This is a genomic window from Clostridium sp. DMHC 10, from assembly GCF_001270375.1.
Lineage (GTDB): Bacteria > Bacillota > Clostridia > Clostridiales > Clostridiaceae > Clostridium_S > Clostridium_S guangxiense.
The window spans coordinates 2422202-2479872 of sequence record NZ_LGVB01000015.1; the positions used below are offsets into that span (position 1 = coordinate 2422202).

General features: G+C 29.9%; 51 protein-coding genes, 8 pseudogenes and 1 riboswitch (2 of these 60 running past the window's edge). Of the genes and pseudogenes, 18 read left to right on the forward strand and 41 right to left on the reverse strand.

Translation table 11 applies throughout. The features are described from left to right. The 4 genes from guaA to AGR56_RS13755 all read right to left on the reverse strand — a co-directional run. On the reverse strand, positions 1-1435 hold the 5' portion of the coding sequence (guaA, locus tag AGR56_RS13740; protein WP_053242708.1) for a glutamine-hydrolyzing GMP synthase. It extends 98 nt beyond the left edge of the window; only the first 1435 of its 1533 coding nucleotides appear in the window; it begins with the start codon at positions 1433-1435; its stop codon lies off the left edge, out of view. Between the two features lie 30 nt (positions 1436-1465). Continuing rightward, positions 1466-2923, reverse strand: a complete 1458-nt coding sequence (gene guaB, locus AGR56_RS13745; protein ID WP_053242709.1) for an IMP dehydrogenase — start codon at positions 2921-2923, stop codon at positions 1466-1468. A 122-nt stretch (positions 2924-3045) separates the two neighbouring features. Then, positions 3046-3143, reverse strand: a riboswitch (purine riboswitch). Between the two features lie 246 nt (positions 3144-3389). Continuing rightward, positions 3390-5015, reverse strand: coding sequence for a chaperonin GroEL (gene groL, locus AGR56_RS13750; RefSeq protein ID WP_053242710.1), 1626 nt, complete (start codon positions 5013-5015; stop codon positions 3390-3392). 138 nt (positions 5016-5153) lie between these two features. Further along, positions 5154-5441, reverse strand: a complete 288-nt coding sequence (locus AGR56_RS13755; RefSeq protein ID WP_053242711.1) for a co-chaperone GroES — start codon at positions 5439-5441, stop codon at positions 5154-5156. Between the two features lie 291 nt (positions 5442-5732). Here AGR56_RS13755 and AGR56_RS22910 point away from each other — a divergent pair, with 291 nt between their 5' ends. Then, positions 5733-6146: a DUF1461 domain-containing protein gene (locus tag AGR56_RS22910; RefSeq protein ID WP_053242712.1), complete on the forward strand. Its 414-nt coding sequence runs from the start codon at positions 5733-5735 to the stop codon at positions 6144-6146. A 245-nt stretch (positions 6147-6391) separates the two neighbouring features. Here the strand turns inward: AGR56_RS22910 and AGR56_RS13765 are convergent, their stop codons facing one another. The 8 genes from AGR56_RS13765 to AGR56_RS13800 all read right to left on the reverse strand — a co-directional run bounded on the left by AGR56_RS13765 (position 6392) and on the right by AGR56_RS13800 (position 13707). After that, the gene (locus AGR56_RS13765; RefSeq protein ID WP_053242713.1) at positions 6392-7099 is read right to left on the reverse strand and encodes a TVP38/TMEM64 family protein; all 708 of its coding nucleotides are present in this window, start codon (positions 7097-7099) and stop codon (positions 6392-6394) included. A gap of 137 nt (positions 7100-7236) precedes the next feature. Continuing rightward, a complete protein-coding gene (locus tag AGR56_RS13770) occupies positions 7237-8115 on the reverse strand; it encodes a DNA-3-methyladenine glycosylase (protein ID WP_053242714.1) in 879 nt (292 codons plus the stop codon). A 75-nt stretch (positions 8116-8190) separates the two neighbouring features. Further along, complete coding sequence (locus tag AGR56_RS13775; protein ID WP_053242715.1) at positions 8191-9039, reverse strand: 3-hydroxybutyryl-CoA dehydrogenase; 849 nt, start codon at positions 9037-9039, stop codon at positions 8191-8193. Positions 9040-9158: 119 nt separating this feature from the next. Further along, positions 9159-10169 (reverse strand): electron transfer flavoprotein subunit alpha/FixB family protein, encoded by a 1011-nt coding sequence (locus AGR56_RS13780; protein ID WP_053242716.1) that lies wholly within the window; start codon positions 10167-10169, stop codon positions 9159-9161. Positions 10170-10188: 19 nt separating this feature from the next. Continuing rightward, the gene (locus tag AGR56_RS13785; protein ID WP_053242717.1) at positions 10189-10968 is read right to left on the reverse strand and encodes an electron transfer flavoprotein subunit beta/FixA family protein; all 780 of its coding nucleotides are present in this window, start codon (positions 10966-10968) and stop codon (positions 10189-10191) included. 16 nt (positions 10969-10984) lie between these two features. After that, positions 10985-12124, reverse strand: a complete 1140-nt coding sequence (locus AGR56_RS13790; RefSeq protein WP_053242718.1) for an acyl-CoA dehydrogenase — start codon at positions 12122-12124, stop codon at positions 10985-10987. 13 nt (positions 12125-12137) lie between these two features. Continuing rightward, positions 12138-12923 (reverse strand): short-chain-enoyl-CoA hydratase, encoded by a 786-nt coding sequence (locus tag AGR56_RS13795; RefSeq protein ID WP_053242719.1) that lies wholly within the window; start codon positions 12921-12923, stop codon positions 12138-12140. A 151-nt stretch (positions 12924-13074) separates the two neighbouring features. Next, a complete protein-coding gene (locus AGR56_RS13800; protein WP_053242720.1) occupies positions 13075-13707 on the reverse strand; it encodes a redox-sensing transcriptional repressor Rex in 633 nt (210 codons plus the stop codon). A gap of 303 nt (positions 13708-14010) precedes the next feature. Here AGR56_RS13800 and abc-f point away from each other — a divergent pair. Then, positions 14011-15931, forward strand: a pseudogene (abc-f, locus tag AGR56_RS13805) (ribosomal protection-like ABC-F family protein). Positions 15932-16109: 178 nt separating this feature from the next. Here abc-f and pepV read toward each other — a convergent pair. The 3 genes and pseudogenes from pepV to AGR56_RS13820 all read right to left on the reverse strand — a co-directional run bounded on the left by pepV (position 16110) and on the right by AGR56_RS13820 (position 19826). After that, positions 16110-17502, reverse strand: a pseudogene (pepV, locus tag AGR56_RS13810) (dipeptidase PepV). 609 nt (positions 17503-18111) lie between these two features. Next, the gene (locus AGR56_RS13815; protein ID WP_053242721.1) at positions 18112-18558 is read right to left on the reverse strand and encodes a hypothetical protein; all 447 of its coding nucleotides are present in this window, start codon (positions 18556-18558) and stop codon (positions 18112-18114) included. A 359-nt stretch (positions 18559-18917) separates the two neighbouring features. Then, the gene (locus AGR56_RS13820) at positions 18918-19826 is read right to left on the reverse strand and encodes an undecaprenyl-diphosphate phosphatase (protein WP_053242722.1); all 909 of its coding nucleotides are present in this window, start codon (positions 19824-19826) and stop codon (positions 18918-18920) included. A gap of 315 nt (positions 19827-20141) precedes the next feature. On the opposite strand from AGR56_RS13820, the gene AGR56_RS22915 reads away from it, so the two are divergent. From AGR56_RS22915 to AGR56_RS13835, 4 genes are all read left to right on the forward strand, one after another. After that, positions 20142-20390 carry a YitT family protein gene (locus AGR56_RS22915; RefSeq protein ID WP_278279641.1) on the forward strand — a complete coding sequence of 83 codons (249 nt, stop codon included), beginning with the start codon at positions 20142-20144 and terminating at the stop codon, positions 20388-20390. Between the two features lies 1 nt (position 20391). After that, on the forward strand, positions 20392-21045 hold the full coding sequence (locus tag AGR56_RS22920) for a YitT family protein (protein WP_278279642.1): 654 nt from the start codon (positions 20392-20394) through the stop codon (positions 21043-21045). A gap of 91 nt (positions 21046-21136) precedes the next feature. Beyond that, the gene (locus tag AGR56_RS13830) at positions 21137-22492 is read left to right on the forward strand and encodes a Mur ligase family protein (RefSeq protein ID WP_157055773.1); all 1356 of its coding nucleotides are present in this window, start codon (positions 21137-21139) and stop codon (positions 22490-22492) included. An 11-nt stretch (positions 22493-22503) separates the two neighbouring features. Next, on the forward strand, positions 22504-23226 hold the full coding sequence (locus AGR56_RS13835; protein WP_053242723.1) for a type 1 glutamine amidotransferase: 723 nt from the start codon (positions 22504-22506) through the stop codon (positions 23224-23226). Between the two features lie 165 nt (positions 23227-23391). Here the strand turns inward: AGR56_RS13835 and AGR56_RS13840 are convergent, their stop codons facing one another. The 7 genes and pseudogenes from AGR56_RS13840 to AGR56_RS19680 all read right to left on the reverse strand — a co-directional run bounded on the left by AGR56_RS13840 (position 23392) and on the right by AGR56_RS19680 (position 30970). Continuing rightward, positions 23392-24129, reverse strand: coding sequence for a polysaccharide deacetylase family protein (locus AGR56_RS13840; protein WP_242851457.1), 738 nt, complete (start codon positions 24127-24129; stop codon positions 23392-23394). Between the two features lie 118 nt (positions 24130-24247). Beyond that, a pseudogene (clpB, locus tag AGR56_RS13845) lies at positions 24248-26843 on the reverse strand (ATP-dependent chaperone ClpB). Between the two features lie 119 nt (positions 26844-26962). Beyond that, complete coding sequence (locus AGR56_RS13850) at positions 26963-28219, reverse strand: helix-turn-helix transcriptional regulator (RefSeq protein ID WP_053242724.1); 1257 nt, start codon at positions 28217-28219, stop codon at positions 26963-26965. Positions 28220-28241: 22 nt separating this feature from the next. After that, the gene (locus AGR56_RS13855) at positions 28242-29546 is read right to left on the reverse strand and encodes a helix-turn-helix domain-containing protein (protein ID WP_053242725.1); all 1305 of its coding nucleotides are present in this window, start codon (positions 29544-29546) and stop codon (positions 28242-28244) included. Between the two features lie 242 nt (positions 29547-29788). Further along, a complete protein-coding gene (locus AGR56_RS20385) occupies positions 29789-29959 on the reverse strand; it encodes a YtxH domain-containing protein (RefSeq protein ID WP_157055774.1) in 171 nt (56 codons plus the stop codon). A gap of 68 nt (positions 29960-30027) precedes the next feature. Then, positions 30028-30390, reverse strand: a complete 363-nt coding sequence (locus AGR56_RS19675) for a DUF1232 domain-containing protein (RefSeq protein WP_084757034.1) — start codon at positions 30388-30390, stop codon at positions 30028-30030. Positions 30391-30511: 121 nt separating this feature from the next. Continuing rightward, on the reverse strand, positions 30512-30970 hold the full coding sequence (locus AGR56_RS19680) for a hypothetical protein (protein WP_084757037.1): 459 nt from the start codon (positions 30968-30970) through the stop codon (positions 30512-30514). A 171-nt stretch (positions 30971-31141) separates the two neighbouring features. Between AGR56_RS19680 and AGR56_RS13865 the strand changes: the two are divergent. Beyond that, positions 31142-32879, forward strand: a pseudogene (locus tag AGR56_RS13865) (ATP-dependent metallopeptidase FtsH/Yme1/Tma family protein). 41 nt (positions 32880-32920) lie between these two features. On the opposite strand, the gene AGR56_RS22070 reads toward AGR56_RS13865, so the two are convergent. The 3 genes from AGR56_RS22070 to AGR56_RS13875 are packed head-to-tail and all read right to left on the reverse strand — an operon-like array spanning position 32921 to position 34316. Next, a complete protein-coding gene (locus tag AGR56_RS22070) occupies positions 32921-33088 on the reverse strand; it encodes a rhomboid family intramembrane serine protease (RefSeq protein WP_242851458.1) in 168 nt (55 codons plus the stop codon). After that, the gene (locus AGR56_RS13870; protein WP_053242726.1) at positions 33015-33899 is read right to left on the reverse strand and encodes a rhomboid family intramembrane serine protease; all 885 of its coding nucleotides are present in this window, start codon (positions 33897-33899) and stop codon (positions 33015-33017) included. Before AGR56_RS13870 ends, AGR56_RS22070 begins: the two co-directional genes overlap by 74 nt. Before the next feature lie 18 nt (positions 33900-33917). Then, entirely contained in the window at positions 33918-34316 is a 399-nt protein-coding gene (locus AGR56_RS13875; protein ID WP_053242727.1) for a DUF6762 family protein, read from the reverse strand. 94 nt (positions 34317-34410) lie between these two features. Between AGR56_RS13875 and AGR56_RS13880 the strand changes: the two genes are divergently transcribed. Beyond that, the gene (locus AGR56_RS13880; RefSeq protein ID WP_053242728.1) at positions 34411-34761 is read left to right on the forward strand and encodes a hypothetical protein; all 351 of its coding nucleotides are present in this window, start codon (positions 34411-34413) and stop codon (positions 34759-34761) included. Between the two features lie 8 nt (positions 34762-34769). On the opposite strand, the gene AGR56_RS13885 is transcribed toward AGR56_RS13880, so the two are convergent. Further along, a complete protein-coding gene (locus AGR56_RS13885; protein WP_053242729.1) occupies positions 34770-35195 on the reverse strand; it encodes a Fur family transcriptional regulator in 426 nt (141 codons plus the stop codon). A gap of 251 nt (positions 35196-35446) precedes the next feature. Between AGR56_RS13885 and AGR56_RS13890 the strand changes: the two genes are divergently transcribed. The 5 genes from AGR56_RS13890 to AGR56_RS13910 all read left to right on the forward strand — a co-directional run bounded on the left by AGR56_RS13890 (position 35447) and on the right by AGR56_RS13910 (position 40071). Next, the gene (locus AGR56_RS13890; protein WP_053242730.1) at positions 35447-36565 is read left to right on the forward strand and encodes a cache domain-containing protein; all 1119 of its coding nucleotides are present in this window, start codon (positions 35447-35449) and stop codon (positions 36563-36565) included. A 26-nt stretch (positions 36566-36591) separates the two neighbouring features. Further along, complete coding sequence (locus AGR56_RS13895; protein ID WP_053242731.1) at positions 36592-37539, forward strand: methyl-accepting chemotaxis protein; 948 nt, start codon at positions 36592-36594, stop codon at positions 37537-37539. A 565-nt stretch (positions 37540-38104) separates the two neighbouring features. Continuing rightward, a complete protein-coding gene (locus tag AGR56_RS19690) occupies positions 38105-38491 on the forward strand; it encodes an amino acid permease (protein ID WP_242851459.1) in 387 nt (128 codons plus the stop codon). A 188-nt stretch (positions 38492-38679) separates the two neighbouring features. After that, positions 38680-39336, forward strand: a complete 657-nt coding sequence (locus AGR56_RS13905) for a PspA/IM30 family protein (RefSeq protein WP_053242733.1) — start codon at positions 38680-38682, stop codon at positions 39334-39336. A 78-nt stretch (positions 39337-39414) separates the two neighbouring features. Next, the gene (locus tag AGR56_RS13910) at positions 39415-40071 is read left to right on the forward strand and encodes a hypothetical protein (RefSeq protein ID WP_053242734.1); all 657 of its coding nucleotides are present in this window, start codon (positions 39415-39417) and stop codon (positions 40069-40071) included. Between the two features lie 395 nt (positions 40072-40466). Here AGR56_RS13910 and AGR56_RS13915 read toward each other — a convergent pair whose 3' ends face one another. Next, entirely contained in the window at positions 40467-41675 is a 1209-nt protein-coding gene (locus AGR56_RS13915; RefSeq protein WP_053242735.1) for an HD domain-containing protein, read from the reverse strand. Between the two features lie 425 nt (positions 41676-42100). Here AGR56_RS13915 and AGR56_RS13920 point away from each other — a divergent pair, with 425 nt between their 5' ends. Beyond that, positions 42101-42346, forward strand: a complete 246-nt coding sequence (locus AGR56_RS13920) for an AbrB/MazE/SpoVT family DNA-binding domain-containing protein (protein WP_053242736.1) — start codon at positions 42101-42103, stop codon at positions 42344-42346. A 507-nt stretch (positions 42347-42853) separates the two neighbouring features. Here the strand turns inward: AGR56_RS13920 and AGR56_RS13925 are convergent. The 4 genes and pseudogenes from AGR56_RS13925 to AGR56_RS13940 form a co-directional block, all read right to left on the reverse strand. Then, the gene (locus tag AGR56_RS13925) at positions 42854-43978 is read right to left on the reverse strand and encodes a C40 family peptidase (protein WP_053242737.1); all 1125 of its coding nucleotides are present in this window, start codon (positions 43976-43978) and stop codon (positions 42854-42856) included. 98 nt (positions 43979-44076) lie between these two features. Then, complete coding sequence (locus AGR56_RS13930; protein ID WP_053242738.1) at positions 44077-45174, reverse strand: C40 family peptidase; 1098 nt, start codon at positions 45172-45174, stop codon at positions 44077-44079. 207 nt (positions 45175-45381) lie between these two features. After that, positions 45382-46227 (reverse strand): 16S rRNA (cytidine(1402)-2'-O)-methyltransferase, encoded by an 846-nt coding sequence (gene rsmI, locus AGR56_RS13935; RefSeq protein ID WP_053242739.1) that lies wholly within the window; start codon positions 46225-46227, stop codon positions 45382-45384. 17 nt (positions 46228-46244) lie between these two features. After that, positions 46245-46981: pseudogene (locus AGR56_RS13940) on the reverse strand (tRNA1(Val) (adenine(37)-N6)-methyltransferase). A 159-nt stretch (positions 46982-47140) separates the two neighbouring features. On the opposite strand from AGR56_RS13940, the gene AGR56_RS13945 reads away from it, so the two are divergent. Both AGR56_RS13945 and AGR56_RS13950 read left to right on the forward strand, forming a co-directional pair. Then, positions 47141-47482 (forward strand): CidA/LrgA family protein, encoded by a 342-nt coding sequence (locus AGR56_RS13945; protein ID WP_053242740.1) that lies wholly within the window; start codon positions 47141-47143, stop codon positions 47480-47482. A 4-nt stretch (positions 47483-47486) separates the two neighbouring features. Next, positions 47487-48187 (forward strand): annotated as a pseudogene (locus AGR56_RS13950) (LrgB family protein). Positions 48188-48253: 66 nt separating this feature from the next. On the opposite strand, the gene AGR56_RS13955 reads toward AGR56_RS13950, so the two are convergent. From AGR56_RS13955 to AGR56_RS14000, 10 genes and pseudogenes are all read right to left on the reverse strand, one after another. Next, positions 48254-49027, reverse strand: a complete 774-nt coding sequence (locus tag AGR56_RS13955; RefSeq protein ID WP_053242741.1) for a flagellar motor protein MotB — start codon at positions 49025-49027, stop codon at positions 48254-48256. 2 nt (positions 49028-49029) lie between these two features. Beyond that, complete coding sequence (locus AGR56_RS13960; RefSeq protein ID WP_053242742.1) at positions 49030-49818, reverse strand: motility protein A; 789 nt, start codon at positions 49816-49818, stop codon at positions 49030-49032. A gap of 338 nt (positions 49819-50156) precedes the next feature. Further along, positions 50157-50327, reverse strand: a complete 171-nt coding sequence (locus tag AGR56_RS13965) for a 4Fe-4S binding protein (protein ID WP_053242743.1) — start codon at positions 50325-50327, stop codon at positions 50157-50159. Between the two features lie 202 nt (positions 50328-50529). After that, the gene (locus AGR56_RS13970; protein ID WP_053242744.1) at positions 50530-50733 is read right to left on the reverse strand and encodes a heavy-metal-associated domain-containing protein; all 204 of its coding nucleotides are present in this window, start codon (positions 50731-50733) and stop codon (positions 50530-50532) included. A gap of 16 nt (positions 50734-50749) precedes the next feature. Next, positions 50750-51656: pseudogene (locus tag AGR56_RS13975) on the reverse strand (stage 0 sporulation family protein). Position 51657: 1 nt separating this feature from the next. Further along, positions 51658-52602 carry a DNA polymerase III subunit delta' gene (locus tag AGR56_RS13980; RefSeq protein ID WP_053242745.1) on the reverse strand — a complete coding sequence of 315 codons (945 nt, stop codon included), beginning with the start codon at positions 52600-52602 and terminating at the stop codon, positions 51658-51660. Positions 52603-52642: 40 nt separating this feature from the next. Next, a complete protein-coding gene (locus AGR56_RS13985; RefSeq protein ID WP_053242746.1) occupies positions 52643-52972 on the reverse strand; it encodes a cyclic-di-AMP receptor in 330 nt (109 codons plus the stop codon). A 180-nt stretch (positions 52973-53152) separates the two neighbouring features. Then, positions 53153-53743: a guanylate kinase gene (locus AGR56_RS13990; RefSeq protein ID WP_053242747.1), complete on the reverse strand. Its 591-nt coding sequence runs from the start codon at positions 53741-53743 to the stop codon at positions 53153-53155. A 7-nt stretch (positions 53744-53750) separates the two neighbouring features. Next, positions 53751-55177: pseudogene (locus AGR56_RS13995) on the reverse strand (aminotransferase class I/II-fold pyridoxal phosphate-dependent enzyme). Continuing rightward, positions 55156-55365: a sigma factor G inhibitor Gin gene (locus tag AGR56_RS14000; RefSeq protein WP_053242748.1), complete on the reverse strand. Its 210-nt coding sequence runs from the start codon at positions 55363-55365 to the stop codon at positions 55156-55158. The pseudogene AGR56_RS13995 and the gene AGR56_RS14000 overlap by 22 nt, the downstream one beginning before the upstream one ends. Before the next feature lie 262 nt (positions 55366-55627). Between AGR56_RS14000 and AGR56_RS14005 the strand changes: the two genes are divergently transcribed. Both AGR56_RS14005 and AGR56_RS14010 read left to right on the forward strand, forming a co-directional pair. Beyond that, the gene (locus AGR56_RS14005) at positions 55628-56794 is read left to right on the forward strand and encodes a hypothetical protein (RefSeq protein ID WP_053242749.1); all 1167 of its coding nucleotides are present in this window, start codon (positions 55628-55630) and stop codon (positions 56792-56794) included. A gap of 128 nt (positions 56795-56922) precedes the next feature. Further along, positions 56923-57671, forward strand: the 5' portion of a protein-coding gene (locus AGR56_RS14010; protein WP_053242750.1) for a magnesium transporter CorA family protein. The gene runs 202 nt beyond the window's last position; 749 of the gene's 951 nt are visible here — the first part of the coding sequence; its start codon is at positions 56923-56925; the stop codon falls past the right edge of the window.

The following is a 57671-nucleotide window of genomic DNA, read 5'->3' on the forward strand; positions in this document are numbered from 1 at the left end:
CTAAAACTTCATACGGTATTCTTGCCCAATCAGAAGTCATAGCATCTGAGGATGTAACGGCTCTTAAAGCTATGGTTTCACAGTAGGTTCTTCCATCACCCATAACTCCAACGGAATGGATGTTTGGAAGGCAAGCAAAGTACTGCCAAATTTTTTCTTCAAGACCTGCATTTGCAATTTCTTCTCTGAAAATTGCATCTGCTTCTCTAACTATTTCAAGTTTTTCTTCTGTAACTTCTCCAAGCACTCTTATTCCAAGTCCTGGTCCCGGAAACGGCTGTCTCCACACAAGTTTATGAGGAATTCCAAGTTCTTCTCCAACAGCTCTTACTTCGTCCTTAAATAGTTCTCTTAATGGTTCTATAAGTTCAAATTGCATATCTTCTGGAAGTCCACCAACATTGTGATGACTCTTTATAGTTGCTGAAGTAGTTGTTCCACTTTCAACAACATCTGGATAAATTGTTCCTTGAACTAGAAAACCTATTTCTCCAAGTTTATTTGCTTCTTCTTCAAATACTCTTATGAATTCTTCTCCTATTATCTTTCTTTTTCTTTCAGGATCAGAAACCCCTTTTAGTTTTCCAAGAAATCTATCTTTAGCATTAACTCTTATGAGGTTCATATCAAATTGTTTTCTAAAAATACTTTCAACTTGATCTCCTTCATCTTTTCTAAGAAGTCCGTGATCAACAAATACACAAGTTAACTGTTTGCCTACAGCTTTGTGTACAAGAACTGCTGCAACAGATGAATCAACTCCACCTGAAAGTGCACATAAAACTTTTTTATCTCCAACAATATCTTTTATAAGTTTAACTTTTTCTTCTACGAAAGAAGACATTGACCAGTCAGCTTTAAGTTTGCATACTTTAAATAAGAAGTTTGAGAAAAACTCTTTTCCAAAAGGTGTATGTAAAACTTCTGGGTGAAATTGAACTCCGTATATATTTTTTTCTTCATTAATCATAGCTGCGACAGGACATACCTTTGTGTGTGCCACAATTTTAAAACCTTCTGGAACCTTTGCAACTGTATCCGTATGACTCATCCAGCAAGTGTTATCTACATCTATTCCTTCAAAAAGCTTACAAGTATTATCAAGTGTTACACCAGCTTTTCCGTATTCTCTAATCTCAGAGCTTTTAACTTCTCCCCCAAGGGTATAAGTTACGAGCTGATGTCCATAGCAGATTCCAAGTACTGGGACTCCTAGATTAAATATTTCCTTGTCAACTCCAGGTGCATCTTCACCATAAACACTGTTTTGTCCGCCTGTAAAAATTATTGCACTTGGATTCTTTGCTTTTATTTTATCAATAGTATAAGTAAATGGAACTATCTCACAGTAAACATTGTGTTCTCTAACTCTTCTTGCTATAAGCTGATTATATTGACCTCCAAAATCAATAACCAGTACCATCTGTCTTTCCACAGTCTTACCTCCTACATTTTAAATAATTTATTATTGGTTAACGCTGTAATTTGGTGCTTCTTTAGTTATAGAAATATCATGTGGATGACTTTCTCTAAGTCCTGCTGATGTTTGAACTACGAAAGTAGCTTTCTCAGCTAATTCTGGTAATGTTTTTGATCCAAGATATCCCATTCCAGATCTTATTCCTCCTAAGAGCTGGAATACTGTATCAATTACTGATCCTTTGAATGGAATTCTTCCCTCTACGCCTTCTGGAACAAGCTTTTTATTTCCTTCTTGGAAGTATCTGTCCTTGCTTCCACATTTCATAGCTGCAAGGGAACCCATTCCTCTATATACTTTGTAGCTTCTTCCTTGATATATTTCAATTTCTCCTGGAGCTTCTTCGCAGCCTGCAAACATTGAACCCATCATTGTAACCTTTGCACCTGCTGCAAGAGCCTTTACAATATCTCCAGAGTATTTTAATCCACCATCTGCAATTATAGGAACTCCATACTTATCAGCTACTTCAACACAATCCATAACTGCTGTAAGCTGAGGTACACCAACTCCTGCTACAATTCTAGTAGTACATATCGATCCAGGTCCAATTCCAACCTTAACGCAATCTGCACCTGCTTCTATAAGATCTTTTGTAGCTTCTCCTGTTGCAACATTTCCTGCAATAACCTGCAAATCAGGATATACAGACTTTATTTTCTTAACAGCTTCTAAAACACCTTGTGAATGACCATGCGCTGTATCAAGTACTATAACATCAACACTTACATCAACTAAAGCTTTAACTCTATCCATCATGTCTTTTGTTACTCCAACACCTGCACCACATAAAAGTCTACCATGTTCATCTTTTCCTGCATTAGGGAATATTCTAACTTTTTCAATATCTTTTATTGTTATAAGTCCTTTTAATTTAAATTCATCATCTACTAAAGGAAGTTTTTCTATTTTATGTTCTTTTAAAAGATTTTTTGCTTCTTCAAGTGTTGTTCCTTCTTTAGCTGTAATTAAATTTTCGCTTGTCATAAGCTCACTTATTTTTCTAGTAAAATCTTCTTCAAATACTATATCTCTGTTTGTTATTATTCCAACAAGTTTTCCTGTCTTATCAGTTATAGGAACACCTGATATTCTATATTTACTCATTACATCAAGTGCATCTTGAATGGAATTATCTGCTGCTAATGAAAAAGGATTCGTTATAACTCCATTTTCTTGTCTTTTTACTCTATCAACTTCACTTGCCTGTTCTTCAATGGACATATTTTTATGGATTATTCCTATTCCACCTTCTCTTGCCATTGCTATAGCCATTTTAGATTCTGTAACAGTATCCATTCCAGCACTCATTAGGGGGATATTAAGTTTTATCTTTTTAGTTAAATTAGTTCTTAAATCAACTTCCCTAGGTAAAACTTCAGACTTGTTTGGCACGAGTAACACATCATCAAAAGTATAAGCTTGTTTTAAAATTCTTCCCATTTATATATAACTTCCTTTCAAAAATAAATTTTTTAAGTTAAACTAGTTTGTCTTTATCCATATAGAATATAAGCATACTAATTTTCTTTGAGAGTGAAAATTAGCATGCTTTAATATACATCAAACACGCCTCAATCACTCATAGTCAGAAATTAACGGTTTCTGGTAGATACTTCCTGCCATATTCAGGATATATATGAGTTTTATCAATTATTTTTATAACATATTTTATTCTCTATTTTATTCATAAATTTGCATTTTGTCAATCATTATCGACACAATATTGATTAAAAAATTTCTTTTCACAAATATTCTTCCTCTAAACTTTATATCAAAAAATAAATTTTCTCTGCTTCTATATAAATATACTTGGTTATATTGACCAAAAGTATACATATTTTAATCTACAAAAAATAAAAATTCAAGAGAACTTTTTATTCTCTTGAATTTTTTTATTTCTTTTATTTTAGTACATTCCGTCCATTCCCATTCCTGGAACTCCTGGTGCTGCTTTTTCCTTTTCAGGTATATCAGCTACTGCACATTCAGTTGTAAGGAATGTAGAAGCAACTGAAGCCGCATTTTGAAGTGCTGATCTTGTAACCTTTGTAGGATCAACAATTCCAACATTTATCATATCAACATATTTTTCATGTAAAGCATCGAACCCAATGCCTTTTTCGCTGTTTACAATCTTTTCGATTATAACGGAACCTTCAAGACCTGCATTTTCAGCTATTTGTCTTACTGGTTCTTCAAGAGCTCTAACTACTATGTTTATACCAACTTGAGCATCTTGTTCTTCATCAGTTAACTTGCTTACTTCTGGAAGTACATCTATATAAGCAGTACCACCACCTGCAACTATACCTTCTTCAACGGCTGCCTTTGTAGCTGCAAGAGCATCTTCTATTCTAAGTTTTCTTTCTTTAAGTTCAGTTTCTGAAGCTGCTCCAACTTTGATAACTGCAACTCCACCAGCAAGCTTTGCTAATCTTTCTTGAAGCTTTTCTCTATCAAAATCTGAAGTTGTTTCTTCTATTTGAGCTCTTATTTGAGCAACTCTATCATGGATTTCAGTCTTGTCACCTTTTCCATTTACAACTGTAGTGTTTTCTTTTGATATCTTAACACTTTCAGCTCTACCAAGCATATCAACAGTAACGTCTTTCAAGTCTTTTCCAAGCTCTTCTGATATTACTTCTCCACCTGTAAGTATAGCTATGTCTCTCAACATTTCTTTTCTTCTATCACCGAATCCTGGTGCTTTTACAGCAACGCATGTAAAGGTTCCCTTTAATTTATTGATAACTAATGTTGCTAAAGCTTCTCCTTCAACATCATCAGCAATTATTAAAAGTTTCTTTCCTTGTTGAACTATTTGTTCAAGTACTGGAAGAATTTCTTGTATATTTGATATTTTCTTATCTGTTATAAGTATATATGGATCATCAAGTGATGCTTCCATCTTTTCACTATCTGTTACCATATATGGGCTTAAATATCCTCTGTCAAACTGCATTCCTTCAACAACATCAAGTTCAGTTCCCATTGTTTTTGATTCTTCAACAGTTATAACGCCTTCATTGCCTACTTTTTCCATTGCATCTGCAATTAATTTTCCTATTTCAGGGTCAGCAGCTGATATTGAAGCAACTCTTGCTATATCTTCTTTACCATCTATAGGTTTTGATATTTTCTTCAATTCTGCAACTGTTAAGTCAACAGCTTTTCTAATTCCGTTTCTTATAAGCATTGGATTAGCTCCAGCTGTAACATTCTTTAATCCTTCTCTTATTATTGCCTGTGCAAGAAGTGTTGCTGTAGTAGTACCATCTCCTGCTACATCATTTGTTTTAGTAGCAACTTCTTTTACAAGTTGTGCTCCCATATTTTCATATGGATCTTCAAGTTCTATCTCTCTTGCAATACTTACACCATCATTTGTTATAAGTGGTGCTCCAAATTTTTTATCTAAAACAACATTTCTTCCTTTTGGTCCAAGAGTAACTTTTACTGTGTTAGCAAGTTTATCTACACCTTTTTGCATAGATCTTCTTGCATCTTCTCCGTATAATATTTGCTTTGCCATTTTAAAATCCCTCCCGAATTTATAAATAGTTTAAATACAGTTAAATCGATGCGAAACTTAATTTATATACGTTTCAAAATGACAACTTTCAAAACATTATGAGACATATATAAGTTTAGTTGAGCTGATTTCACTAAATTAGTCTTCTACTACTCCTAAAATATCATCTTGTTTTACAATTAATAGTTCTTCACCATCAATTTTAACTTCAGTTCCGCTGTATTTTGAGAAAAATACTTTATCTCCTGCTTTTACATCCATTTTTACTTCTTTTCCATCAACTATTCCACCAGGACCTACTGCTATTACCTCTGCAAGCTGTGGTTTTTCCTTAGCTGCACCAGGTAATACTATTCCGCTTTTAGTAGTCTCCTCTGCTTCTAACCTTTTAATTACAACTCTGTCTCCAAGTGGTCTAACTTTCATTTTTAAACCCCTCCTTAAAAATTATATTAAAAATTTTATTAACTTTATAATTTTTATTAGCACTCGCTAATATTGAGTGCTAACACAATTATTATAATAATTAATAGTTGATATATTGGCAAACTTAATATACGTTACTATTTGGTTAATATTACTGATTATAGTAAATTGATATGCATTAAATTGTTTTTTGCTAAATTACTCTTTTTATCTATAAATATCAATTTGAATAAAATTCCTACACTTGTCAATAATGTTTAACACAAAATTTTTATGAAGGCAGTGAATAATTTGAAGATAGTATCAAATTTAACTAAGATATTTTTTTCTTTCCTTTTGACATTGACAACTATTTTATTTTTCACAAAAATAACAATGAACTTAAAGCCAATTTACTATTACGATGCATTAAATTTAGACATAATAGAAGAGTATAACCTTTATATTGAAAAATATAACTTAAATACTCAATATTTAAATTCTATTTCTCTCAAAAAAAATTACAATTATGTAATTGATTATATACAAAACCATAAAAAAGAGGCTTTTAAACTTCCAACTATACCTTTTTCTTCAAAAGCCAAAACACATTTTGAAGATGTAAAAAAAATAATAAAATATGGAGAATACACTTTTATAGCTTCTATAATATTATTTATAGCATTCTCTTTTATAACAAAAAAAATTATGTTATTTTCTGCCTAAAAGCCAGCGGAAAAGAACTGATTGCTATAACTGTTTTTCATCTTTTCTTTCACTTTTTAATTTTGATGAATTTTTTGATTCATTTCATAAGCTTATATTTCATAATCAGTACTGGATTTTTGATCCACAATATGACCCCGTTATATTAATATTTCCAGAAAATTATTTTATGCATTGTGCTGCTATAATCTTATTTTTTTCATTAATAACAGGCATATTTTTTTATATAAAAGGAAAATAAACTTCTAGCTATTTTTATCCGATTTTTTCTTAATAATGTTCTTTAATATTTTTTCTCCCTTTAAAGTTCCTATTATAAATAAAATAATCATAACAACAGCTATAATGGCAAGATGCAAAACATTGCCTTCAGTCAGCTTATTTCCAAAATACGCAGATACAAATATGCCTGGAAGTCTTCCCATAGTTGAGTAAATAATAAACTTTTTTCCGCTTACTCCAGAAGCTCCACATAGATACGCTAATATATCTTTTGGCAATCCTGGTATAAGATAAATAAGAAATATTGCAGCAGCAGCATTTTCACTTTTTAAAAATTTTCTAAATTTAGATGCATTATTCTTCGCCGTAATCTTTTCTATAAAAGGTTTTCCTAAAAAGTTAGAAAGAAAAAACGCACCGACACTCCCTATAGTTATTCCTATAACAGATATTAGACTTCCATAGAATGTGCCAAAAACATATCCACCTGCAATTTGAACTATTTCCCCTGGTATAAAAAATACAATTACTTGGGCTATTTGCATAACTAAAAAAGCAAGCGTACTGTACCTTCCATAGGATAATATAAATTTTTTTACCTTTTCAGTATCCTTCATCATATAAAAATACTTTGAGTAGTATATATATGTACAGTATGCTAAAAAAACAATAAGCAAGATTCCACCAATTTGTGCTTTATATTTTAAAATTCTATTGTACATAATTTTCATTTTACTAGATACGTTATTGAAAAAGTTTTTTTAAGCCCATAAATTCACTTCCAAAATTAAAGTTTGTTAACAAATATTATTATACCAAAGGTTTGTCAAAGGCGTAAATGCTGCTGGCAATTGTTAACATAAATTTATCATACCTGTATTTTATTCTCTCTAGCATAATAAAATAGATATTGTTGTGCAAAACCAGATAAATTTCCAAACTTGTTTCTACCAAAGTCTCTTATTTTTTTAAGTGATACATCTGGAGCCACATAAAATTTCATCATAGCCTTCTTAACCCAAACATCTACAGGAAAAGCAGAATACTTATTCATAGAAAATAGCATTATACAATCTGCAACCTTAGGTCCTACTCCCATTAACTTTTGAAGTTCCTTATGACAATCATCATCATTAAGAGAAGCTATAAAATCAAGATTAACTTCTCCACTATATATTCTATCAATAGTATCCTTTAAATATTTTGCCCTAAATCCAGTACTGCATTCTTCAAAATCCTTCTCGCTGCCAGTGTGGAGTTTGTCAATTGTAGGGAATGAATAAAAAATATCATTGTTATATGTAATTTTTTCTCCCCACTTTTTACTTATATTTTCTATAGCTTTTTTAATCATTGGAATTCTATTATTAGCAGAAATTATAAAAGATATTAGCATTTCAAGTTTCTCTTGTTTTAAAAGTCTTATTCCATATCCAAAATCAACAGACTTTTTTAATAAAATATCCTTGCTAAGTTCCCCTTTTATTTTTGTGTAATTCCTGCTTAAATCAAAGTACTCACACCATGTATTTTTAAATTCCTCTTCATTGATATTATATATTAACACATCATTTCCCTTTTTCTCTACCTCTATAACCTTTCCCAAAGCCACACCTATATAACTGCCATTTTCCCGTCTATTCCATCTAAAACACTGTCCACAATCAAATATATGGCTAAGTTCAAAGTTCTTTACATCCTTCACTAAAACTCCATTATTAAAGCTTTCAATTGTATTAAAATCCATTTATAAGCACCTCCTACTTTATATTTTATCATATAAAAAAATCCCCATACTTAAATGAGGATCTTTTTTTTGCTATTATTTTGAATAGTCGTAAAAACCTTTTCCAGTTTTTCTTCCAAGCCATCCAGCTCTTACATATTTCTTAAGTAATGTATGTGGTCTGTATTTAGAATCTCCTGTTTCTGAATAAAGAACATTCATTATAGCAAGACATATATCAAGACCTATAAAATCTCCTAATTCTAATGGTCCCATTGGATGATTTGCTCCAAGTTTCATAGCTTTATCTATGTCTTCTACAGAAGCTATTCCTTCTGCATATATTCCAACTGCTTCGTTGATCATTGGAATTAATATTCTATTTACAACAAATCCTGGTGCTTCTGCAACTTCTACAGGATCTTTTCCTATAGCAACAGCACATTCTTTTACAGCATCAAAAGTTTCCTGTGAAGTAGCAATTCCTCTTATTACTTCAACAAGCTTCATAACAGGAGCTGGATTAAAGAAATGCATACCTATAACCTTATCAGGTCTTTTAGTTGCTGATGCTACTTCTGTTATAGAAAGTGATGACGTATTTGACGCAAGTATAGTTTCTGGCTTGCATATATTGTCTAAGTCAGCAAATATTTGTCTCTTTATATCCATTCTTTCAACTGCTGCTTCAACTACAAGATCACAATCAGCTGCCAAATTAAGGTCAACTGTTCCTGTAACTCTCTTTAATATTTCAGCTTTACCAGCTTCGTCTAATTTTCCTTTTTTAACTAATCTTGAAAGATTTTTATCTATAGTAGCTAATCCTCTTTCAACGAACTCGTCTTTAATATCTCTTATAACTACTTCTAATCCTTTAGCTGCAAATGCTTGAGCAATTCCTGCTCCCATTGTACCTGCACCTATAACACATACTTTTTTCATTACACTAGCCTCCTATTTTTAACTTCCATATAAATAATTTATACATTATGAAAATTACTAAGCATAGTTTTTTCATAATGCATAAATTTAATTCTATTTTATTTGCCAGATAATAATTATTAGTTGTTAGCTGCTTTAATTTGAGCAATTAATTCAGGAACAACTTTATTTAAGTCTCCTACGATTGCTAAATCTGCAACTTGCATTATTGGTGCTCCTGCATCCTTATTTATAGCAATTATGTAATCTGAATCCTGCATTCCTGCTAAATGCTGAATTGCTCCTGATATACCGCATGCAATATAAAGTTGTGGTCTTACTGTCTTTCCTGTTTGACCAACTTGAAGATCTTTATCTACCCATTCTTTTTCAATTGCTGCCCTTGAAGCTGCTATAGTTCCGCCAAGTACATCAGCAAGTTCTTGAAGTTTGGCAAAGTTTTCTTTGCTTCCAACTCCTCTTCCACCAGCTACTAATACTTTAGCTTCTCCTATATCAACAGTATCTTTTGCAACCTTAACAACATTTAGAACTTTTGTCCTAATATCGTCTTCTGTTAAGCTAAAAGCAACTTTTTCAATTTTGTCTGAAGAAACATTTGACTGATCCTCAGCTAATTTTGAGAAAACTCCTGGTCTTACAGTTGCCATTTGTGGTCTATGGTCTGCACATACGATTGTAGCCATAAGGTTACCACCAAAAGCAGGTCTTGTTGCAAGTAAGTTGTTGTTTTCAGGATCTATATCAAGTGCAGTACAGTCAGCAGTTAATCCTGTTGAAAGTCTTGCTGCCATTCTAGGTCCTAAGTCTCTTCCTATGAAAGTTGCACCTATAAATAGTATTTCAGGCTTTCTTTCATTGACTAAGTCACATATAACCTTTGCATATGCATCTGTGGTAAAATGCTCTAAAAGCTTGCTATCAGCAGCTAAAACTTTATCTGCTCCATGAGCTAAAAGTTCTTTTGACATTTCATCTGTATTATATCCTAATAATACTGCTGTCAATTCAACACCAAGTTTTCCAGCTATTTCTTTACCTTTTCCAAGTAATTCTAAAGATACTTTCTGTAATTTTCCGTCTCTTTGTTCAGCAAAGACCCATACGCCTTTGTAATCTGCTATATTCATAAAGCTTCCCTCCTACACATTAAATATAGTGCTTCTCTTTTAATTTTGAAACTACATATGATGCTGCTTCTTTAACAGGCTTATCAACAAGTTCTCCCTGTCCTTTTGCTTCTTTAGTTACAGATTTTTTAACCTTTGTTGGTGAACCTTTAAGTCCTAAAAGACTTAAGTCGATATCTATATCATTTTCGCTCCAGATCTTTATTTCCTTGTCAAATACTCCAAATATATTTCTTACATCCATATATCTTGGCACATTTAATTCTTTTATTGCAGTTAAAAGAACTGGTGTCTTAACTTCTACATCTTCATATCCATCTTCCCAAGCTTTTCTTACCTTTAAAGCATCTCCGCTAACTTCAACTTTTTCTACATAAGTTACTTGAGGTATTCCAAGATGTTCTGCAATTTCTGGTCCAACCTGTGCAGTATCTCCATCTATTGCCTGTCTTCCAGCAAATACTACATCATAATCTAATTTTTTAATAGCAGCTGCAAGAGTATGTGATGTTGCAAGAGTATCAGCTCCTCCAAAAGCTCTGCTTGATACAAGTATTGCTTCATCTGCACCCATAGCTAAAGCTTCTACTAAAGCATTTTTAGCTTGTGGTGGTCCCATTGATACTATAGTTACATGCGCACCAACGCTTTCTTTTAATACTAATGCTTCTTCTAATGCATTTTTGTCATCTGGATTTATGATTGATGGAACTCCTTCTCTTATAAGTGTTCCTTTTACTGGATCTATTTTAACTTCAGTTGTATCTGGAACTTGTTTTAAACAAACAACTATATTCATTTAGAATTTCCTCCTTTTATCTAAAAATATGATTTGAAATAACTAATTTTTGAACCTGAGTTGTTCCCTCATATATTTCTGTTATCTTAGCATCTCTCATCATTCTTTCAACTGGGTAATCTTTAGTGTATCCATATCCACCGAAGAGTTGAACACATTTTGTAGTTGCTTCCATAGCAACATCAGCAGCATAAAGTTTTGCCATAGCTGCTTCTTCATTATATGGTAGTCCCTGATCTTTGCACCAAGCTGCTTTGTATACTAAAAATTTAGTTGCTTCAATTTTTGTCTTAATATCAGCCATAGTCCAAGCTAATCCTTGGAATCTATCAAGACTTCTTCCAAATTGTTTTCTTTCTTTCATGTAGTCTCTTGTTACTTCAAATGCTCCTTCAGCAATTCCAAGAGCCTGTGCTGCTATACCAATTCTTCCTCCATCAAGAGTCTTCATGGCAATTCCAAATCCTTTTCCTTCTTTTCCAATAAGGTTTTCCTTTGGAACTATACAATCTTCAAATATAAGTTCTGTAGTTGAAGATGCCCTAATACCCATCTTGTTTTCTACTTTTCCTACTGAGAAGCCTTTGAAACTCTTTTCTACTATAAATCCAGATATTCCTTTAGTTCCTTTGCTTCTATCTGTCATACCAAATACGCAAAATACATCTGCAACTCCACCATTTGTTATAAATATTTTTGAACCATTTAATACATAATGATCTCCTTCAAGAACTGCTGTAGTTTGCTGACCAGCTGCATCTGTTCCTGCGTTTGGTTCTGTAAGTCCAAATGCTCCTATTTTTTCGCCTTTTGCAAGTGGAGTTAAATATTTTTGTTTTTGTTCTTCAGTACCAAATTCATTGATTAATGAAGCACAAAGTGATGTATGTGCTGAAAGAATAACGCCTGTTGTGCCGCAAACTTTTGATAATTCTTCAACAGCGATTATGTATGAAAGTACATCTCCACCTGCGCCACCATATTCTTTTTTAAATGGAATTCCCATCATTCCATATTTAGCCATTTTTTTAACATTTTCCATTGGGAATCTTTCTGTTTCGTCAATTTCTGCTGCTATTGGTTCAACATCATTTTTAGCAAATTCTCTAACCATCTGTTTTACTAATTCTTGTTCTTTTGTCAATGCAAAATTCATATAAACTTACCTCCTATCTATTTTTGAAACCTTCTGGTTTTCTCTTTTCAACAAAAGCAGTCATTGCATCTTTTTGATCTTCTGTTGAAAAACATTCTCCAAATGCTTCTGATTCAAATGACAAAGCAGTGTCAATGTCACATTGAATTCCTCTATTAATAGCCTGCTTGCTTAATTTAACAGCTATTGGAGCGTTATTTACAATTGTATTTGCAAGCTCTTTTGCTGTATTCATTAATTCACCAGGTTCTACTACTTTATTTACAAGTCCAATTCTTAAAGCTTCATCTGCTTTTATATTCTTTGCAGTAAAAATAAGTTCTTTAGCCATTCCCATTCCTACAAGTCTTGCAAGTCTTTGAGTTCCACCAAATCCAGGTGTTATTCCAAGACCAACCTCTGGCTGACCAAATCTTGCATTGCTTGAAGCAATTCTTATATCACAAGCCATCGAAATCTCACAGCCGCCGCCTAATGCAAAACCATTAACAGCTGCTATTACGGGTTTTTCTAGAAGTTCTAATCTTCTAAATACTTTATTTCCTAGTATTCCAAATTTTCTTCCTTCTATTACATTCTTGTCTTTCATTTCAGAAATATCTGCTCCAGCTACAAAAGACTTTTCACCTGCACCTGTTAAAATAATTGCAAGCACTTCATTGTCATTTTCAATTTCATCTAAAACGTAATCAAGTTCAGTTAAAGTTTCACTGTTAAGTGCATTTAATGCCTTAGGTCTGCTTATAGTAACTATAGCAATTTTACCTTCCTTTTCAAGGATGATATTTTTTAATTCCATGACTTATCCTCCTAAATCTTTTTATTCTTTGTTAATATTCTAACAAAGAAAACTAAAATTTTAGAAGCCTTAAGCTTCATTTCTAATTATATAATTAATTATTTCATATTTCAATAATATTTACATTGAAATATGAAATAATTAAAAAATATCATATTTTATCTTTTAGCAAACAACTTAAAGTAAGTAAACTATCACTTAAATGAACATTTTCCACAATTACATCATCAGGTGTAACTAAATCCACAGGTGCAAAGTTCCATATTCCCTTAACATTATTTTTTATAATTATTTCAGCCACCTTTTGTGCACTTTTTCTTGGCACACAAATAATTGCAATGTTAATGTTGTTGTTTTTCAAGAAAGCATCTACATTGTCTATATCTTGTATTTCAATATCATGTATTTTTAATCCCAAAAGCTTAGGATTTATATCAAATATTCCTTTTAAAGAAAAACCTAGTTTTTCAAAATTTATATAATTAGCAATTGCTTGACCAATATTACCCGCACCTACAATAATAGTATTATACTCCTTTGTAAGACCCAAAATTGCATCTATTTCTTTGCAAAGTTCTTTTACGTTGTAACCGTACCCCTGTTGTCCAAAATCTCCAAAACAATTAAGGTCTTGGCGTATCTGCGAAGCTGTAAATCCTATTTTTTCGCTTAATTCTTTCGATGAAATCCTATCCACATCATTTTTCACAAGTTCATTTAAGTACCTATGATATTTAGGAAGACGCCTTATTACAGCCATCGATATATTCTTTTTCTTTTCCACGCAATGCACCCCTCACCTAGACATACCACTCCAAAGCCTTATTTCATCTATCAAATAATTAAGGTATAAGCAATACATCACTATTATAAATGATATACTCATAATATATTTTACCACATAATTTTAATTTTACACTATTTATTTTTTTCATTTATTTTATCTATTGTTGCAGCTATAGGGAAATCACCGCGAACCTTAACTATAGATAAGCAGCATTGAACTTTAAAATTTATTTGACAACACATATTTCTATGCTTTAATATTTACTGGTAAAGGATTAAAGATAAAGCGCGGTGATAATTTATGATAGTATTAAGCTGTAAAGATATTCATAAAAGCTATGGAATAGATGTTATTTTAGAAAATGTGACCTTCTCTATTAATGAAGGTGAAAGAATTGGAATAATCGGTCCTAACGGTGCTGGAAAATCAACTTTATTTAAAATACTTACAAACAGTTTAGAATACGATTCAGGAGATTTATTTATCGATAAAAACAAACAGTTAGGTTATTTATCTCAGCATCTAGATCTAGAAACTTCTAATACAATTTTTGAGGAACTATCCTCTGTTTTTAGTGAACTTATTTCTATAGAAAATAAACTCAAAGATTTAGAGCAAAAAATGAGTGAACCATATGATCCTCTAAAAGAAGCTTACCATGCTAAAATTATAAAAGATTACACAAATTACACAGAAGCTTATAATACTAAGGGAGGATATTCCTATAAAGGTGAAATATCCAAAGTATTAAAAGGTCTTGGTTTTTCAGATGAAGATTCAAAAAAACCTATTTCAATATTAAGTGGTGGACAAAAAACAAGAGTGGCTCTATGCAAACTTCTTCTTATGAAGCCAGAAATACTTCTTCTTGATGAACCAACTAACCACCTTGACCTTGATGCAATAGAGTGGCTTGAAGACTATCTTCATACATATAAAGGAACTATACTTATAATATCTCATGATAGATATTTTCTAGATGCCATAACAGACACAACTTTTGAACTTATTAATGGGCATGTAAATTGTTATAACGGGAACTACACAAAAGCTCTTGAACTTAAAAAGAAGGATTATGAAATCAAATTGAAAGCTTTTGAGGTACAGCAAGCTGAAATCAAAAGGCAAGAAGGAATAATAGAACGCTACCGTTCATTTAATAGAGAAAAAAGCATAAAAGCTGCAGAAAGCCGTCAGAAAGCACTTGATAAAATTGAAAGAATAAAGCCACCAGACAAAGAAACTGGTGTTACAAGAATAAGCTTTGAAACTCTAATAAAAAGTGGCAAAGATGTTTTACATGTTGAAAATCTATCTAAAAGCTTTGGAGATCACACTTTATTTAAAAATCTTGATATAGATGTAAAAAGTGGTGAAAAAACAGCACTGATAGGTGAAAATGGAAGAGGTAAAACTACATTTTTTAAAATTTTAATGGATAAAGTCAAAAGTGATTCTGGTATTAAAATTTTAGGAAAGAATGTGTTTATAGGCTACTACGATCAGGAACAATCTAATTTGCATGATGATAAAACTATAATCGACGAAGTATGGGATGACTTCCCTGAGCTTACCACCACAGAAGTAAGAAATGCCCTTGCTGCATTTTTGTTTATTGGAGATGATGTTTTTAAACTTATATCTAAATTAAGCGGTGGAGAAAAGTGTAGAATAAACCTTCTTAAATTAATGCTTTCTAAAAACAACTTTTTACTTTTAGATGAGCCCACAAACCATCTCGATATAGTATCACGTGAAGCACTTGAAGATGCTCTATTAAGCTACGATGGAACAATTCTTGTAATCTCACATGACAGATATTTCTTAAACAAGGTTGTTTCTAAAATGTATGAATTAAAAGAGGATGGCGTAAAAGAATACCTAGGGAACTATACTTATTACGTAGAAAAGAAGAAAAATCCAACAAGATTTCAATATGAAGAGGAAATTTCGGATGGAAAAACTAAAACTCAAATACATGCTGAAAAGAAGAAAAAGAGAGAAGAAGAAAAGCTTGAGAAACAAAAAAAAGTTAAAAATAAAAAATATAGAAGAAAAAATCGCTTCTCTTGAAGATGAACTTGAAAAACTTCAAGGAGCGCTGTGCCTCGAAGAAGTTTATTCAAACCCTGAAAAAAGCATTGAAGTAAATAATAAAATTTCTGAAACTCAAAGTAATATTGATAAACTATACGAAGAATGGGAAGAACTTAATAGTTAGCGAAGTAACATTGATGAAAAGACAGTTTAAATAAAGCTTTATAAATCTTAGATGATAAATTAAAAAAGTCTTAGAACTTTCAATCTGTCTGAGCCAAAGGCGAGTTATTGAAAGTTCTTAGACTTTTATGATTTATCATCTTAGATTTATTGGCTTTATTTAATGTCTCAAATCAATGTTATTTTGCTAGTTCATAGATAGTATGAGCATAAATTTTAGCATTTAAAATGAGATGCTCTACTTTTATATATTCATCCACCTTATGATCAACATCTGGTTCTCCTTCAAATATAGGTCCAAAGGCTACTATATTTGGCATTTCCTTTGCATATGTTCCTCCGCCTATTGCAAGAAGCTTAGGTTCTTTTCCAGTTTGCTCCTTATAAACCTTCTGAAGATTTTTCACAAGGAAATGATCTTCAGGAAAATAAAGAGGATTTGCATTAGTCATATTTTCTAACTTAATACCTGCAGCTTCAATTCTCTCATTTACAGGAGTTATTACTTCTTCAAACTTACATGTTACAGGGTATCTTATATCAATAGTTACACTGGCCTTATTTACATCTAAATTTATCATTCCAAGATTAAAGGAAAGTTTTTTAGAAACCTCATCTTCTAGCCCTACACCAAATGACTCTCCATCAGTTTCCATACCAACATGCCTATTTAAGAAATCTATGTAATCTACTGCATCACACTGTTCAAGATTTAACTCTCCTATAAAAGCTAAAAGCTGCATAATAGCGTTTTTACCCATATGAGGCAAGCTTCCATGAGCTGCAACACCATAGGATTTTATTATAACTAGATCACCCTGTTCTTCTGCTTTAATATCATATCCTGTTCTATTTGAGAAATCCTCACACTTATCAATTACATTGCTTTTAAGTGAAGTTTTAAGCCCTGCTTCACAATAATTCGGAACTATATTATGAGCATTTCCTCCTTTAACATAGGCTATAGTTGTGTCACCATATGATTTTTCCTCAAACTCTTTTAATAGGTCAAAAACCAATACACCCTTTTCTCCATTTATAATCGGATATTCTGCATCAGGAGTAAAACCAGCCACAGGCGGCTTTTCTTTTTTTAGATAGTATGCAATCTCATTGCTGCCAGTTTCTTCATTTGTTCCAAATATTATTCTTACCTTTTTCGACAATGTAAGTCCAGAATCTACAATTGCTTTTAATCCATATAAACATGCCATTATAGGTCCCTTATCGTCAGTAGCACCTCTAGCAAATATCTTATCATCATGTATTTCTGCTGCATATGGAGGATACTTCCATCCATCATTTTCTGGTACTACGTCTAAATGTCCAAGCACTCCAATGTACTCTTCTCCATCACCATATTCTGCATATCCAACTTGATTATCAACATTTACTGTTTTAAATCCTAAAGATTTTGCTATTTCAAGTGCACATGCTAAGGCTTTTGCTGGTCCTTCACCATAAGGCATTCCAGGTTTTGCTGTTTCTTGAACACTCTTGATTTGCAAAAACTTTTTGAGTTGATTTTACTAATTCATCCTTTAATAATTCTACATGTTTATTTATTTCCATATGCTAAGGCTTTTGCTGGTCCTTCACCATAAGGCATTCCAGGTTTTGCTGTTTCTTGAACACTCTTGATTTGCAAAAACTTTTTGAGTTGATTTTACTAAAAGTTTAATCTTATACATCAAGTATTATTTAAATTATGATGGTTAATTTTGTGCAATACTTCGTCAACAAAACACGCTAATAAATAGTTATTAACCTATTTTATTTCCTCGTCTTTCCCAAAATTCTCTCATCATTACTTATATACAATGACTTGCTGTATTCCTAAGCTCATCGCTTTATATATTAAATAGAATTTCTTCTATTCAAAAGAATTGCTGGTTCATTATCTCTTCTCTGTTTAATTTTCAAAGTTCAATATACTGCCATCAGACAGCTTATTTATAATATCATGTTTAACTTGCTCTGTCAACATCTTTTTAAATGTTTTTTCACAACTCATTAATCACCATCATCTCGCGATGACATTTAATATGATATCACGTTTTTTCTGATTTACTTATTTGTTTTTACTAATTAAACTAACTTATGTGAATAATATTCCATTTTTCTCGTTTTTTCTTACTTTTTTTTATGTTGATACTCTAGGAAATGTTTATGTTATAATTATTAACTGTTATAGATATAATTTAATTCATCTGTGTCCTTTTTATTGTATTTCCTACTTATATAATCCTCTATACTCTCATGAACATCAACGTAAATTCCACTTCTATCACTTACTAAATCTTTTTTAATTAAATTTTCAACTGGATGACTATTAAGTATAATAGTCCACTCATCTTCAGTTATATATTTTTTATACAAGTTATATTCTTTTTCCTCTACTCTCTCATAATACTGTCCATCATAAAACAATACTATACCTTTATCCATTACCATTATCTTTTCAACTGTAGAGGATATAGGACATTGTAATTTATCGGATATAATAATTACCATGAGTTTATTCTCATCTTTTACTAATTTAAAACATTGAATTCTATTTCCGCCTATATCATTTTGTATCCATTTTCCTTCCTTAACTGCACTTTCAATTATTTCTTCAGCCTTCATCTTTAAACACCTCGATTGACATTTTCTATCTTTTTAAATAGCTTTATTTTAAGTAAGTGTTTATTTTTATACTTCTTTAAAACATAGCCTTTCAAATATATAATATTCTCATTTTTTATATAAAATATACTTCAATAAATTAGTTGAATTTTAAAATTACTTATCTGCAATAAAAAATCTAGAAGATACATAAACTCTTCTAGACTCTTATATATAAAACTTAAAATTTTGAATTCTTATGTTCTTGTTGTTCATCTATAGGAGCATGTGAAAAATATAGGTATTCTTTTTTACGGGCCGCTAGTAATGATTTATGCACGGTGTAGTAAAACCTATAGAATACCTTTTTTCACAACTTCCTATATTAGTTTTGCAAATCCTAATATTAGAACCGCTATTCCAAGAAACAGCCTATATATAGCAAAAACTCTCATAGGTTTTTTCTTTAAGAAACCTATAAATCCTTCTACTACATATAATGCAACTATAAATGCAACTATAAATCCAACGCCTAGCCCTATGATCTGCATGCTTGATAAAATAATTTTACTTTTAATAAGTGAAACCGCAGATGCTCCTACCATAATTGGTATGGCCAAGAAAAATGAGAACTCAGCACCAGCTACAGTAGAAACTCCAATTATCCATGCTCCAATTATAGTTGAAGCCGACCTTGACATTCCAGGCCATAACACTGCAAGACACTGGAAACATCCTATAATAAGTGCTTGTCTAAGTGTTATATCATCTACTCTCTTAACTTTTAAATTTTTTCTATATTTCTTCTCAGCATATATCATCCATACTGCACCAAATATAAGTGCCAAAGCTACAGGTGCAGGCTTAAAGAGCAATCCTTCAATTTTTTCATTAAACAATACACCAAGAATTCCAGCCGGAATACATGCAATTACAATCTTAAACCAGAAATTAAATCCTGGCATGTCATACATTCTTGAAAAATAGCTTCTACTATCACCATTGGCTTTTTCCAAACTTGGAAATATATTAGAAGGTTTAAGGGTTGATATTATCTTATCCCAATACAAAACAACAATTGCAAGTATAGCACCAAGTTGAATTATAACTGTAAACATATCTATATAACCTTTAGTATATAATTTTGCTGGATTAGCTCCCCCTTTAAATCCTATAATACTTCCAAGTATTATCATATGACCTGTTGAAGATATTGGCAGAAATTCAGTTATACCTTCAATTATACCTTCAAGTATAGTTTTAAATATAAAAATCAAATTTATGTACATTATTAATTACTCCCCTTTATGATCATTATTTTATACATAACAAATTAATTATACTATGTAATAGTACTCATTCAATATTTTATTTAAAAATTAATAAAATAGTAACTAATTTATATTGCAGTAAACTAATCTTCCGCGCATAATATAAAATTTTGCTCATTTATATTGATAACATTATATAAATTTGTTAAGAAATATAAATTTATATTTGCAAGTATTGCCATTACTATGCTACTATACCATAGTAATGTGAATTTTTTCTTTCAAATTAAAATTTATGTGAATATAAAACATTATTATCTAATATTATGGGGGATGATTACCATTCATAAATTATCACAACTTTATAAAGATGAACTTTTTACCACTATTCTAAAAAAATATTTATTTTTAACCTGTGGGTGTATTCTATTTTCTATATATGCAAGTATACTTCTAACACCTTCAAAAATAGGTACTGGTGGTATTTTAGGTATATGCTTATCTTTAAACCATCTTTTTAATTTTAAAATAGGTATTACAACAATAATACTAAACGTACCTCTTTTTTTTATTTGGGTTTAGATTGCTTGGAAAAAATTTTGCAATAAAAAGTGCATTTATAGTAATCATTTCCTCAATGTTAATAGATTATATGAATTTACACTTTTCAAACTATCATTTTATACCAACTTCAGACAAACTAACTTCTGCAATATTCTGTGGAGTCGTTTCTGGAATAGGCATGTCAATGATTTTTATGGGAGGCGGTTCAACTGGAGGCCTTGATATATGTGCAAAAATGATAAAAAACAGGACTAGATCTATTCCTCTTTCAAAAATAATGCTGTATCAAGATATTATAGTATATATATTTGTTGGAATTGTTTTAGGGCCTCAATCTGTTCTTTATGCCCTTATAATGAGTTTTATACGTTCAAAAACTATAGATACTATTCAAGAAGGTTTTTCTTCTTCAAGACAATGTTTTATAATTTGCAATAAATCAGAAGAGATCACTTCATCTATAAATATTAAGTTAAATAGAGGAGTAACAAAACTTGATGCAGTTGGCGGCTACTCTCATTTAAATAAAAAAGTTTTATATGTGGTTATACAGAAGTATCAACTTTCAGCCTTAAGGCTCTTACTTAAAGAAATAGAACCAACGGCCTTCATCACAGTTTCGCCTGTTAATGATATACTTGGCAATTATAAACAAAGTACATTTTCAGTGTAAGATTATATTCTTGCACTTTTTTATTTCATATTATTTATTTCATATTAGATGTAAATATTGAAAATATGTATTATAATATTATTCATTGGAGGTGTTTAAAATTAACGTTAAAAGCTTTTTCAGTATTATTATCTCTAAAATTATTATTAAATTATCAAAAGTTCTTTTTAAGGGTGGAACTAATTTTCCTGGTAGAGTAGCCTTAAAATTAGACAAAAATATTCTCTCTACAATAACTAAAGGGTATAATATAATTTTTATTACAGGAACAAATGGTAAAACCACCACTACTAATTTAATTTACAGTATATTAAATGACGCTGGCAAAAATGTTATAACAAATAATACTGGTGCTAATTTAAAACCTGGAATAACATCCTGTTTTGTTGAACATTTCAGTTTTAAAAATAATTTAGAAAAATATGCTGTAATAGAAATAGATGAAGCAAATCTTAAATTTCTTACAGAATATGTAGAGCCTAAAATAATTGTAATAACTAATTTATTTAGAGATCAACTTGATAGATATGGTGAAGTTTATACAACTCTTTCTAAGATAATGGAAGGTGTTAAAAAAGTTCCTAATACAACCCTAGTTTTAAATGGGGATGAATCCTTACTTGGAGATTTAGATGTTCCTAACCCTAAAGTTTATTATGGTTTTGATTGTGCTATAAATTCTGACAATACAATAGGTATAAATGCCGATGCAAAGTTCTGCAAAAAGTGTAAGCATCCATATAAATATGAATTTATAACTTACAATCACCTAGGTAAATTTTATTGCGAAAACTGTGGTTACAAAAGACCAGAATTAGATTACTATATTGATAAAATTAAAGATTTGGACCCATCTGGTTCTTTAATATCCATAAATGGCAATGATTTTTATCTAAATCAGCCTGGTGCTTATAATATATATAATGGACTTTGTGCTTATTCTGTTGCTAAAACTCTTAAAATAAAGAATGAAATAATATTTAACTCTCTAAAAAGTTCAAAGAGCAGCTTTGGAAGACAGGAATCAATAAATATAAATGGCAAAGACATTAAAATAATTCTCGTAAAAAATCCTGCTGGATATGACGAAGCTATAAAAACAATAGCTTTAGATAAAAGAAAAATAGACTTAACTGTATTTTTAAATGACAACTATGCTGATGGACGTGATGTATCTTGGATTTGGGATGTAAATTTTGAAAGTTTGAAATCTTTAAATTTAGATAAAATTATGATTTCTGGTATAAGACTTTATGATATGGGGGTAAGATTAAAAACTGCTGGTCTTGACGAAAAAAGCTTTACCATGTCTCAAACTTTTGATGAATTACTTAACGAACTAAAAAACTGCAATGGCGACATAATATATGTTCTTGCAACTTATACTGCTATGATAGACTTTAGAAAATTTCTTTATTCAAAAGGCTTTATTAAAAAACTTTGGTAGAGGTGATAATATTGGAACTCAACATATGCCATCTGTATCCCGATTTATTAAATGTATATGGTGATATAGGAAACATACGAATTTTAAAATACAGAGCTGAAAAGAGAAATATAAAAGTAAATATTTTTAATGTATCCCTCAAAGATAAATTTGAAGGCAATAACTATGATATAACATTTTTTGGAGGCGGACAAGATTATGAGCAATCAATAGTTTCAGACAATCTTATTCAAACTAAAAAGTTTGCTATAAGCGAGTACATAAATAGTGGAAAAGTGTTTTTGGCAATTTGTGGAGGATACCAACTTCTAGGAAAATATTATACTACTCCTGATGGTGAAAAACTTGATGGTGTTGGAATACTTAATATACAAACTGATGGTGGCTCAACTAGATTTATAGGAAATACTGTAATAGAAAATGAAGATTTTAAGGAAATATATGTTGGTTTTGAGAATCACTCTGGCAGAACCTATATAAATGATTTAAAGCCATTTGGAAAAGTAATTGTAGGATATGGGAATAACGGTTCTGATGGTTACGAAGGCTGTATTTATAAAAACACTTACTGTACTTATTTCCATGGTTCTCTTCTTTCTAAGAATCCAGAACTTGCAGATAGGCTTATACAAACAGCACTTGAAAGAAAATATGGAAGTATAAGTCTTAAACCTCTGGATGATACTCTTGAAGAAAAAGCTAAAGAATTCATAATAAAAAGAGAGAAAAAATAACTAATTTTTCCCTAAAAAGAATGCAAAAAAGCTAATGGTGAAGAGTTTTGACGTGCAAAGCATCGTCAAACCCTTCACTTATTTTGTTTTGCAGTATTTATGTTTATTGTGGCATATTCCTAATCCATTTTTTGCTTTTTATCTATAACCCTTGTTCTGATAAGTTCATTTTTTTTCGCTCTCATTTATATCATCAAAAGTTTTAAAAGTATATCCTTTATCTTTTATATATTTTATTATCTCAGGAAGGGACTCAACTGTTGTCTTTTTATAATAGGCATCATGCATAAGTATTACTATTATATTTTGATCACTGCATTGGGTTTTTACATTATTTATTATTTTACTTTTAGGAACATAATGAGCTTCTGCATCTCCAGAGCAAATATTCCAATCTACATAATATACACCATGTTTTATGAGGTTCGTTCTTATATTGTTTAAAACATTTCTATTAGAAACTAAATTATCTGAACCACCAGGTATTCTAATATAATTAAATTTTCTACTTCCAGTAAACTTTTGTATGGTTTCCATACACTTATTAAGATCAGCAAAATAATCGTTTGATGACTTATATATCTTATAATCATGTGAATAAGTGTGAGGCATTAAACACATGCCGCTATCTACAAGTGCTTTCATTGCCTTTGGATTTTCTTCCGCTTTTTGACCAACAATAAAAAAACTAGCCTTTATGTTATTTTCTTTTAAAACATTGACTATCTTTTCAGTGTTATTTACACAAGGTCCATCATCAAAAGTTAAAAATGCAACCTTTTGCTTACACCTATTAACATTATTTTGTGGTTCTACCAAGGCTTCAGCATATACGTTGTAACACATAATATTCAAAACAATTAATATAACGCATATAAAGCCACTAACTTTTCCTTTATTCAACAAATACACCCTCTTTAGTAGTATTTAATTAACTATTTGTATCTTATGCTTTTTTACAAAAAAAAAAAATAGAAGGTAATTAAAACTACCTTCTACATAAACTGTATATAAGCTCAATTCATATGCTATTTATATTTATATTACCATTCGATGCATCAACACATATATTCATCCCATCATAAAATTCTCCACTTATTATTTTTTTGCTATTTCAGTTTCAATAGTATTTTCTATATATCTTTTTAACGGCCTTGCTCCATACAAAGGATCATATGCTTCCTGTTCCATAAGTTCTTTTGCCTTTTCTGTTACTGTTAAACTCATATTTTTCTCTTTTAATCTTTTTAAAATATCAACAAGAAAAATATCTATAATTTTTCCTATTTCATTATTAGTAAGTGGCTTAAACATAATTATATCATCAAGTCTATTTAAGAATTCTGGTTTAAATCTTAACTTAAGCTCATTCATTACTTTATCTTTTATTTCTCTATCTACAAATGAACTATTTTTATTTAAAAGAAGATTGCTACTTCCTATATTAGATGTCATTATAATTATACAATTTTTAAAGTCAATAGTTTTTCCCTTGTTATCTGTAAGTCTTCCATCATCAAGGATTTGTAAAAATATATTAAAAACATCATCATGGGCTTTTTCTATTTCATCAAATAAAACTACACTATATGGCTTTCTTCTAACAGCTTCAGTAAGCTGGCCACCTTCTTCATAACCTACATACCCTGGAGGCGCTCCTATAAGCCTTGATACAGAGTATTTCTCCATGTATTCAGACATATCTATTCTTATTATATTTTCTTCACTATCAAAAAGAGTTCTCGCAAGTGTTTTAGCAAGTTCAGTTTTTCCAACACCTGTAGGTCCAAGAAATATGAATGATCCAATCGGTCTTTTTATATCCTTTAAACCTGCTCTAGCTCTTATTACTGCATTTGATACCGCTGTAACAGCTTCATCCTGTCCTATTACCCTCTTTTTAAGTTCACTTTCTAATCTTACAAGCTTTTTCCTTTCTCCTTCTACAAGCCTTGAAACTGGAATTCCTGTCCACTTTGATACTATTTCAGAAATTTCGTTTTCAGTTACTTCTTCTTTAAGCATAGCATTTTCATTTTTATCTTTTATAATACTTCTTTTTCTTCTACCAGCTTCTGAAGCTTAGGAAGTTCACCATACTTAAGTTCAGCTGCTCTATTAAGGTCATAATCTCTTTCAGCCTTTTCAATTTGCCCTTTTACATCATCGAGTTTTGTCTTAAGTTCTTTTACTTCCTCAATTTGGCTTTTTTCCTTTTCGTATTTTGCAGTCATTGCTTTATCCTTTTCCTTAAAATCACTAAGATCTTTTTCTAGAATCTTAAGCCTTTCCTTAGAAGCTATATCATTTTCTTTAGTAAGTGCTTCCTTTTCTATTTCCATCTGAAATATCTTCCGCTTAAGCATATCAAGTTCAGTAGGCATACTATCTATTTCCATCCTTATCATTGAACCTGCTTCATCAATAAGATCTATAGCTTTATCTGGCAAAAATCTTTCCGTTATATATCTATCTGAGAGTTTTGCAGCTGCAATTATTGCACTGTCATGTATTCTAACACCATGGTGAATTTCAAATCTCTCCTTAAGCCCTCTTAATATGGATATTGCATCTTCCACCGTAGGTTCATCAACTATTACTGTTTGAAATCTTCTTTCAAGTGCCTTATCTTTTTCTATATATTTTCTATATTCATCAAAAGTAGTGGCACCTATACAGTGAAGTTCACCTCTTGCAAGCATAGGTTTTATAAGATTTCCTGCATCCATAGCCCCTTCTGTCTTTCCTGCACCAACTATTGTATGAATTTCATCTATAAAGAGTATTATTTTTCCTTCACTTTTTTGAACTTCTTTAAGAACAGCCTTTAATCTTTCTTCAAACTCTCCCCTGTATTTTGCTCCTGCTATTAATGAACCCATGTCGAGAGAAAACACAATTTTATTTTTAAGGCCTTCCGGCACATCTCCTCTTACAATTCTTTCAGCAAGACCTTCTACAATTGCAGTTTTACCAACACCAGGTTCACCTATTAGAACTGGATTATTTTTTGTTCTTCTCGATATAATCCTTATTACCCTTCTTATTTCTTCATCTCTACCTATAACAGGATCAAGTTTATGCTTTTTAGCTTCTTCAACGAGATTTCTTCCATATTTCTTAAGTGCATCATAAGTAACCTCAGGTTCTTTTGAATCTACTCTTTGATTTCCCCTCACACTTGCAAGTGCACTTAAAAATTCTTTTTTTTCTATATTATTTCTCTTTAATACTTTTCCTACCACTGAATCATCAGTTTCCATAAGCGCAAGTATAATATGCTCTGTACTTACATAAGAATCTTTAAAGTCATCTGCTATCTTTTCTGCACTTACAAAAACCTCTTCAAACTTCCTAGTTACATATAAAGAAGAATTTCTAGCCCCTTCTCCAAGTATCTTTGGCATTTTATTAAGTTCTCTTTCAGTATCATCTTTAACTGCTTTTGAATTAATACCCATCTTCTCAAATATATTTGGTATAAGTCCATCATCTTGAGATATGATAGCCATAAAAAGGTGGATTGTATCTATTTGTTGGTGATTAAATTTTATAGCAATTACCTGTGCCTCATTTATAGCCTCTTGAACTTTAACTGTTAATTTCTCAACATTCATACTTCCACTCTCCTTATAAATTTATCTACTAAAACTTTTAACCTTATACAAATTTCTTAGTTCTCTAAAAAAACAACTTTGAAATATATAAGGTAGTTTTCATAATAATAATTTTTTAGTTATATTTTTTTACTTAACTTAATTGCAAGATTAAAGTATTTAATTGATTCTTTTATATTATTAATGTCTGCATACAGTTTTCCCATTTCTAAATATCTATTATACAGTCTCTCGTTATTATTTAACTTAAGCAAAAAATCTAATGAAAGGCTCATACACATCTCAAAGGAAATCTTATTTCCAATCTTATCAAATATCTTAGCTTTTAAATAATATGCATTTTCTATTATTAAATAGTTATTTATATCAATAGAATAATTTAAAATTTCATCACATAAACTTTCATACTTTGTTACATCTTTTGAATTTATTAAGTTATTTATAAGATCAGTAATAAAATAAGAATATTTTATATTTCCGTTATTAGGAAATAACCTCATTGCATTAGTTATAAGCTCTTTAGCCTCATCGATCTTATCTTCTTTAAGCAATTTTATGCCATGGTTGTACATAAATTGAGCTTTAACTTTAGAATTAATTTCAAAATATTTTTCTCCATCTCTTTTAAATTTGAAGAAATTTATATCATCCATTTTTACAGATAAAAATAAATTAATATTATATATTTTCGCCCTTTCTAAATCACTTTTTGCTTCATCAACATAATCAATAAGTTTTTTTGCAATTTTATAAGCTTTATTATAACTACCAAGCATTATATACGCTTGAGCTTCATAATAAATTGATTTTATTTTTATATCATTTTCTTTAATTTTATTTTGTTCTATATAATTATTTATTATTCTATAATAATTAGCAGACTGTGAATACTCTTCACTACAAAATAAATATCTTCCCATATCCATATAATATATAAGTTTAGCATTATTCGCTTTAGTTTTCCTGCATATGTCATAATACTCCGATGATAATTCTCTAGTTGAATCTATTTTATTATTATCAAGATAATAGTTAAACAAAATATGTAAGAATTCAAAAGCTATATCATGATATTTGTATTGATTAGCATAATACATATTGTATTTTAAATATTCTTCTTTTTTAGCTTTTTCAATGTCTCCAAACTTTTTTAAGTTATCCATAAACTGCTTTTTAGTGTCATATTTAAGATAATCAATACTTACGTCAAGTTTCTTTGATAAAAATTCAAGTATATAATCATCTGGATCTATTTTACCATTCTCTATACAACTCATTTTAGATACAGATATTTTTTCATTACATATATCTTTTAAAGTCAACCTTTTGTATATTCTTGCCCTCTTTATTTTTTCTCCAACAGACAATATTTCCATGTAACTTCACTCACCTATCTAATTATAAGTCTTTTAATATGCCTATTTTAATTAATTTTTCCATACCTTTATTTAAGTATTTAGCAGCTTCTACATCATTACAATTATCTATATAGTGTTTTCCCATAATCAAAGAAATTTCAGCTGCCTCTTTATCTAGTTCCATATTTTCCGCATAATTTAACGCGATAGATAGTATATTTTCGGCTTCACTATAATTTTTATTCATAAGATTAACCCTATATATGAGCATGTAATATTTAAGCATATCTGATGGATTACTACTATCTACAGCTTCTCCTATTTCATCAAGGACTTTTTGTGAATTCTGCGTATCTTTAAGTTTTATATAATTCTCACAAATATTGCTCAAAGTCTCTATTAAAGCATGTCCTTTAATTTTACTTCTAATTTCTTTAGCCCTTTTAAGGTGTTCAAAAGACTCTTCCATATTTTCAAATTCGGCAAATAATTTTCCCAAATTATTTTCAATCTCTCCTATAAATATATTTTGATCATTTTCTTTAAATACTTTCAAAGATTTTTTTGAATACATTATTGCATTATCAAGATCACCTTTTTCAGAATATTGTTTAGATAAAAGAATTAAAGTTTTAGCATATTCTTTTTTATTTTCAAGTTGATTGAATTTTTCTTTTGCAAGCATACAATAATTAATAGATTTATCTATATAATCCATTCTAAAATATATCATAGCCATAGAATAATAAATTTCCCCTATTAAAAAATCATTACTTATATTATTGCTATTAAATACTTGTTCTGCCTGCTCAAAATAACTACAAGAAGAATTGTATGCTTTCAAGCAAAGGGCAATTTTCCCAAGTTTTATAAATGTATTCACAATTTGTTCATGACAGTTTAACTTTATAAATATAACATTTGATGAAAGGAAATATTGTTGTGCCAATCCTAATTCTTTTTTATTCATATTAATGCAACCATGCAAATACAAAATTTCAGCTTTTCTATACTCAATTTTATAGTTTTCTGCATAATACATAGCCTTTTCAAGATATCCTTCAGCTTTCTCATATTCATCATTCAGTATATAAGCCTCTGCAGTATTTTCATAGTAAGTGCAAATTTTTTCTGCCTGTGTCTCCTCTGTTTCCATCAAGTATTCTACTGAAGTACTAAGAGTACTTGCAAGATATTCAAGTAAATCCATACTTGGATTTGATTTACCAGATTCTACAAGGCTTATTTGACCTGGTGTTATTCTATCACCTGCTAAATCCTTAAGAGTCATGCCGAGTTGTTTTCTTCTAGTCTTTATTTTTTCTCCTAATGATAATATCTCCATAATATATCTTCCTTTGCAATATATATTTAAAAGTTATCCAAACATTTTACATTTAAGTCCAACTTATTTATATAAAGTTTATTTTTTTCTACTTTTACTCAATTATAGCATATTTTTTTTAATAAGAATTAAAAATTAATTATTATTTTAATAAAATTCAAGATAATATTTAGCTATCTTGAATTTTATTTACATATTAAAATAACTATATTAAATTATTATATTAAATACTTAAATTCTACTTACTTGCTCCAACTTCTCATAGAGCCCATTAAGTCCTCTGCTGTATTTCTTATCATTCTACCTGATCTACCAAATTTCCTTCTCGTATTCCAACTTAATTGTGGCATTATTAGCATTCCTGCCACTGCTCCAATTACTGCCCCTGCTGTAATACCTCTTAAAAATCTCATAACAACACACTCCTTATATATAAATTTTAATCTAATTATATAATGTGCATTTTTTTTTTTATTAAACATTATTTTTTATTACTTTTACGTTTCATAGAAGCTATATATTTTAAGATCTTAACAGTATTGCTTGTCCCAATATTATTAAATATAAATTTAGTTCCATCTTTAATTTTACAAATTATATCCTCGCTTCCCTGCCAATTTTCAATTATAACCTTTTCTGGAACTTCATTTACAATTCTATCTAAAGCAAAAAATGTTAAACTAATATCATCTATTTGCCCTATAACAGGTATAACATCAGCTATTATTTCAATAGGTGATGCCAAATATGCAATTGTGCCCCCTATTATTATCTTCGTTTTAATTTCAACTCTATTATCCTTCATCAACCGTCCAAGAAGAACTATTAAATCTGGTAAAATCATAAAATATTCAACAAATTTTTCGTATTTCTTAGGAACTTTATCACATATATTTTTTCTTAACTTTGTATATCCATCAACTATTTTTTTTATTTTATCATCACTATTTTCCTTGCATATATTTTCAACCTTTTTTTTCCTTAACGTATATTATATTTTCAGCTTCTATCTCTAAATATCCACTATAAGCTTTTATGTAATTAATTTTAAAATACACAAATGGTATTATTTTAGATAAGATGTCAATATCTATATATATATTATCCCTTTTAAAATCAATCCCTATATCTTTTAAGCTTTTAAGCACTTTATTGATAAAATAAGTCAATATATCAACACTCAGACCAAGTTTAGAAACCTGTATTTTTAATATTTTAGCCATAATAGTATTGTTTCTTACTGAGCCAAACCCAAATTCAACCCTAAATGGAACTTTTATACCCTTAGTATACGTACCATGCACAATTAAAATATCTTTAATATATATCTTTTGTATATTCAATCCTTTAACATCAACATATTCATCAATTATTTCTAAAATATCATTTTCACTTATCTTTGCTATGATGCTTGATACCTTCATAACTTCCCCCCTAATAAAAATTTCGATTACCCTAATAAAAGTATAAGTTTATAAGGCAAATTAGTAAAGTGCATATTACAACGATTTTTTAACTACATTTTCCAATAGACATATACCTCTATGTGAGTATATAATGTATTATGTAAACCAAACTTGTACGGAGGTGTATTTATGAAGTTTTTTAAAAACAAATATATATTAATACCTTTATTTGTTTCTATAATTTCTATTTTTCTTATGGTAATATCTAATGTTTATTATAAAGATAATAATTATGTAAACTATTACAAATTTCAAAATGATATGATAAGTAAAAAAGTTTCAAAAGTTTATTTAACAAATTCGCCAAATATAACCGTTAAACTAAAAAATGGAACAAGCTACATCACCGATAATCCAAGAAATGCTGCATTTAAGGAAGTCTTATTAAATTCAGGAATTGAAGTTTCAGAGCAAGCACCTATATCCGCTGTTGATATTATACCAACTACTGCTTTAGTTCTATCAGTATTAACACTTATAGCTATTGTTTTGAAATCCTCTAAGTTAACCTCAAAAAAAATATTTGCAGTAGATGCTCTTGATACTGATGAAGTAAAAAAACGTTGATGTTAATTTTGAAAGTGTAGCTGGTAATGAAGAAGCAAAGGAAAATGTGAAGGATGTTATTGATTTTTTAAAAAATCCTGAAAAATACTATTCATACGGTGCAAGAATGCCAAAGGGAATAATATTATATGGTGAACCTGGAACTGGTAAAACACTTCTTGCAAAAGCCGTAGCCGGCGAAGCTAATGTACCTTTCTACGCTATGTCCGGTTCAGATTTCGTACAGATTTATGTTGGTGTTGGAGCTAGTAGAATAAGACAATTATTTAAAAAAGCAAGACTTCATGGACGTGCTGTTATTTTTATAGATGAAATAGATGCGATAGGTAAAAAAAGAGATGGTGGAAAATCTGGTGGTTCAGAAGAAAGAGATCAAACTTTAAATGCTCTTTTAACGGAAATGTCAGGTTTTAATGAAAAACAAGGTATTGTTGTTATTGCAGCAACAAATAGACTTGATATACTTGATTCAGCTCTTTTAAGACCTGGAAGATTTGATAGACATATAGAAGTATCTCTTCCAGATATATCGGCTAGAAAGAAAATATTGAGGCTTCATATGAAAAATAAGCCTGTAAATAATATAAATTTAGATGATCTTGCAAAAAAAACAGCCTATTTTTCAGGAGCAAAACTTGAAAACCTAGTAAACGAAGCTGCTATTCTTGCTTGTAAAGAAAATAGTGATTATATTGAAAATATTCACTTTGAAAAAGCTTTTTCAATAGTTATAGCTGGTCATGAAAAAATTAGCAGAGATTATATAAGTGATACTGATAGAAAAATAACAGCCTATCACGAGGTTGGACATTCTATTGTCTCTTTAAAGCTTCTTCCACAAGAAAAAATATCAAAGGTAACTATAATACCAAGTACTAAAGGGGCCGGTGGATATACTTTAAGTATTCCTGAAGATAAAATGTACCAAAATAAGGATTATATAATAAAAAGAATTATGGTTTTGCTGGGTGGACGTGCTGCCGAAGAGATTATATTTGGAAATAATAATATAACCACAGGTGCCTATAACGATTTAAAACAAAGCACAAATATGATTACAAATATGATTACAAAATATGGTATGGGAACAAGTTTAGGTCTTTTAAATATTGATGAGTTATACGAAATTAACTATTCTGTTTCAAACTCAGTTATTGAGGAATGTAAAACAACAGTGGAAAATTTATATGATAAAACAAAAAAACTGCTGCTTGAAAATAAAGACTTACTCGAGAACTTTACAAACGCACTGCTTGAAAATGAAACCATGTACGAAAATGATATACAAAAATTATTATAAAACCTTTAATTAAGTGAAAGACTTTAACGTGCAAAGCATCGTTAAAGTCTTTCACTTTTATTTCTTTTTAAGCCTAAAATAGCTGAGATAATAATTCCACTTATAAGCCCACCCATGTGAGCAAAATTATCTATATTAGTCATGCTCATTCCTATAAAAATATTTAATACTATTACACCCATTATATTTACAAAAAAGTTCTTTTCCAATTTTGTTTTTAAATCTAAAGGAGAATACCAAAACAGCTCCAAGTACCCCAAAAATAGCACCAGATGCACCAATAGATATAGCATCACTAAATAAGAAACTCACATATGAAGAAATTATTCCTGATAAAAAATATATAAAAGTATATTTAATTCTACCATAAATCTTTTCAACCATATATCCAACACAATATAATGAATACATATTTGATGCTATATGTATCAAACTTCCATGAAGAAACATGCAGGTTATAAGCCTATAATATTGACCAGACATAATTAGCTCATTATTCTTTGCTCCAAGTGTGTTTAAAACATTAACATCCATTGTAAATGGGTTTCGTGAAAGTATAGAGGAAACAACGTACATAGCTAAATTTACCAAAATAATACTCCATGTAACCCAATACTTTCCTTGCTCATTTGTATCTTTTATCTCATCCATGAATTGCTGCAGTAGCGTACTTGTATTTGAGATAATATCATTAGAATAGACAACTTTTCTGATGCTTTTATCTAATAAAATAATATTTCCTTCAGTATATTGCTGCATATCCTGTATTTTTCCACGTATAAAAATAACTCTTATTACAAATTCATTTCCAATATCCTTTAAACTTCCATATTCACAAGACAAATCTGTCATTCTATCAAAATTGTCAATATCAGAAAAAATTATATAGTATCTTGAACCATTATTTTCAAATGATACAGCCCAAAAACTTGCACCGTATGCATTATTCTTAAATTCTACCAAAAGACCACCACAGCTGCTGCACAATCTTTCAATCAAATACTTTTGAAACTTATCCATTTATTCTCCTTAAAAAATCTAGATATAATCTTCTTTTTTATCCTTAATGACACTAAATACCCTCTTCATTTCATCATTTATTAATGCACATAAAAGATTTATTTTTCTTCTCATAGCCTCATGGTCATCTATATAATCAAACTCTACACGCCATGTAGGATTATATTCTTCATCTACAGAATTAATAACAAACCCTTTAGAAGAAAAAACACTTTCATCTATAAGATTATAAATTGCACTGTATTCCCAATCCTCAACATCAACCTTAGTATCAAAAAAAGCAACTACTTTTTCTCCATTGTAATAGAGCTTTTTTATGTGTTCAGCTCCCTCACTTACAACATAACTTCCTAATTCTCTTATAAAAACTTTGCCTTCCCTATCTTTTTCCATTAAAACTAAAGATGAAAAATCCAAATAAAAAACCGTCCTTTCCAATATATTACTATTGCAAATCAGCCTTATAAATTATATAATTATTTTGTAAATTTTTCCATAAGGTCGTGTTAAAATGCATAAAGCTAAATTTAAGTATATTTTAATTGCAATAGTTTTACTATTATTAATATTATATATACATCACACAATATTAATACACAAGTGTAGTGACATAACATATGCATCTGAGTACTATACAACAACTGGAATTTTTAATAAGAATAAACTATATAAAATAGATTCTTATTATTTAAAATTTTCTGATGGACATGAATCGACTCTTGTAATTACAGGAATAAAAAAAAGTCCACCACATAGAGTTGTTAGCTATGAATTGACACTCATTAAAAACAAGTCAGGTACATGGAAAATGAAAAGTATAAAAGAAATTCCATATCAAGATACTGATTTTAATACACAATAAAACTCTATTTACTTTTTATTATTGCATTTATTTATACACTCTTTGCACATAGCTTTTAACTTTAATTCATGATCTACTAAAACAAACCCAGTTTCATTTTTTATTAATTCTTCAATTTGAGTCATAGGGCAGTCTATTTCGATTTCCTTATGACAAACACAGCATCTTAAAATATGTTTATGATTATGACCTTTTATCTTATATCTATATTTTCCATCTCCAAGGTCAACTTTATCTAATATATTATTTTGTTCGAATAAATCTATGCTTCTGTATACAGTAGACAAATCTATATTAAGTCCACAATTTTTACAATAATCGTATATTTCTTGCACATTTAGAGCATTATCCGTCTTATTTAAAATATCCAAAATTTTAATTCTGCTTTTAGTAACTTTTATATTCTTATTCTGCAAATAACTTTTCCATTCCATTGTTTATTACATCACCTTAATATAATTTATAATACTTTCTTAATTATATCATAAATATTATTTTATTAGTAAACTTTTAACTTCTAAATTGATTAGTAAATTCTAATTTAATCTTTTTACTAATTTTCCTTAAAAATATGTAGAATTTTTAGTTAATATATACAAATTGTTTATACTATTGTATAAAAATATCCAATATTCTTTAAATCGTTTTCACAATATTGTACTATATATATAAGGGAGGGGTATAAATGGTTAAAAAACATTCTAAAACTAGATTACATAAAACTATATCTAAGGATTTAATTGCAGATTTAAAAATTAAGGATGGATTATTAAAAAAATTAGTATTTTCTTTCTCTTCACTTATAGTAGTTTCATTACTCTTGTGTGGAATAATAACATATTTAATATCAAAATGGAAAGTTACTGATGATTTTAAAAACTCAACACTTCAAATATTAAATCAGACAAAAAACTATGCTGAATTAATAAATTCAACTATAAACAGCAACTCTATGCAACTACTTCAAAATTCTAATTTTACTTCAACACTTGCAGATGATAGTAAAAAAGATGATTTTGATTTATATTCTACAAGATCTAAATTAAAAAGCACTTATATTACTCCTGTATCAGATTCAATAGATTTAATAAAAAGTGCCGCCATAATAAATGATAATGGGTTATCTGTATCATCACTTTCAGATACTATAGATGAAGATGCTTTAAACGCCGATCGAGCTTCAAACTGGTATAAAAAAGCATTGGATTTAGATGGTAAGTCTTTTTGGACATCTCCAAGAAAAGTAGGATATTTAGGTTCCGACAGTAAAAATAAGCTTACTCTAAGTTTAGTTAGATCAGTAAAAGATCCATCTACTTTTAAAATGGCAGGAGTTTTATGTATTGATGTTGATATGGAAGCTTTAAATTCTAAATTATCACAATCAAAAATAGGTAAGGATGGTTATATATGTATAGTTGATAATGATGGTTACATAATCTCTAACAAAAATGAAAATCTTGTTGGGACAAAATTAAAAGATGCTTATTTCCCTAAAATAAAAAATTCATCTACTGGAAGCTTTACATATAAAAATATGTACGGTGTATATTCCACCTCAACCAGCACAGGTTGGAAAATAATAGGACTAGTTCCTAAATCAGAATTATCAGCAACTGCAAATAGTATAGGTATGTTCACAATAATAATAACTGTGCTTTGTATAATAGTTTCCTTAATTATTTCTATAATTACAACCTATCAAATTTCTATGCCAATTAAAGATATGATAGGTATTACTAAAGATTTATCCAATGAAATTTCCATGTTGACTGCAATAAAAAATATACTGTATCAGAATTAAACAATCTTTCTGAAAACTTTAATAAAATGATAGTCAATTTAAAGAATGTACTTTTGCGTACCTCAACACTAAGCTCAGAAACAAATAAATCTTCATCGCATATACTTGATATTTCTAATAACCTTAGAGAATCTTCAAATGAAATAACCGCTGCTGTACAAGAAATTGCAAGTGGTTCTTCACTGCAAACAGAAGATACTTTAAAATGTTTACAAATATCAGACAACTTCAATAGTGAAATAAGTAAAAGCGTTGCTTTGCTTACATCCGTAGATTCTGCAACGGATAAATCAATAAAATTGTTATCTAAGAGTAACTCTATAATAGCTAATTTAAATAATGCATCTAACGTTAATTCAAAAGCCATGGAACAAGTTGTAACTAAAATGAATGATCTTGCTTCCAACACTAAAAATATAACTGTAATATTAAGTAAAATTAATGAAATCTCTGAGCAAACTAACTTACTTGCTTTAAATGCATCAATAGAAGCTGCACGTGCTGGGAAAGCTGGCTTAGGCTTTGCTGTTGTTGCAGATGAAATAAGAAAGCTAGCATCTCAATCTCAAAATGCTTCAAACGACATAGGTGTTATATTGAGTAAAATTAACAATTCAATAACATCTTCCCTTGATTTATCAACTAAAGCTCAAGACAGTTTCTCAGATGAAGTAGAGCAGGTTAAAGAAACAATTTCAATCTTCTCTCAAATTGAAAAATCCATCTCTGAAATAGGATCATCTATGAAAATCTCAATAGATGCCATGAACTTGATTGATAAAGAAAAAACAACATTAAATAATAATATTTCCAGCATAGCAAGTGTTTCTGAAGAAAACACCTCTACTACTGAAGAAGTTTCAGCTTCAGTAATGGAGCAAACAAAGGTAAATGAAGAAGTATTTAACTTAGCTAATAAATTAAGTACACAATCCGAAGAGTTGAAAAAGCTAATAAATACTTTTAAGTTCTAAAAAAAATTGCGAAGTAATAGTGCTTTGTAACATTAAAAAAAATCCATAAATCTAAGTGGTTATTTAAAAAAAAAGTGGTTGCTTTGGGTTCTAGAAGGATAATGGGCAAAGCCCAAACCCCGCGTATGTTTATACTCGCTGGATGCTCAGACAGATTGAAATATCTAAGTATTTTGTGATTTTTCTACCAAGATTTATTGGATTTTTTTTAAATCGTTCCTTCAGCACTATTACTTCGCTTCCACAGTAGTACAAGGAAAAAATTCCTCCGTACCTACGGAATTTTATGTATGAACTTGTACAGTCCATTATATATATTTAAAGCGTATTTTTCGTAGGGAACCGTAGAAAAATATTCCTTGTATTTTTGGTTTAGCGAAGTAACGGTATTGAAGGAATAGTTTAAATAAAATTTTATAGATCTTAGAGCCTAAATCGTAAAAGGCTTAGAACTTTCAATCTGTCTGAGCCAAAGGCGAGTTATTGAAAGTTCTTAGAATTTTAGGATTTAGACTCTTAGATTTATTAAATTTAATATATAATAATTATATATTAGATTTAGGGGGTGTTTAAAATTAAACACAAGAAGATTATATTATCCTTTTTAATATTCTTTGTTTTTATTTTAGTAAATGTAATAAATCCAAATTCCATTTACTTTAAATCAACTGAAAAATATGGAACAGTATATGCAACTCCAAGAGGAGGCTTTCACTCTGGAAGTTTTAGCAGCAGTCACTCGAGCTCAAGTGGAGGATTTAAGTCAGGAAGCTTTAGTAATTCTTCAAAAAGCTCTAGTTCAAAATCATATAATAGTAGTTCAGGTACCAAAAACTACAGTTCAGGCAGCAGTTGGCAATCGACAAAAAGAAGTTATATTCCAATACCTATCCCAATACCCTTTGGCCACAGCAGCTATATGGTAGAAGTTATTACTATGGAGGCAGCTTAATATCTCATGTATTAAAGTTTATATTATTAGCAATAGTTGTAATTTTTATATATAACTATTTAAAGAGACGTAGAAGATAATGGATATAGTGAATAATATGTTGCTTCTAGAATTGAAGTTACATATTTAAAGTAAATTTAATTTCACAATAATGTAATCGAAAATAAATTAATTAGGAGGATACAATTATGGGAGTTTTTAAAAGATTATCAAACATGATGAGGGCAAAGGTCAACAATAGTTTAGACGAAATGGAGAATCCAATAGAATTACTTGATCAAAAGATAAGAGATATGGAGGAAAGTCTCAATAAAGCAAAAGTTTCTTCTGCACAAATTCTTGGAAATGTTCACGAGATTGAAAAGAAAATGGAAAGAGCAAAATTAGAATCATCAGATTTTGATGCTAAAGTAAAACTTGCAGTACAAAAAGGCAATGATGAGCTTGCAAAAAAAGCACTTCAAAAAAAATTAGATGCTGATAAACAGTATGAATCTCTTTCAAAAAGCTATGAAGATGCATCTAAAAAAGCTACAATGATAAAAGAAAAATTAAGAGATTTAGAAGAAGAAATTGAAAAGACTAGAGCTTATAGAGATGAGGCTGCCGCAAGATATAATAATGCAGAAGCCACTAAACAAGTAAATGAAGTTCTTTCAAATGTAGATGCAGGTTCAAACAAAATAAATCTTGACGACATAGAAAGAAAGATTGAAAAGAAAGAAGCTCTTGCTGAAGGACTCGGAGACTTACAACAAGATACATCTTTAGATAAAGAATTTGAGGAATTAGAATCTGTAAATCTTGATGATGAACTTGCAAAATACAAAAATACCAACAAATAAAAAGATTATGTTTTAAATAAGTGTAAATATCAACACTTATTTAAAACATAATCATAAATTAAAGTAGTGGGGGCTTCTATGAGTAAAACAGAAGAATTTATATCAAAAGAAAAAGAATTTTATGGAAAAATCTATTCAAACATTGCTTTTGCTATAGATGATATTTCCGGCATAATTGATGAAGAAGACTTTAAAAATAGAAAATATACATCAAAACAGCCTATCCTTGATAAGTATATAGAGCTTCTAAATTCAGCAGAGTCTGAAAACAAAAATAAAAATAAGGGTTTCTTTAAAAATCTATTTAAAGATGATAAATATATAACTTTACTTGAAGGATATAAAGCTGATCACAGAAATGAACTAAATCAACTTGAAGACTGCTGTAATTGTCAATGCTTAAAATGTACTGCGGAATGTAAATTTGACAGCTGCAATAGATGCAGTGATAGAGGAATAGTAGCTTATTGTGATCATTCAAGAACAAATGTAGTAACATACAAAAATAGAATTTTAAATCTAGTAAATAACGACACTGGTATGGAAGATAGATATAATGTACTTGCTGTAGTTCAAGATGCATTAAATGACAAAAGATATATATTAATAGAAAGCATATCAAATTCTGAAAGATTTATACTATATTATTATCCTGGAATAAGGGAAGATTCGTATAGTGAAATAACAAATGAAGAAGACTTCAATTTTGCTGCTGAAGCTTATGATAATCTTTAGAATTGGTGCACAGTTTACAATACACAATTAATAAATCTGATTCTGTTGCTAAAAACTCTAATATTAACAACAGGATCAGAAATATAATAATTTCTATATTATGTATTGGTAAATCCATTATCTCAATTCCATTTGTTATATACAATTCTTAGAACCATTTGAGTATTTGGTCATATTTAAAGTTATCCACAAAAGTCACGATTTTGTCCACAGAAATTGTTAATAACTATTGGGGAAAACTAAACATTTTCATATATGATTTAAACCTATCCATAGTTTTTATACACATAATCAACATTATTCACATTTAAGTTATCAACTATTACATTTTTTATTTCTTTGTTCTAAATAAATGTCGATTTTTATAATTCTTTAAAACAAAACATTCTTTGGTGCTATTTAATATAATTTTCATATTCAATAAACATAGATTTTATAAAATCTCTATACTCATTTTTTTCACTTTCAACATCAAGATACATTTTTGTAGCATATACATCACAAAATGATGCTATAATTAAATACGGTGACTTTTCTTTAAATTCATCAAAAAAATTGTAAAACTCATTTTTATAATCCTTAGTATTTTTCTTAAATATGCTTAATGGATACATGTGATTTTTAACTATGCAACATACAAGTTCTTTGCCAACGGTTGAAAATCCTAAATTATCGCAAACTTTTGTGATTATATTAAATCCAGCTATATCATGTCCCTTAAAACTTATCTTGTCACCATCTTTTTTATAACTTTCGTATTTTCCTATATCATGAACAAATATGCCAAAAGCTAAATAATCTAAAGCATCGTAGTCTCCACTATTCCTCTTTAAACTATCTAAATTAACACCTTCGATTTTAAGATATCCTTTTTGTATATCCTTAAAAACATGATATGCAGTATTCATATGCGTAAAAGCATCTACTGCATGATATCTACATTTACCAATCTTTTTAAGCTCATCTACATATGGAATTAATTCTTTAAGCACGTAAAATTGATCTGCAAGCTCAAAAAAAACTCCACCTTCATCATTGTGTATTGTACTCATTACCTCACTTTCAATTAGGTTTGGAGAACAATTAAGTATATTATTTGCCTGATTTCTTATATTAACTTCAGTATATGCGCTAAAATGCATTCCATATTTTATATAAAATCGTATTGCCCTAAGTATCCTTATTGGATCATTTTTTATGCTTTCATTATTGACTTCTTGTATTATTCTTCTTTTAATATGGAGTCTTCCTTTAAATGGATCAATAATTTGGTTATTTTTAAGATTAATGCATATTGAGTCCATAGTAAAATCCCTACTAGCTAAATCATCCTCTATCGTATTTCCTTTCGCTTTTTTTATATTCAATATTTTACCTTCATAAGTCATTTTATATTCTTTAAGATTATTGTCAAATGAAAGGATTACATAACCTTTAGCTTTAAGTTTTTCTATGAATTCTTCTATATTATTTTTTATTATTATATCTAAATTTTTAGTTTCATATTTTACTCCTATAAGTTTATCCCTTATATATCCTCCAACTATATATACATCTAAATGTAAAACTTCTGCAATAGCTTTTATATCTTTTATAACTTTCATCAAATCTACCACCTCAGAATAATTATATCATATCTTATAAAGTTATATTTTAATCATGCTTGACAAGATTTTATAAACAAATTTTATATGTTCGACATTTTAATTGTGTAAATCCATATTATTACTATTTTATATTTTCCAATTTATATTACAATAATTTCCTGGAAATTATATTATAATTTCAACTTAATCTAGTTAAACTTTTATTTTTACATTGATATTTCTAGTTTTGTGGACATGGTAAATACTTGAATTTAATCAAAAAAAACCATTGACTTTTGAATTATATGGTAGTATATTAACTTTAGATGGAATTTAATAAAAAAATGTAACTATATTAAATTTTAATATTGACTTTTAATGTAATATTTGTTATTATTTAATTGTAGTATTTGTCGAATGATGTAATTTAAGGAGGATAAAAAATGAAATCAACAGGAGTAGTAAGAAGAGTAGATGAGTTAGGCAGAATAGTAATCCCTATAGAATTAAGAAGAACTTTAAATATAGCTGAAAAAGATGCCTTAGAAATTTATGTTGATGGGGAACAAATTATTTTAAAGAAATATGAGCCTGCTTGTATATTCTGCGGTGATGCAAAGGATGTAGTAAATTATAAAGGAAAAAATATTTGTAAAAATTGCCTTCAAGAATTAAAAGAAGGAAGATAAATAGATTTCTAGTAAAAAAACAGCATAGCTTGTCTATGTTGTTTTTTTATATTTCTATATATTTACTCAAAGGACAAAATACAATGAAAGATGATTTTTCTCCGCTACCGCTGCAAAAAATCTTAAACTTAATGCTTGCACATGGCGTAAAATATAGTATTCAGCGCAGCTGACACTAATAAGTTCTAAGATTTACCTGAGTAAAATCAAAGATAAATCCACCTTCACTGTGAATTGTGCACTGCTTCAAATTCTCATTTCTACAAAGATTCACACCTAAAATTCCGTAGGTACGGAGGAATTTTTTCCTTGTACTACCGTGTGAGCGAAGTAACAATGCTGAAGGGACGATTTAAAAAAATCCTAATAAATCTTGGTTCAAAAATCATAAAATACTTAGATATTTCAATCTGTCTGAGCATCTTTTCAGCGAGTAAACATGCACGGGGCATGGGCTTACGCCCAAACCCCGCATATGTGTATGCAACGAAGCATTGTTACTTCGCATTATTTTATTATACGTCTAGCAGCACAATATGATCTTAAGGGCGTTATTCTTACATTTGCCCCAGTATGAGGTGCTTCAATAAAAGTATTATCACCAGCATATATACCAACATGTCCAGGACCATCAGAAGCTGGTTCAAAGAACAAAAGATCTCCAGGTTCAAGATCACCCGTAACAGGAGAACCATAACCAACCTGTGCTTCACTTGTTCTTGGTAAACTTATTCCAAATTGAGCATATACATATTGGACAAGTCCTGAGCAATCGAATCCAGATGGACTTTCTCCTCCCCATACATATGGAACTCCAACAAATTGGCTAGCATATTTTACAATAGCTAGTCCACTAACCGAACTAGAAGGGCTCGGATTCACAGTCGGATTTATAATTTTATTTACACTGCTGCTTCCAGAACTGCTACCAGAACTTGTTGATACATTTAATGCCTGCAGCTTTTTCTTTTCAGCATCCATTGCACTTTGTATTTTTTCCATATCTGCCTTATGGTTATTCTCCTCAGCTTTTTCACTAGCCATAAGCTTATTTTGCTCTGCTTTCTTAGAATTTAAAGCACTTAATTTACTCCTATTTTCACTTTGTAATTTTTCAAGTTTAGAATTATCAGCCTCAAGTATTTTTTTCTGGTTGTCAATACTTTGTTTTTGTTTATTAATATTATCTATAATGTTAGTATCATACTGAATTAAATTTTTAACATTTTCAACATTATCTATAAGATCGCTAAAAGTTTTTGAATTTAAGATAACCTCAATATACTGCATATCAGTATTACTCATATACATCGCTTTAACTCTCTGCCTATAAATGCTTTGCTCTTCTTCAATTTGCTCTTGTGCTTCATTCAGTTTTTGCTGCTCATCAGATATTTTTGCTTTACTTTCAGATATCTTGTTATTTGTACTTGATATATCGTTATTTATCTTTCCAATTTCATTATCAATAACTGAAATTTTATCTTCTATCTCTTGTACACCCTTGAGAGCATTTTCATACTGCTGTAAGCTGCTGCTATATTGTTGTTGAAGAGGTGCAGCCAAGGTATTGCTTGTACAAGATAGTGTTACTCCTAAAGCAACAAATACACTTACTAATTTCTTATGCATGCTATCATTCCTTCTTAAAAGTTTATATTTTTATAAAACATAAAAAAGGGCACTTTTTATGCCCTTAAAAACCATATTTACTTATATTATACTCTTTGTTATAGCCTTTTTGCAATACTATAGCCTCTAACAGAAACAATTCTAACATTAGCTCCTGTATGAGGTGCTTCAATCATTTGTCCATTTCCAGCGTATATAGCTACATGATCCGGAGCTGTTGTTGGACCAAAGAATAACAAATCGCCTGGTTGTAAAGCTCCTGTTACTGTCGTACCATATTTAACCTGAGCTCCTGTATAATGTGGAAGGCTTACTCCAATTTGCGCGTAACAATACATTACAAGTCCAGAGCAATCAAATCCAGAAGGACTTGCGCCTCCATATACATATGGAATTCCTATGTATCTAGCTGCAATACCAACTACTCCTCCAGCACTAACATTAACATGTTGACCTCTATCCTGTGCTACATTGCTTGATGAAGACGAAGTCGAAGCTGAAGTTGTTGTATTCATGCTTAAAAGTCTTGCTTTTTCTGCATTTTGTTGAGCTTGAAGCTGGTCATAATAAGCTTTATTCTTTTGCATTTCAGCTTTTGCTTTACTTACCAATGCCAATGCTTCTAACTTTTTATCTTGATCATCTTTAATTTTCTTTTCTTGCTGATTCTGTAATGAAACTAAGTTAGCTTTTACATTAGAAAGCTTGTCCTTTTCTTTTTCAATTTGGCTTTTTTCAGAATTTAAATTATCCATAAGATTTTTATCATAATCTGCTATTTTCTGCACTGTTTCAATATTAGATATAAGATCACTAAAGTTCTTTGAACCAAGAACAATATTTATGTAACTTTGCTCTTTTCCATTCATATACATCGTTCTTATTCTTTGACTATATAACTCTTGTTCACTATTTATCTTATTTTGAGATGCTATAATATTTTTCTTTATTGAATCTATGCTTGTTTGAACTTTGCTTATCTTGCCATCTATGTCAGCTTTTTCCTTTGAAATCGTTTCAATGTCACCGTCTATTTTCATTACTTTATCTTCTAGATCCTGTACTTTTTGTTGTGACTGAGTTAAATTTGTTTCACTTTGATTTACTTGACCTTGAGTTGGTGCAGCTAACGCACTTGAACCAACTGAAAAAACTATACTTGCCACTAAAATAGCGGACAAAATTCGTTTATGCACTAATATCCCCCCTACTAAATACTTTATGTAAATATTTTCAGCGTGATATAAAGTAGCACTTGCCCTAGCACAACTTTATATATATTAGAATTATTATAGCATTATTACTTATAACTTTACAACTTCCATTTCCCATATAATTTTAGAGTTATCAAGAGTATTGTATACATTTCTACAATATACTTTAGTATATTCTATAATTTTAAGTTATTTTAAATTTATAGAATATTTATATATTTCAGTTTTAGGCACATTTCTATCTTTAGCCGTCATTTTTATCGCTTCTTTTTTGGAAAATCCCTTTTCAAGGTAATGTATAATATGATCTTCTACACTTATTTGTTCCCATTTTGCTCTTTCTTCCCCTTTAATTTCTTCTTCACTTCTACCTTCAATGATAAGCACATATTCTCCTTTTGCATTATTTTCCTTATAAAAATTCACTGCTTCTGACAAACTTGTTCTTTTTATGTCCTCATGAACCTTCGTAAGTTCTCTACAAATTGCTATTTTTCTATCTCCTAAATTATTTAGCAAAAACTCTAAAGTATTCTTAAGTCTATGCGGTGCTTCATAGAACATGATACTCTCACGTGAATCTTTAATTTGCTTAATAACCTCATTTCTATCTTTATTTTCCCTTGGCAAAAATCCTCTAAACAAAAACTTGGAACTATCCATTCCAGAATAAACAAGAGCCGTCACAAATGCTGTTGGTCCGGGGATCACTTCAAAATCTATATTTTCTTCAATGCATTTTAGTACAACCACGCTTCCTGGGTCTGATATTCCAGGCATACCCGCATCAGTGACTATTGCCACGCTTTTTCCCTCATTAACTAATTTTATTATTTCAATGCTTTTTTCTTTCTCATTAAATTTATGATAACTTATAAGAGGCTTTTTTATATTAAAATGATTTAACAGTTTTAAACTTTGTCTTGTGTCCTCCGCTGCTATAACATCACAGTTCTTTAAAGTTTCCAAGGCTCTTATAGTTATATCTCCTAAATTACCTATAGGCGTACCAACCAAAAATACTTTTCCAATCATACTTATACTCCTTACTTTTATATTCTTCCATATATCTTTTCAATTTCCTCAGTATAACTTCCATCCTCATTGTGAATATATAAAGGCTCTTCCCATCTTAAAAATCTTCCACCATCCCTTTGGCCTTCAACAAGCATTATGTTTGGTGCCTTTTTTACGCTTGGATGAACCATTCTTATTGATTTAGGCTCTATCTTATATTTTCTCATAATACATAAAACATCCGCTATCCTTTCAGGTCTATGTACCATAAAAAGCTTCCCATTATCCTTTAATATAATACGACAAGCTGATATGACGTCTTCAAGTTTGCAACATATTTCATGCCTTGAAATAGCATTATTATCATTTTTATTTATTATACCAGAATTACAAAGCTTATATGGAGGATTTACAGTTACAATATCTGCTTTTTTTATGCCTTTAATAAGCTCTACATCTTTTAAATCTCCATGCATGAAATCAATTTTATCCTCAAAATTATTATACTTAACCGTTCTATTGGCCATGCTGACAAGTTCATCTTGTATTTCAAGTCCTGTTATAGATGACGCTTCAGTTTTTCCCGCGATTATAAATGGAATTATACCTGTGCCACTACACAAGTCAACAACTCTAGCTCTCTTTTTAATTTTAGCATAGTTGGCAAGAAGCACTGCATCAACTCCAAATCTAAATGCATTCTTTTTTGTATAACTTTAATTCCATTAATCTGAAGATCATCAAGTGTTTCATCATCTTTTATTAGTTCCATACGCTCACCTCAAAATTATATATATTTTTTAAATTTTCATAATAATTTCTCTATTCGCTTTTTTCTTACAAAATCATTTTTTGCTCTTTTATATTATATTATATTATTATATATTTTCTAGGCAATATTAAAAAATTCACACAAATTGGAGGTGAAATAATGAAACTATTAAGACAATTGTGTATAATTTTAGGAATTTGCTTTATTGGAGAAGCATTAAACAAATTATTAAACTTACCGATACCAGGAAATGTTTTAGGAATGATAATTTTACTAATCCTCCTTAATACAGGCATTATTAAGTTAGAAAAAATTGAAGAAATAAGCAATTTTCTGCTGGAACATCTAGCATTTTTCTTTGTTCCAGCTGGTGTAGGACTTATTTCATGCTTTGGACTTCTCAAGAAAAACCTTATAAGCATTACTTTTATTATACTAATCTCTACTATTATTATAATGGCAGTTACTGGTCTAACTGTACAACTACTTAAGAGGAGGTGAAGTTATGGATGCACTTATACATACTTCTTTATTTTCAATATTAATATCCCTTATAGCTTTTGAAGCAGGTCTTTTTTTGTATAAAAAAACAAAGCTCTCAATTTTTAACCCCCTTTTAATAAGCATAATAATTGTTATTTTTATACTTAAAGGACTAAATATAACCCTTAATCAATATAATGCCGGAGGTCAATTCATATCATTTTTTTTAGGACCATCAACTGTTATTCTAGCAGTTCCTCTCTATAAAAAATTGATCTTCTAAAGAAAAATATTGTACCAATACTTCTAGGCATATCTATAGGATCGATATTCGGAATGTTAAGTATTGCAGCTATGTGCCATATTTTTAAATTACCTAATATGATTGACTTGTCACTACTTCCGAAATCAGTAACAACTCCTATAGGACAATCTGTATCAAAGCAAATTGGTGGTATTCCTGCTGTAACAGTAGCTGCTATTGTACTAACAGGCGTCTTTGGATCAATAATAGGACCACTTGTATTTAAGCTTTTTAGGATAAAAGATCCTGTTGCCATGGGAATAGCTATGGGAACATCTTCTCATGCTATTGGGACTACAAAGGCAATAGAAATTGGAGAAACACAAGGTGCTATGAGTAGTCTTTCTATTGGAGTAGCTGGACTTATTACTGTAATAGTTGCACCTATAATAGTAAAAATATTATCATTAATTTTATAGGCTTTGTTTTAAAATAAGCCTATAAAAAAATATGTACAGGACTATGATTTGCCCTGTACATATTTTTTATTTATTATTTTGATTTGATTCAACAGAATTATATTTTGAGTTTATAACTACAATATCAACTCTTCTATTTTTAGCCATATCAGCCTCATTATCATTTACAGCCACAGGATCATTTTCAGCATATGCAGATGCAATTAATTGATTATGTGGCACCCCTGCTTTATCTTCTAAGACATGCCAAACGTTCGCCGCTCTTGCCGCCGATAATTCAACATTAGATTGGAAATATTGATCATGCATAGGCCTGCTATCTGTATGTCCTTCTATTCTTATAATATTATTAATACCTTTTAATATTTTTCCTATTTCTACAAGCCTATTCTGTGCATCTAGCTTTACATCTGCTTTTGCAGTATCAAACATCATTGTATCAACAATACGTATTACAAGTCCTCTTTCCTGTAAATTGGTACTTATACTTCCAGTAAGTCCGTTTTGTTTAACATAAGTATCTACCTTTTGTTTTACTTCTTTTAATTTATTTTCTTCTGCTCTTTGAGCATCGCCTGTTGAAATTGCAGCATCCTTTTCAGCTTCCTGCAGTTTATCATTTTGCTTTAGATTTATAGAACTATCCTCACCAATAACTGATTTTCCTGATGCCCCGAATGCTGATCTTATTGATGCTGAAACTTTAGCCATTTTAACTTTATCTGCTGTGCTAGAAGCATACATTACTATAAAAAATGCCATCAAAAGAGTTATCAAATCCGAATATGTAAGAAGCCAACGCTCTGCATTTTCTGGCTGTTCGGCTTTTTTCTTCCTCATACTTATTCACCCTCTCTTGCACTTTGACTTTCATACTGTGCAAGTTGTTTCTTGTCCAAAAATCCTTTTAACTTTTCATCAAGTGTATTAGGATTTATACCTTCTTGTATACACAATATAGCTTCAATTATCAAATTTTTTTCTTTCATCTCTATTTCATTATATCTTTTAAGCTTAGTTGCTATAGGCAGCCATAAAAGGTTAGCTGAACTGATACCATAAAGTGTAGCTATAAATGCACTTGATATAGACTCTCCAAGAGCTGAAGTATCTGAACTAAGACTTGCAAGAACAACAACAAGGCTTGTAACTGTACCTATAATTCCAAGTGTTGGAGCGTAGCCACCTGCCGATTCAAAAATTGCAATACCAGCTTTATGCCTCTGTTCTATAAGTTCAACGCTTAATTCAAGTGTGTCTTTTACTGTTTGAGGTTCAATTCCATCAACAACCATTTGCAGACCCTTTTTTATAAATGGATCTATATCATCTCCAGATACCATCTCTTCAATACTAAGCAATCCTTCTTTTCTAGTTTTAAATGCTATCTGCTTAAAATAAGCTATTAATTCGACTAAATCTGCCTTTGGCTTTGAAAATACAACTTTTATAACAGCACCTATATTTTTCAATTCAGAAATAGGATAAGATACACCAACAGCACCAATTGTTCCTCCAAAAACAATTATAGCAGGCGCTCCATGAAACAGGTGAGTAATGTTACCGCCATCTATTGTATATCCTGCTATAATTGCACCTAAAGCAACAACTAAAAATATAATACTATCCAAACTCTTCTCCTCCTTAAATACCTAGCAATTATTCAATCTATTTATATATACTAAATTTGCAGTTTTAGATGGTCAGCATACTACCAAAACTTATTTCAGGGTATCATAATAAATACATAAGTTAAGATCCTAATTATTAACCATATATAACTGAACAAAAAGATAACTTCATTTATTTATAGTTTATTATCGTAAAAATAATTTATAAATTTACAACAATCTACATATATGATTAAAAAAATCTTTTATTTATTATAATAATTCCGTTTCAATATATATTTGTGCGAAACAAAAAAGTCCGCAAAATTGCGAACTTTTTTTATAAAAATACATATAGCCTATTCTTGAACTGGGGCTCCTACTGGGCAAACATTAGCACAATTTCCACACTCTATGCATGTCCCTTCGTCAATGACGAATTGAGTATCTCCTTGACTTATAGCACTAACTGGGCATTCTGAAGCACAAGAACCGCAGCTAACACAGGCATCTGTTATTTTATATGCCATATTAATACACCTCCCATCCAAAGGACATTTGAGTACTCTAATACTCCCTAATATTGTATCACGATTTTATTAATTTTCAAACTTATTTTCTCTTAAAACTGCAAATATATAGGTAAACTAAAAATAGTTTCTTTCTATTGCTAAGGAAGTGGCTTTTTAGAGTTCTATACGGTTAATGGTTTAAGCCAATGTATCTAACATGTCACTCTATAAAGTATCCCAAACTTTCTATGGATTCTATAATATCATCTAATTTTAAAAGGTAATTATCATAAATTATCTCAACAATTTTGTTTTCCTTATTAATATAACAAGCAACTACTCCTTCATTTTGTGAAACGACATTTCTAACTTTATTTACATCATTTACACTGCATATATTGCCTACCCTTAAAACAGATTTCATGCTTAATTCCTTCTCCCTAATCAGCTTTAAACAATTGTTTTATAGCTTCTGAATCCTCTTCTTGAATTTCAAGTTTTATCTGAGATTCATCAACACTTCCTTCATATTTTCCTGAAACAAGTGTAAGGCCTTCTATAGGAATTTCAGCTACTGCTTCTTCTCCATCTTGCATCTTGTATTTAACCTTAACCTTTTCTTTAACAACACTATTAGATATTACCTCAGTGTTTCCATATTCTTTAGAATAAACTATTGAACCAACCTGTGGCAATTTTTTTCTTATATACTCATAAGTTTCTTGTTCATAATTAAGACAGCACATAAGCCTTCCGCACACACCAGAAATTTTGGATGGATTCAAAGACAAATTCTGTTCTTTTGCCATTTTTATGGAAACAGGGGCAAAATCTCCAAGGTGAACAGCACAACACATTGGTCTTCCGCATACACCAAGACCTCCAACCATCTTTGCCTCATCTCTTACTCCTATTTGTCTAAGCTCAATCCTTGTTCTGAAAACAGCTGCTAAATCCTTAACTAATTCTCTAAAATCAACTCTTCCATCAGCTGTAAAATAGAATATAATTTTATTATTGTCAAAGGTATACTCTACATCTATGAGCTTCATTACAAGTTCATGTTTTTTATTTTTCAAAGCATATATTAAAGGCTTCTTTTTCCTTCTTTTTATTTTCAGCATACTTAATTTTATCCTCTTCTGTTGCTATTCTTATTACGCTTTTAAGGGGACTCACTATATTCTCCTCTGGAACGTCTTTAATTCCTATAACACAAGTTCCGAACTCAATTCCTCTTGCAGTCTCAACTATCACATTATCTTTCTTATTTATTTTAAGTTCACCAGGAGAAAAATAATAAATTTTTCCTGCCTTTTTAAATCTAATTCCTACAACGGTTACCATGTCAAACCTCCTGTATTTTAAATAGCATCGTATTATATGTTAACTCTATACTTACATTACTTTCTATATTGCTTCTAGCAAAATTTAATATATCAAAAATTCTATTGAGTTTATTCATTGAAAACTGCATTGCAAGCTTTTTTATATCTTCTAGTTTATCATTATTTATTATAATATCATCTTTTCCTGTTTCTTTATATACCAATGAATCTCTTATATATACAGTAAAACATTCTATAACTTCTTGCCACAATTCTTTATATTCTGTCAATTTCTGCGAACATTTTACTATATTATCATAATTCATTTTCTTTATATTAAGGAGTATATCTATAACCTCATTTCTTATTAAATTCAAAGACGTATTCTCCATAAAGTCTTCAGCTTTTCCTGGAATTCCTCCACTGAAGGCAAGAATAGCTTTAATTTCCTTATCAGCTAGATCTCCATACTTTCTTTTTATAAAAGTTATCATTTCTTCCTTAGACAACTTTTTCATTTTATGAAGTTGACACCTAGATCTTATAGTATCTAAAAGTCTCCCCATAGTTTCACATAAAAGAAGTATAAAAACCCCATGAGGCGGTTCTTCTATTGTCTTAAGTAAAGCATTTTGTCCTTGAATAGTAACATAGTCTGCATCATGAATAACTATTACCTTTTTATCAGCCTCATAAGGTTTTTTGTTTACTTCCTCAATTATACTTCTAACTTGGTCTACAGATATACTTTTTTTCCCTGAACTTATTTTCCATTCAATTAAATCTGCATACTCTTTAATTTCAGTTTTATCTAAAATTTTAGCCGCTAGTTCCCTTGCAACAAAACTTTTACCAATGCCATCTTCACCGCATATAATATGTGCATGTGAAACCTTCCCCATTTTTATAAGTTCATCAAACTCATGTCTTACTTCCTCATGCCCAATTATATCGCTAAACTTCATAGAAAGCCTCCTAATTTTATACTCACCATTCGCATTACCTTTATATCTTTAAAAATTTATCTACATCAACAACAAATATAGTTGCACCACCAACTTCTATATCTATAGGATAAGGAACATATACACCAGTAGAACCCCCAACTGGAGATGGTGATGTCACTACTTGTTCTCTTGTTCCGCATTCTTGCTTAATGATGTCAATTACTTTGTCAACGTCTTTTTCTTCAATACCTATCATAAGAGTCGTATTACCAGACTTTAAAAATCCACCTGTGGTAGCTAGTTTTGTAACTCTAAATCCACCATCAGTTAGAACATCTATTAAGTCACCTGCATCATCATCTTGAACAATCACAATTATTAGTTTCATATTAATCCCTCCTATAAGTTCTAATTTGAGTAAAACTAATGCAAAATTTAAACTATTTACATTCCAAAACTCAAATCTTCAGGGAATTTTGGTGCATATATAGTTTTTAGCTTCGCTAGTTTCACTATATACGTATATTTTATCACAAAATTCATTACACTTTGCAATTATTTTTTAATATCAAACAATAAATTTAGTCATACAATTTTTAATTTTTTTTACGCACAAATCTAAATCATAATTTTCATATTTGTAAGCAATATTGCATGCTTTTAACTTTTCCTCTGAAAAATCTATATTGTCTGCTAAAAACCTTCTGCACAGCTCGTTATACTCTGGTTTTCTCTGCTCTCTCTCTCGTTTCAAAGCTCTTTCTAGTCTCATTCCATCATCAACAGCAATATATATCGGGATAACATTTTTCTCTCCAAAATATTTTTTTAGATTTTCATATGCTTCTAGAGTAGTTATTAAAATATAATTTTCGCTTTCAAATTGAATCTGTCCATCGTCTATTGTACAATAATACCATTTCCCCCTTACAGTATTATATACTCTTTCTTCTATAACTTTACCTAAATTTTTATAATTAACAAGCTTTTCTTCATCAATAAAAAAATATTCTACTCCATCCGTTTCATTAACTCGTTTAGGTCTAGTTGTATAGGTTACGACTGGTTTTAAATTTAAAGTTTTGTCGTTTTTAAGTATTTTAAATATTGTATCCTTTCCACAATTGCTTTTGCCCATCAAACAAAAGATTTTACCCACAGCATTTTCACCTTCTAATTACAGTATTTATTTTGTATTCATTAATTCCCATAACTAAAGCATTATTTTCTAAATAATATTTTATTTCATCTATAGATACCTTGCTTATTATTTCTCCTGGCATGAGAATTGGCACCCCTGGTGGATATGGTACAATAGCATCAGCGCATATTTTTCCTTCTGCTTCTTCTATATTTACCATCTCTTTTCCACCATTTAATGCTTCCCATGGGTTTATCCCCATTTTAGGTATAGATAATTCCTTTAAATCAAGATTCTTATCTCGAAGCTCTTCCATTTTGCAATCCTTAAGCACAGTATATAATTTTTCAAATTCTTCCTCACCATTGAAGGGTGAAAATATTAAAATTACATTTTGACTATCACACATTTCTGGCTGAATGAAGTTCTTTTTAAGATAATTATATAATTTAAATGCACTGTATCCTTTATCAACATTTATAACAAATCTTGTTTTATCAATGCACTGATTTTCATTTTTTAAATCCTCTTTACTTAAAATATGCATTCCTTGAATTTTGTTTATCTTTCTAGCATATTTATTACACTTATATATGAGTTTTCTATATTCATCCTCACCTTTTTCTTCAATATAGAATCTTGCATAATCCATAGAAGCCATAAAAATATAAGAGGGACTAGTAGTTAAAAATGAACTTACATAAAAATCAAGCTTGTCCATTTCTACATCATTACTGCACAGATGAAGATATGCTGTCTGTGTAAGGCTTGGAAGTGTTTTGTGTGCACTCATTACAACTATATCACATCCAAGCTTAACTGCACTTTTAGGTAGTTCATCACACACTCCAAAGTGAGCTCCGTGTGCTGAATCAACCACAACCTTCATTCCTCTTTTTTTAGCTTCCTTTGCAATAAACTCAAGGTTACAGCATACTCCATAGTAGTTAGGATAAGTTATTATTACTCCTTTAGCATCTCTATTTTCATCTAATAACTTTAAAAAATATTTTTCATCTATAGCTAAAGGAGCATTTATTTTATCGTTAAAATCATTTTTTATATAAACCGGCTTTAATTTTCTCATTATTATACCGTTAAATATGGATCGATGACAATTTCTTTCAACAATTACTTTATCGCCCTCATTAAAGCATGTAAAAATCATAGCTAAATTTCCACTTGTACTTCCATTAACAAGAAAATATGATTTTTTAGTTCCATAAAATTCACTAAGTTTTTCTTCTGCCTCTTTTATTATCCCCTCTGCATGATGCAGATTATCAAGTCCGTCTACTTCTGTCAAATCAAATTTGATAAAATTATCATAAAAAATTTTTCCTTCATTAGTACATAAAAATCCTTTTCCCTGCTTATGACCAGGCATACAAAATAAATTATTTTTTCGCTTATATATTTCATAATTCCATCTATAAGTGGTAATTTTGACAATCACAATCCTCTCCTCTTGATATAATGTGAGCAATCTCTTTCTTTATACACTCTTTGTAATACTCGTAAAAATCATTTTTATCCTTAAGATTTACTAATCTTTTTTCGCAGGCTTTACACATTCCTTTACCATTAATCATTATACCATCTTTTAAAACCTTGCCACATATAATACAATTTTTTTTCATAAATTATATTCCTCCTTAACTGTTAGGAATTATTACCTCCATATTATATTTTATTCACCACCTAGTCCATTTTTATTTTGTCCAAATAATTTTTTTTAATTTATATTTTAATTTTTTAAGGGAATACTAATATATAAATTATAAAATTAGCTGAAATATTCAAATTTTAAAAATTAGAGTAAAGAGTAGATAGCAGAGAGGAGAGTCTACATTCACTCTACTCTCTACGCTTTACTCTCTACTCTGCAAAGGGGTGTTTTTAATGAAACAAGAAATGGCAACATTTTTAAGTACAATAAAAGATGAAATTTGGGAACTTACAAAGTATCTTTACGATAATCCTGAAGAGAGCTTTTATGAATATAAATCATACAACTACATATCAAATTTATTAAAAAAATATCAATTTGAAGTTACTCAAAGTTATCTAAGTATACCAACATCGTTTTATGCTCAATATGGGGAAGGTCATCCAAAAATTTGTTTTACCTGTGAATATGATGCTTTAAGCGAGAAAGGTCATGTATACGGTTATAATGCACAAAGTGCAATATCAATAGCTTCTGCCATTGCACTTTCAAAAGTAATTCCAAAACTAGGTGGAAGCTTAATAGTAATTGGATGTCCTGGAGAAATAATAAGTGGTTCAAAGGTGGCTATGGTAGAGCAAGGAACCTTTGAAGATATTGATGCAGTTTTAATGGTGCAGCCTCATACTATAACTGCCGAAAGTGGTACTTCCATGGCTATTATTCCTCTTCAAATTAAATATACAGATAATCCACATAAAGATACTTTAGACGGCAAATACTCTGCTCTGGACGCATGTCTGTTTACTTTTGATGCGCTAAATGTTATTTCCAAAGGCTTTGAAAACAACTGCTTTATAAATGATATAAATGTAAACAGCATAAATAATTCTTATCTTCAAAGTGTGGAGGCAAGATTTTCAATAAAAACATCTTCATCTAAACTTGCAGACAAGATTGAAAATAAAATTAAAAGCTTTATAGACTTAACATGCTCTCTTTTAAACGTATCTTCTGAATTACATCTTTATGATATTCCATGTAAAGAGCTTATAACTAATCCAACTATATCCAGATTATTTTCTCATAATCTTAAGGAAAGTGGAATAATAAATATTAATGGAGTAAAAAACATTTTTTCTCCTTTAAACCTTGGTAACGTAAGTCATGTGGTACCTTGCATACACCCATACGTTTCAATTGTACAGGATAGTACTATAATTTATGGAACAAAACAATTTGCAGATGCTACCATTACCAAATTTGCCAATGATGTCATAATGAAAGCAGCTCAAGCACTAGCATGTACAGCTTTCGATATTATTGAGAAACAATCACTAATAGTTGATGCAAAGACCGAGCTTAGCAAAATGGAAACTAGCAATCTGCAAATTCATTAAAAGCAAAGTCAAAAATCAAAACATCATAGTTTTTTGTATCAGATACTATGCAGCTTTGGTATAATATATATATAAATGAAAGGCAGGTGAATCTGTTATATTTTTAAATAAAGTATAATAGTAAATATATGATATCTATATATAAAACTACAGACTTAAATACACCTTCAAAACTTCAAATGCTTGAAAACATAGAACCTGGATGTTGGATAAATATTGTAGCACCTACTGAGCAAGAATTAATGCTCATACACAAAAAGACTGAAGTTCCAATGGATTTTTTAAAGGCAGCACTAGACGATGAAGAAACATCAAGATTAGAAATAGAAGATGATAATATACTTATTATTGTGGACATACCCTTCACTGAAATGGAAGATAACTCTCTAACTTATGACTCATACCCTTTAGCAATAATACATACTAAAAATCAAATAATAACTATATGCCTAAAAAATAGTAAAACCATAACAGATTTTATCGAAGGAAAAGTAAAAACTTTTTTCACTTTCAAACGTTCAAGATTTATACTTCAAATTCTATTTAAAGTTGCAACCTACTATATGGTGTACTTAAGGCAAATAGACAAAAAAAGCGTCATGATAGAAAAAAGACTTCATAAATCACTTAAAAATAAAGAACTTATTCAACTTTTATCCCTTGAAAAGTCACTAGTTTATTTTTCAACCTCACTTAAATCAAACGAAATAACCCTAGAAAAAATGATGAAGCTTGAAATCATGCAAAAGTACCCTGAAGATCAAGACGTTCTAGAGGATGTTATAATAGAAAATAAACAGGCCATAGAAATGGCAAGCATATATAGTGATATATTAAGTGGAACTATGGATGCTTTTGCTTCATTAATATCAAACAA

What these genes read in the sequence shown, in the direction of transcription:
- guaB (WP_053242709.1), bottom strand. Translation starts at nt 2,923, where the DNA reads ATGGGAAGAATTTTAAAACAAGCTTATACTTTTGATGATGTGTTACTC.
- AGR56_RS13920 (WP_053242736.1), top strand. Translation starts at nt 42,101, where the DNA reads ATGAAATCAACAGGAGTAGTAAGAAGAGTAGATGAGTTAGGCAGAATA.
- AGR56_RS13820 (WP_053242722.1), bottom strand. Translation starts at nt 19,826, where the DNA reads ATGTACATAAATTTGATTTTTATATTTAAAACTATACTTGAAGGTATA.
- AGR56_RS13770 (WP_053242714.1), bottom strand. Translation starts at nt 8,115, where the DNA reads ATGGATTTTAATACAATTGAAAGCTTTAATAATGGAGTTTTAGTGAAG.
- AGR56_RS13890 (WP_053242730.1), top strand. Translation starts at nt 35,447, where the DNA reads ATGGTTAAAAAACATTCTAAAACTAGATTACATAAAACTATATCTAAG.
- AGR56_RS13885 (WP_053242729.1), bottom strand. Translation starts at nt 35,195, where the DNA reads ATGGAATGGAAAAGTTATTTGCAGAATAAGAATATAAAAGTTACTAAA.
- AGR56_RS13985 (WP_053242746.1), bottom strand. Translation starts at nt 52,972, where the DNA reads ATGAAACTAATAATTGTGATTGTTCAAGATGATGATGCAGGTGACTTA.
- AGR56_RS13870 (WP_053242726.1), bottom strand. Translation starts at nt 33,899, where the DNA reads ATGGATAAGTTTCAAAAGTATTTGATTGAAAGATTGTGCAGCAGCTGT.
- AGR56_RS13815 (WP_053242721.1), bottom strand. Translation starts at nt 18,558, where the DNA reads ATGAAGGCTGAAGAAATAATTGAAAGTGCAGTTAAGGAAGGAAAATGG.
- AGR56_RS13925 (WP_053242737.1), bottom strand. Translation starts at nt 43,978, where the DNA reads ATGCATAAGAAATTAGTAAGTGTATTTGTTGCTTTAGGAGTAACACTA.
- AGR56_RS22915 (WP_278279641.1), top strand. Translation starts at nt 20,142, where the DNA reads ATGATTACCATTCATAAATTATCACAACTTTATAAAGATGAACTTTTT.
- rsmI (WP_053242739.1), bottom strand. Translation starts at nt 46,227, where the DNA reads ATGATTGGAAAAGTATTTTTGGTTGGTACGCCTATAGGTAATTTAGGA.
- AGR56_RS13780 (WP_053242716.1), bottom strand. Translation starts at nt 10,169, where the DNA reads ATGAATATAGCAGATTACAAAGGCGTATGGGTCTTTGCTGAACAAAGA.
- AGR56_RS13880 (WP_053242728.1), top strand. Translation starts at nt 34,411, where the DNA reads ATGCATAAAGCTAAATTTAAGTATATTTTAATTGCAATAGTTTTACTA.
- AGR56_RS13895 (WP_053242731.1), top strand. Translation starts at nt 36,592, where the DNA reads ATGATAGTCAATTTAAAGAATGTACTTTTGCGTACCTCAACACTAAGC.
- AGR56_RS13855 (WP_053242725.1), bottom strand. Translation starts at nt 29,546, where the DNA reads ATGGAGATATTATCATTAGGAGAAAAAATAAAGACTAGAAGAAAACAA.
- AGR56_RS13795 (WP_053242719.1), bottom strand. Translation starts at nt 12,923, where the DNA reads ATGGAATTAAAAAATATCATCCTTGAAAAGGAAGGTAAAATTGCTATA.
- AGR56_RS13775 (WP_053242715.1), bottom strand. Translation starts at nt 9,039, where the DNA reads ATGAAAAAAGTATGTGTTATAGGTGCAGGTACAATGGGAGCAGGAATT.
- AGR56_RS13790 (WP_053242718.1), bottom strand. Translation starts at nt 12,124, where the DNA reads ATGAATTTTGCATTGACAAAAGAACAAGAATTAGTAAAACAGATGGTT.
- AGR56_RS13850 (WP_053242724.1), bottom strand. Translation starts at nt 28,219, where the DNA reads ATGGAAATATTGTCTGTTGGAGAAAAAATAAAGAGGGCAAGAATATAC.
- AGR56_RS13945 (WP_053242740.1), top strand. Translation starts at nt 47,141, where the DNA reads ATGAAACTATTAAGACAATTGTGTATAATTTTAGGAATTTGCTTTATT.
- AGR56_RS14005 (WP_053242749.1), top strand. Translation starts at nt 55,628, where the DNA reads ATGAAACAAGAAATGGCAACATTTTTAAGTACAATAAAAGATGAAATT.
- AGR56_RS13905 (WP_053242733.1), top strand. Translation starts at nt 38,680, where the DNA reads ATGGGAGTTTTTAAAAGATTATCAAACATGATGAGGGCAAAGGTCAAC.
- AGR56_RS14000 (WP_053242748.1), bottom strand. Translation starts at nt 55,365, where the DNA reads ATGAAAAAAAATTGTATTATATGTGGCAAGGTTTTAAAAGATGGTATA.
- AGR56_RS13765 (WP_053242713.1), bottom strand. Translation starts at nt 7,099, where the DNA reads ATGAAAATTATGTACAATAGAATTTTAAAATATAAAGCACAAATTGGT.
- AGR56_RS19675 (WP_084757034.1), bottom strand. Translation starts at nt 30,390, where the DNA reads ATGATTTTACCAGATTTAATAGTTCTTCTTGGACGGTTGATGAAGGAT.
- AGR56_RS20385 (WP_157055774.1), bottom strand. Translation starts at nt 29,959, where the DNA reads ATGAGATTTTTAAGAGGTATTACAGCAGGGGCAGTAATTGGAGCAGTG.
- AGR56_RS19680 (WP_084757037.1), bottom strand. Translation starts at nt 30,970, where the DNA reads ATGAAGGTATCAAGCATCATAGCAAAGATAAGTGAAAATGATATTTTA.
- AGR56_RS13965 (WP_053242743.1), bottom strand. Translation starts at nt 50,327, where the DNA reads ATGGCATATAAAATAACAGATGCCTGTGTTAGCTGCGGTTCTTGTGCT.
- AGR56_RS13910 (WP_053242734.1), top strand. Translation starts at nt 39,415, where the DNA reads ATGAGTAAAACAGAAGAATTTATATCAAAAGAAAAAGAATTTTATGGA.
- AGR56_RS13955 (WP_053242741.1), bottom strand. Translation starts at nt 49,027, where the DNA reads ATGAGGAAGAAAAAAGCCGAACAGCCAGAAAATGCAGAGCGTTGGCTT.
- AGR56_RS13970 (WP_053242744.1), bottom strand. Translation starts at nt 50,733, where the DNA reads ATGAAATCTGTTTTAAGGGTAGGCAATATATGCAGTGTAAATGATGTA.
- AGR56_RS13755 (WP_053242711.1), bottom strand. Translation starts at nt 5,441, where the DNA reads ATGAAAGTTAGACCACTTGGAGACAGAGTTGTAATTAAAAGGTTAGAA.
- AGR56_RS13785 (WP_053242717.1), bottom strand. Translation starts at nt 10,968, where the DNA reads ATGAATATAGTTGTTTGTTTAAAACAAGTTCCAGATACAACTGAAGTT.
- AGR56_RS13980 (WP_053242745.1), bottom strand. Translation starts at nt 52,602, where the DNA reads ATGAAGTTTAGCGATATAATTGGGCATGAGGAAGTAAGACATGAGTTT.
- AGR56_RS13915 (WP_053242735.1), bottom strand. Translation starts at nt 41,675, where the DNA reads ATGAAAGTTATAAAAGATATAAAAGCTATTGCAGAAGTTTTACATTTA.
- groL (WP_053242710.1), bottom strand. Translation starts at nt 5,015, where the DNA reads ATGGCAAAGCAAATATTATACGGAGAAGATGCAAGAAGATCTATGCAA.